This window comes from Xylanibacillus composti (genome assembly GCF_018403685.1).
GTDB classification, from domain to species: domain Bacteria; phylum Bacillota; class Bacilli; order Paenibacillales; family K13; genus Xylanibacillus; species Xylanibacillus composti.
Window position 1 is genome coordinate 1 of sequence record NZ_BOVK01000026.1, and the last position, 47,908, is coordinate 47,908.

General features: G+C 52.8%; 59 protein-coding genes and 1 tRNA gene. 14 read left to right on the forward strand and 46 right to left on the reverse strand.

All coding sequences use genetic code 11. From position 1 onward, the window contains the following. Positions 1-302 precede the first annotated feature (302 nt). The 18 genes from XYCOK13_RS10275 to XYCOK13_RS10360 all read right to left on the reverse strand — a co-directional run bounded on the left by XYCOK13_RS10275 (position 303) and on the right by XYCOK13_RS10360 (position 14,226). Positions 303-503 carry a hypothetical protein gene (locus XYCOK13_RS10275; protein ID WP_213412061.1) on the reverse strand — a complete coding sequence of 67 codons (201 nt, stop codon included), beginning with the start codon at positions 501-503 and terminating at the stop codon, positions 303-305. Continuing rightward, complete coding sequence (locus XYCOK13_RS10280; protein WP_213412062.1) at positions 484-894, reverse strand: hypothetical protein; 411 nt, start codon at positions 892-894, stop codon at positions 484-486. The genes XYCOK13_RS10275 and XYCOK13_RS10280 overlap by 20 nt, the downstream gene beginning before the upstream one ends. Before the next feature lie 19 nt (positions 895-913). Then, positions 914-2,008 (reverse strand): hypothetical protein, encoded by a 1,095-nt coding sequence (locus XYCOK13_RS10285; RefSeq protein WP_213412063.1) that lies wholly within the window; start codon positions 2,006-2,008, stop codon positions 914-916. A 20-nt stretch (positions 2,009-2,028) separates the two neighbouring features. Continuing rightward, a complete protein-coding gene (locus tag XYCOK13_RS10290) occupies positions 2,029-3,741 on the reverse strand; it encodes a polysaccharide deacetylase family protein (protein ID WP_213412064.1) in 1,713 nt (570 codons plus the stop codon). A gap of 2 nt (positions 3,742-3,743) precedes the next feature. Beyond that, complete coding sequence (locus XYCOK13_RS10295) at positions 3,744-4,307, reverse strand: phage tail protein I (protein WP_213412065.1); 564 nt, start codon at positions 4,305-4,307, stop codon at positions 3,744-3,746. After that, positions 4,300-5,418: a baseplate assembly protein gene (locus XYCOK13_RS10300; RefSeq protein ID WP_213412066.1), complete on the reverse strand. Its 1,119-nt coding sequence runs from the start codon at positions 5,416-5,418 to the stop codon at positions 4,300-4,302. The genes XYCOK13_RS10295 and XYCOK13_RS10300 overlap by 8 nt, the downstream gene beginning before the upstream one ends. After that, complete coding sequence (locus XYCOK13_RS10305) at positions 5,415-5,741, reverse strand: GPW/gp25 family protein (RefSeq protein WP_213412067.1); 327 nt, start codon at positions 5,739-5,741, stop codon at positions 5,415-5,417. The genes XYCOK13_RS10300 and XYCOK13_RS10305 overlap by 4 nt, the downstream gene beginning before the upstream one ends. A gap of 14 nt (positions 5,742-5,755) precedes the next feature. Continuing rightward, positions 5,756-6,145: a phage tail protein gene (locus XYCOK13_RS10310; RefSeq protein ID WP_213412068.1), complete on the reverse strand. Its 390-nt coding sequence runs from the start codon at positions 6,143-6,145 to the stop codon at positions 5,756-5,758. Continuing rightward, positions 6,142-6,375, reverse strand: a complete 234-nt coding sequence (locus XYCOK13_RS10315; RefSeq protein ID WP_213412069.1) for a phage baseplate assembly protein V — start codon at positions 6,373-6,375, stop codon at positions 6,142-6,144. Before XYCOK13_RS10315 ends, XYCOK13_RS10310 begins: the two co-directional genes overlap by 4 nt. An 8-nt stretch (positions 6,376-6,383) precedes the next feature. Further along, on the reverse strand, positions 6,384-7,397 hold the full coding sequence (locus XYCOK13_RS10320; protein WP_244865110.1) for a phage late control D family protein: 1,014 nt from the start codon (positions 7,395-7,397) through the stop codon (positions 6,384-6,386). Then, complete coding sequence (locus XYCOK13_RS10325; protein WP_213412070.1) at positions 7,394-7,606, reverse strand: tail protein X; 213 nt, start codon at positions 7,604-7,606, stop codon at positions 7,394-7,396. The genes XYCOK13_RS10320 and XYCOK13_RS10325 overlap by 4 nt, the downstream gene beginning before the upstream one ends. Further along, a complete protein-coding gene (locus tag XYCOK13_RS10330) occupies positions 7,599-10,211 on the reverse strand; it encodes a phage tail tape measure protein (RefSeq protein ID WP_213412071.1) in 2,613 nt (870 codons plus the stop codon). Before XYCOK13_RS10330 ends, XYCOK13_RS10325 begins: the two co-directional genes overlap by 8 nt. A gap of 144 nt (positions 10,212-10,355) precedes the next feature. Next, positions 10,356-10,664 (reverse strand): phage tail assembly protein, encoded by a 309-nt coding sequence (locus tag XYCOK13_RS10335; protein ID WP_213412072.1) that lies wholly within the window; start codon positions 10,662-10,664, stop codon positions 10,356-10,358. A gap of 14 nt (positions 10,665-10,678) precedes the next feature. Next, on the reverse strand, positions 10,679-11,200 hold the full coding sequence (locus XYCOK13_RS10340) for a phage major tail tube protein (protein ID WP_213412073.1): 522 nt from the start codon (positions 11,198-11,200) through the stop codon (positions 10,679-10,681). Between the two features lie 20 nt (positions 11,201-11,220). Continuing rightward, entirely contained in the window at positions 11,221-12,663 is a 1,443-nt protein-coding gene (locus XYCOK13_RS10345; RefSeq protein ID WP_213412074.1) for a phage tail sheath family protein, read from the reverse strand. A gap of 1 nt (position 12,664) precedes the next feature. Next, entirely contained in the window at positions 12,665-12,982 is a 318-nt protein-coding gene (locus XYCOK13_RS10350) for a hypothetical protein (protein WP_213412075.1), read from the reverse strand. Beyond that, the gene (locus XYCOK13_RS10355) at positions 12,975-13,496 is read right to left on the reverse strand and encodes a hypothetical protein (protein ID WP_213412076.1); all 522 of its coding nucleotides are present in this window, start codon (positions 13,494-13,496) and stop codon (positions 12,975-12,977) included. The genes XYCOK13_RS10350 and XYCOK13_RS10355 overlap by 8 nt, the downstream gene beginning before the upstream one ends. Before the next feature lie 301 nt (positions 13,497-13,797). After that, complete coding sequence (locus XYCOK13_RS10360; RefSeq protein ID WP_213412077.1) at positions 13,798-14,226, reverse strand: DUF722 domain-containing protein; 429 nt, start codon at positions 14,224-14,226, stop codon at positions 13,798-13,800. A gap of 349 nt (positions 14,227-14,575) precedes the next feature. On the opposite strand from XYCOK13_RS10360, the gene XYCOK13_RS10365 reads away from it, so the two are divergent. Next, a complete protein-coding gene (locus XYCOK13_RS10365) occupies positions 14,576-15,082 on the forward strand; it encodes a helix-turn-helix domain-containing protein (protein ID WP_213412078.1) in 507 nt (168 codons plus the stop codon). 126 nt (positions 15,083-15,208) lie between these two features. Continuing rightward, a complete protein-coding gene (locus XYCOK13_RS10370; RefSeq protein WP_213412079.1) occupies positions 15,209-15,451 on the forward strand; it encodes a hypothetical protein in 243 nt (80 codons plus the stop codon). A 459-nt stretch (positions 15,452-15,910) separates the two neighbouring features. Here XYCOK13_RS10370 and glnA read toward each other — a convergent pair whose 3' ends face one another. The 9 genes from glnA to XYCOK13_RS10415 all read right to left on the reverse strand — a co-directional run bounded on the left by glnA (position 15,911) and on the right by XYCOK13_RS10415 (position 25,048). Continuing rightward, entirely contained in the window at positions 15,911-17,239 is a 1,329-nt protein-coding gene (glnA, locus tag XYCOK13_RS10375; RefSeq protein WP_213412080.1) for a type I glutamate--ammonia ligase, read from the reverse strand. A gap of 134 nt (positions 17,240-17,373) precedes the next feature. Next, on the reverse strand, positions 17,374-17,778 hold the full coding sequence (locus XYCOK13_RS10380; RefSeq protein ID WP_213412081.1) for a MerR family transcriptional regulator: 405 nt from the start codon (positions 17,776-17,778) through the stop codon (positions 17,374-17,376). 78 nt (positions 17,779-17,856) lie between these two features. After that, entirely contained in the window at positions 17,857-19,149 is a 1,293-nt protein-coding gene (locus XYCOK13_RS10385; RefSeq protein WP_213412118.1) for a methionine gamma-lyase family protein, read from the reverse strand. A 55-nt stretch (positions 19,150-19,204) separates the two neighbouring features. Then, positions 19,205-20,485 (reverse strand): GTPase HflX, encoded by a 1,281-nt coding sequence (gene hflX / locus XYCOK13_RS10390; RefSeq protein ID WP_213412082.1) that lies wholly within the window; start codon positions 20,483-20,485, stop codon positions 19,205-19,207. Positions 20,486-20,497: 12 nt separating this feature from the next. Then, complete coding sequence (locus XYCOK13_RS10395; protein ID WP_213412083.1) at positions 20,498-21,460, reverse strand: AAA family ATPase; 963 nt, start codon at positions 21,458-21,460, stop codon at positions 20,498-20,500. A 175-nt stretch (positions 21,461-21,635) separates the two neighbouring features. Further along, the gene (gene fabV / locus XYCOK13_RS10400) at positions 21,636-22,841 is read right to left on the reverse strand and encodes an enoyl-ACP reductase FabV (RefSeq protein WP_213412084.1); all 1,206 of its coding nucleotides are present in this window, start codon (positions 22,839-22,841) and stop codon (positions 21,636-21,638) included. A gap of 93 nt (positions 22,842-22,934) precedes the next feature. Then, entirely contained in the window at positions 22,935-23,636 is a 702-nt protein-coding gene (locus tag XYCOK13_RS10405) for a 2-phosphosulfolactate phosphatase (RefSeq protein ID WP_213412085.1), read from the reverse strand. Positions 23,637-23,654: 18 nt separating this feature from the next. Then, complete coding sequence (locus XYCOK13_RS10410) at positions 23,655-24,296, reverse strand: YdcF family protein (protein WP_213412086.1); 642 nt, start codon at positions 24,294-24,296, stop codon at positions 23,655-23,657. 68 nt (positions 24,297-24,364) lie between these two features. Continuing rightward, positions 24,365-25,048, reverse strand: a complete 684-nt coding sequence (locus XYCOK13_RS10415; protein ID WP_213412087.1) for an alpha/beta hydrolase — start codon at positions 25,046-25,048, stop codon at positions 24,365-24,367. 257 nt (positions 25,049-25,305) lie between these two features. On the opposite strand from XYCOK13_RS10415, the gene XYCOK13_RS10420 reads away from it, so the two are divergent. Next, a complete protein-coding gene (locus tag XYCOK13_RS10420) occupies positions 25,306-26,076 on the forward strand; it encodes an MBL fold metallo-hydrolase (protein ID WP_213412088.1) in 771 nt (256 codons plus the stop codon). Here the strand turns inward: XYCOK13_RS10420 and XYCOK13_RS10425 are convergent. Next, positions 26,073-26,306 carry a DUF3892 domain-containing protein gene (locus tag XYCOK13_RS10425; protein WP_213412089.1) on the reverse strand — a complete coding sequence of 78 codons (234 nt, stop codon included), beginning with the start codon at positions 26,304-26,306 and terminating at the stop codon, positions 26,073-26,075. The two genes, XYCOK13_RS10420 and XYCOK13_RS10425, sit on opposite strands and share 4 nt — an antisense overlap. 140 nt (positions 26,307-26,446) lie before the next feature. Here XYCOK13_RS10425 and XYCOK13_RS10430 point away from each other — a divergent pair, with 140 nt between their 5' ends. Next, positions 26,447-28,081 (forward strand): ATP-binding protein, encoded by a 1,635-nt coding sequence (locus XYCOK13_RS10430; protein WP_213412090.1) that lies wholly within the window; start codon positions 26,447-26,449, stop codon positions 28,079-28,081. Positions 28,082-28,086: 5 nt separating this feature from the next. On the opposite strand, the gene XYCOK13_RS10435 is transcribed toward XYCOK13_RS10430, so the two are convergent. From XYCOK13_RS10435 to kapB, 3 genes are read right to left on the reverse strand one after another with little or no spacing between them, the layout of a single operon-like run. Then, positions 28,087-28,533 carry a GNAT family N-acetyltransferase gene (locus tag XYCOK13_RS10435; RefSeq protein ID WP_213412091.1) on the reverse strand — a complete coding sequence of 149 codons (447 nt, stop codon included), beginning with the start codon at positions 28,531-28,533 and terminating at the stop codon, positions 28,087-28,089. Between the two features lie 9 nt (positions 28,534-28,542). Continuing rightward, positions 28,543-29,676 (reverse strand): conserved virulence factor C family protein, encoded by a 1,134-nt coding sequence (locus XYCOK13_RS10440; protein WP_213412092.1) that lies wholly within the window; start codon positions 29,674-29,676, stop codon positions 28,543-28,545. 48 nt (positions 29,677-29,724) lie between these two features. Then, complete coding sequence (gene kapB, locus XYCOK13_RS10445; RefSeq protein WP_213412093.1) at positions 29,725-30,153, reverse strand: sporulation phosphorelay system protein KapB; 429 nt, start codon at positions 30,151-30,153, stop codon at positions 29,725-29,727. A gap of 110 nt (positions 30,154-30,263) precedes the next feature. Here kapB and ytxJ point away from each other — a divergent pair, with 110 nt between their 5' ends. Further along, positions 30,264-30,617, forward strand: a complete 354-nt coding sequence (ytxJ, locus tag XYCOK13_RS10450) for a bacillithiol system redox-active protein YtxJ (RefSeq protein WP_213412094.1) — start codon at positions 30,264-30,266, stop codon at positions 30,615-30,617. 250 nt (positions 30,618-30,867) lie between these two features. On the opposite strand, the gene XYCOK13_RS10455 is transcribed toward ytxJ, so the two are convergent. Together XYCOK13_RS10455 and XYCOK13_RS10460 are read right to left on the reverse strand one after the other, a co-directional pair. Continuing rightward, positions 30,868-31,179, reverse strand: coding sequence for a hypothetical protein (locus XYCOK13_RS10455; RefSeq protein ID WP_213412095.1), 312 nt, complete (start codon positions 31,177-31,179; stop codon positions 30,868-30,870). Between the two features lie 127 nt (positions 31,180-31,306). Then, positions 31,307-31,858, reverse strand: coding sequence for a DUF4760 domain-containing protein (locus XYCOK13_RS10460; protein ID WP_213412096.1), 552 nt, complete (start codon positions 31,856-31,858; stop codon positions 31,307-31,309). Between the two features lie 100 nt (positions 31,859-31,958). Here XYCOK13_RS10460 and XYCOK13_RS10465 point away from each other — a divergent pair, with 100 nt between their 5' ends. Beyond that, positions 31,959-32,240, forward strand: a complete 282-nt coding sequence (locus XYCOK13_RS10465; RefSeq protein WP_213412097.1) for a hypothetical protein — start codon at positions 31,959-31,961, stop codon at positions 32,238-32,240. A gap of 233 nt (positions 32,241-32,473) precedes the next feature. Here the strand turns inward: XYCOK13_RS10465 and XYCOK13_RS10470 are convergent, their stop codons facing one another. Continuing rightward, positions 32,474-32,701 (reverse strand): helix-turn-helix transcriptional regulator, encoded by a 228-nt coding sequence (locus XYCOK13_RS10470; RefSeq protein WP_244865111.1) that lies wholly within the window; start codon positions 32,699-32,701, stop codon positions 32,474-32,476. 143 nt (positions 32,702-32,844) lie between these two features. Here XYCOK13_RS10470 and XYCOK13_RS10475 point away from each other — a divergent pair, with 143 nt between their 5' ends. Continuing rightward, complete coding sequence (locus XYCOK13_RS10475) at positions 32,845-33,195, forward strand: helix-turn-helix domain-containing protein (protein WP_213412098.1); 351 nt, start codon at positions 32,845-32,847, stop codon at positions 33,193-33,195. Between the two features lie 183 nt (positions 33,196-33,378). Here the strand turns inward: XYCOK13_RS10475 and XYCOK13_RS10480 are convergent, their stop codons facing one another. Beyond that, entirely contained in the window at positions 33,379-35,814 is a 2,436-nt protein-coding gene (locus tag XYCOK13_RS10480) for a glycoside hydrolase family 2 protein (protein ID WP_213412099.1), read from the reverse strand. A gap of 154 nt (positions 35,815-35,968) precedes the next feature. Between XYCOK13_RS10480 and XYCOK13_RS10485 the strand changes: the two genes are divergently transcribed. Together XYCOK13_RS10485 and XYCOK13_RS10490 are read left to right on the forward strand one after the other, a co-directional pair. Then, a complete protein-coding gene (locus XYCOK13_RS10485; RefSeq protein WP_213412100.1) occupies positions 35,969-36,190 on the forward strand; it encodes a hypothetical protein in 222 nt (73 codons plus the stop codon). A gap of 97 nt (positions 36,191-36,287) precedes the next feature. Then, a complete protein-coding gene (locus XYCOK13_RS10490; protein WP_213412101.1) occupies positions 36,288-36,479 on the forward strand; it encodes a hypothetical protein in 192 nt (63 codons plus the stop codon). A 96-nt stretch (positions 36,480-36,575) separates the two neighbouring features. Here XYCOK13_RS10490 and XYCOK13_RS10495 read toward each other — a convergent pair whose 3' ends face one another. Continuing rightward, entirely contained in the window at positions 36,576-36,740 is a 165-nt protein-coding gene (locus XYCOK13_RS10495) for a hypothetical protein (RefSeq protein WP_213412102.1), read from the reverse strand. A gap of 151 nt (positions 36,741-36,891) precedes the next feature. Here XYCOK13_RS10495 and XYCOK13_RS10500 point away from each other — a divergent pair, with 151 nt between their 5' ends. Both XYCOK13_RS10500 and XYCOK13_RS10505 read left to right on the forward strand, forming a co-directional pair. After that, positions 36,892-37,233: a DUF2512 family protein gene (locus tag XYCOK13_RS10500; RefSeq protein WP_213412103.1), complete on the forward strand. Its 342-nt coding sequence runs from the start codon at positions 36,892-36,894 to the stop codon at positions 37,231-37,233. Positions 37,234-37,284: 51 nt separating this feature from the next. After that, positions 37,285-37,548, forward strand: a complete 264-nt coding sequence (locus XYCOK13_RS10505; RefSeq protein ID WP_213412104.1) for a YozQ family protein — start codon at positions 37,285-37,287, stop codon at positions 37,546-37,548. 75 nt (positions 37,549-37,623) lie between these two features. Here the strand turns inward: XYCOK13_RS10505 and XYCOK13_RS10510 are convergent, their stop codons facing one another. Then, complete coding sequence (locus XYCOK13_RS10510) at positions 37,624-38,391, reverse strand: EcsC family protein (protein WP_213412105.1); 768 nt, start codon at positions 38,389-38,391, stop codon at positions 37,624-37,626. A gap of 270 nt (positions 38,392-38,661) precedes the next feature. On the opposite strand from XYCOK13_RS10510, the gene thrC reads away from it, so the two are divergent. Continuing rightward, a complete protein-coding gene (gene thrC / locus XYCOK13_RS10515) occupies positions 38,662-40,053 on the forward strand; it encodes a threonine synthase (protein WP_213412106.1) in 1,392 nt (463 codons plus the stop codon). A 52-nt stretch (positions 40,054-40,105) separates the two neighbouring features. On the opposite strand, the gene XYCOK13_RS10520 is transcribed toward thrC, so the two are convergent. The 5 genes from XYCOK13_RS10520 to XYCOK13_RS10540 all read right to left on the reverse strand — a co-directional run bounded on the left by XYCOK13_RS10520 (position 40,106) and on the right by XYCOK13_RS10540 (position 43,480). Next, the gene (locus tag XYCOK13_RS10520) at positions 40,106-40,702 is read right to left on the reverse strand and encodes a hypothetical protein (RefSeq protein ID WP_213412107.1); all 597 of its coding nucleotides are present in this window, start codon (positions 40,700-40,702) and stop codon (positions 40,106-40,108) included. Positions 40,703-40,791: 89 nt separating this feature from the next. Then, on the reverse strand, positions 40,792-41,457 hold the full coding sequence (locus XYCOK13_RS10525) for a YkgJ family cysteine cluster protein (RefSeq protein WP_213412108.1): 666 nt from the start codon (positions 41,455-41,457) through the stop codon (positions 40,792-40,794). Positions 41,458-41,563: 106 nt separating this feature from the next. After that, a complete protein-coding gene (locus tag XYCOK13_RS10530; RefSeq protein ID WP_213412109.1) occupies positions 41,564-42,181 on the reverse strand; it encodes a DUF2812 domain-containing protein in 618 nt (205 codons plus the stop codon). Positions 42,182-42,197: 16 nt separating this feature from the next. Further along, positions 42,198-42,512, reverse strand: coding sequence for a PadR family transcriptional regulator (locus XYCOK13_RS10535; protein ID WP_213412110.1), 315 nt, complete (start codon positions 42,510-42,512; stop codon positions 42,198-42,200). Between the two features lie 224 nt (positions 42,513-42,736). Next, the gene (locus XYCOK13_RS10540; RefSeq protein WP_213412111.1) at positions 42,737-43,480 is read right to left on the reverse strand and encodes a class I SAM-dependent methyltransferase; all 744 of its coding nucleotides are present in this window, start codon (positions 43,478-43,480) and stop codon (positions 42,737-42,739) included. A gap of 183 nt (positions 43,481-43,663) precedes the next feature. Between XYCOK13_RS10540 and XYCOK13_RS10545 the strand changes: the two genes are divergently transcribed. After that, the gene (locus tag XYCOK13_RS10545) at positions 43,664-44,437 is read left to right on the forward strand and encodes a hypothetical protein (RefSeq protein WP_213412112.1); all 774 of its coding nucleotides are present in this window, start codon (positions 43,664-43,666) and stop codon (positions 44,435-44,437) included. A 9-nt stretch (positions 44,438-44,446) separates the two neighbouring features. On the opposite strand, the gene XYCOK13_RS10550 is transcribed toward XYCOK13_RS10545, so the two are convergent. The 3 genes from XYCOK13_RS10550 to XYCOK13_RS10560 form a co-directional block, all read right to left on the reverse strand. Next, the gene (locus XYCOK13_RS10550; protein WP_213412113.1) at positions 44,447-45,088 is read right to left on the reverse strand and encodes a M23 family metallopeptidase; all 642 of its coding nucleotides are present in this window, start codon (positions 45,086-45,088) and stop codon (positions 44,447-44,449) included. An 89-nt stretch (positions 45,089-45,177) separates the two neighbouring features. Beyond that, complete coding sequence (locus tag XYCOK13_RS10555) at positions 45,178-45,747, reverse strand: YdeI/OmpD-associated family protein (RefSeq protein WP_213412114.1); 570 nt, start codon at positions 45,745-45,747, stop codon at positions 45,178-45,180. Between the two features lie 267 nt (positions 45,748-46,014). Next, positions 46,015-46,467 carry a MerR family transcriptional regulator gene (locus tag XYCOK13_RS10560; protein ID WP_213412115.1) on the reverse strand — a complete coding sequence of 151 codons (453 nt, stop codon included), beginning with the start codon at positions 46,465-46,467 and terminating at the stop codon, positions 46,015-46,017. Positions 46,468-46,640: 173 nt separating this feature from the next. Between XYCOK13_RS10560 and XYCOK13_RS10565 the strand changes: the two genes are divergently transcribed. Next, a complete protein-coding gene (locus XYCOK13_RS10565; RefSeq protein WP_213412116.1) occupies positions 46,641-47,492 on the forward strand; it encodes an aldo/keto reductase in 852 nt (283 codons plus the stop codon). Positions 47,493-47,751: 259 nt separating this feature from the next. On the opposite strand, the gene XYCOK13_RS10570 is transcribed toward XYCOK13_RS10565, so the two are convergent. Continuing rightward, positions 47,752-47,824, reverse strand: a tRNA-Val gene (locus XYCOK13_RS10570). Between the last annotated feature and the right edge of the window lie 84 nt (positions 47,825-47,908).

Consider the following 47,908-nt stretch of genomic DNA (forward strand, 5'->3'; position numbering starts at 1 on the left):
AAAATCTTTGACAGACCCGAAAAGTGCGATTCCATGCATTTAGATTCCGGTGTTCACAGACATGATGCGCACCGGTTTTATTTGAACAGAAAGATGAGAATCACTAGTCATCATTTTGAGAAGTGAGTCGAGCAGTTATTTAGTCTTTATTCCCCACCTCATTAGAAAGTGGGGAATTGTTTTGCCAATAAGCTCAACTCTAGTGTAATAACGAAGACATGTTTGGTTAATATTAATCTGTTCAAACTTTTTCAACTCGTACTTCTAAGAACATTTTACAGACTTCTCGGAACTATTCACTTTTATCTTAGACGGCTTTTCAAAAGGTCATAAATCTCACTTTGTCTTGCTGCCATGTCTAAAAGCAAACGAAAAACCTCTCTCTCACTTGGGGACACCATAGTATTTTCCCGCATATATTTAATTCTACTTTCTCGCTGCATCTTTTCTAATTGCTCTTGTGTCGGTTTTAAGGAAATTTTCTTAAGCTTCCTCTGGCTCAACGAAAATCACCTCCATTCTCCCACTGCCAATTGATCCATCTGTACATGCTTCAACTATAAAAGATCCTTTAACTGCACTTGTTACATCAAATGATGCTCTTCCTCCAGACGCGGGGATTGTTTCCCTAATATATTCTTCTCCCTCTAAATCCAAAAACGAAAAAGTTATATTTCCATTAAAATCTTTCTTCAAACCATTTACGTAATGGTGCACTTCTGCACAGATAGTTGCTTTAGTTTTGTCGTCTGCAGGAATTTTTTCTAAGTTAGTGTATAGTTTTAAATACAGAATAGGCCCACGATTTATTCTCTGTTCAATTGTATTCCCTGTATTATTATTGGTGATAACACTAACTTCCCAGACCGTATTATCAATAATTTCTATCGACATTCTGATACCTCCTCATTTTTCATAATACATATACTAAAGATGCTGTTAGACTAAAGTTAAGATTAGGACCTGAATTCCTGGCTCTTAGTATGAACCGTGTGTTGAAATTGATAGGCGAAGAAATGTGTACTAGTCCTGTTCTAGAATAGCTACCCGAAGTCCCTTCCCCAGGCCATCCTCCTTGAAAAAAAGGTCTTCTTCTATTGGAACTGATTTGTTTTTCCACGCCATCAATAACGATGGTAAAGTAATATCTGCGGTCATCAAGGAGCAGTTGGATATCAGTCGCTATCCCTCTTCCATTTATAGTAATTAAATCTTCAAATCCTCCAGATATCACAGTGGGAGAACCGGTATAGTTCGCAGTATTTGTAACCATCTTACTCCAATCAGTGCCTCCACCCACTTCCTTCCACCCCGTTCCATCATAAAATTCTAATTGACCGTTTTGCACACGTAACGGTACTCCGCCAGTTAGTTGATCAATTGCCTGTTTCGTTCGAAGAGGCGTCATATAAACATTGTTCGCTGTCCCAGCATGGGCAGCAGCTTGTGTAGCTATACCATAGTTCTGGACATTTGCTAATCCCACATCTCCTTTAGCCAGTGACACTGCGCCCGTTTTTCCCGCCACACTAATAACTGGAAAGTTCACAGTGTGTGTATGACTTGTAGATGTCACGCTATTCGTACTTGTGGTTGATAGTGTTCCTGGTGTACCCAATGATATAGTACGGTCTGCAGTTAGATTGCCACCCCCTGATAGTCCATTCCCTGCTGTGATTGTTCGTGATGCTGGCGCTTGTTTTACGTCATCTACATTCCCCAAACCCACTTGAGATTTGGTTACATTGTGCGGATTATTTGTCATATTTGCATGCGCATTAACTTTTGCTTGCGCACCTGCAGGCGTTTCCGCCCCAATCTGGCTAGTAGTAACTCGATGAGGATTGTTCGTATCTGCCATGTGTTCATCTGCCTGGCTCTTCAGATCATGAAAAGCAGAACCAATTTGTGCTCCATCATCGGTAATAACGTTCCTAGCTTTGGTCACTGGATAAAGCTCTTCATAAGCACTGCCATTCCACTTTTTCATAACGATATTTTTTGCCATTAGTTTCTGCCCCTCCTAATCTATAGCCTGTAAGTACTGGCCCACTCGGAAATCGTAACTACCCGGACATCATCTTTGTTAAACACATAGTCAACCATCTGCTCAAATTTGTCCGTCGGATACACAATGCTGGCCGTTCCGTTCCCTTCGATTCGATGTAGCAAAATCATCAGAGTGCCGCCTGTAGCGACAATATGATCCACAGCTCTCTGGTATACTATATCTTCGGTGTTGTTATATATATTCAGAGATTTCAGAACATATGGTTGAATCGGTGGGGCAACTTCGATTTCTTCCATAACAGTTCGACCTAGACGAAAATTTTGCTCCTCCATAACACGCAGTACATTCGCATTCATCGAACCATAGGGGTATGCCGCAATGTCAGCGGCTCTGTCTAGTCCGTTCGACTCTAAAAATTTTTTGCATAGTAATAGTTCATCGCGGATTCCAGCTAAATCAAGAGTAGTCAAATCTTTATGCGTGTTAGTATGATTGAACAAGTCCCATCCATATTCATACAATCTCTTAAGCTGGTCCAGAGACATATAAGGTCCACTTCCGACGTAACCACTAATAACTCCAACATTCCCCACATAGCCATGCTGGGAAAGGATTGGAAATGCGTTCGTGTACTGTGATTCCCACCCATCATCAAAATGAAACATTACACTCGCTTCTTCTACATGATTCATGTATAAGGCATCAAAGACAATATAGGCTGTATCTCGTCCGGTAACACTGATCTGAATGGTCTGTACGTCCTCCAAAAATGTCGCATTTGCAGTGCCTACTGCTGTAAGCTGTGAGAGAGGTATCAACACTTCATTCCATCCAGGAACCATCTTCCATCTGCTCTGCTCCCAAAACAAATAATCAGACATGCCCGCAACATTGGATAATCGAATCTGAAATTTCGAAAGGTTATATAATTCCGGCACGTAAAACCGCACAAGCATATTTTTCGCTTTGGATAGGTTAAAATGGACAAATCTAAGCTGCGCGGCTGACGTCATATTCTCCTCTGAATCAACAGAAATCTTCAAGGAAGATGTACCCGTGATAACGTAGTTTGGATCCGTAACTTGTTCTACCAGACCATACCATGGTACGAAATCAGTAAAGTCACTGGATAGCCTGCCGAAGTTTGCATTCCTCCGGTGAAGGTATCTACCGCCACCCTCACCAAACTGGAGTTCATTACCTACCTCTTCATACCAGTATGTGTTGGTGTCGTTACGAAACGGTTCAGAGTCAGAAACAATGATCTTTGGCGCATCTTTCCGAGTCAAATACACAAGAGACTCATCAATCAAAGCAGAAACATTCTGTGCATTGCCCACTGAAGTGATGATATCAATTACCTTCTCCACAACGTATGACCCACCACTAGCCGGGACTTCTTCACCATTTGTCACGAATCCATAACAGTAAAGAACTTCTCCATTGTCCGGGTCCATAGCAAACACACCGATTTCATTTAGTGTAAATGGTTCTGAAATATCTTGATTTGTGAAACTGGTTGAAACTACGGCCTTCCCACTTGACGTTACACGAACATCAGATATCGGACACGACATCTGCTCCTTAACCAGATTCGTTAACTCGGATATGGGAATACTCGGTATTCCAGAACCAATTCCCACACGTGTATATTGCAATTTCCCACCTGCCTGAGCCTTCATCTGCAATACTTGTCCATCATTTGTAAAATAAAACTGAAAACCTGCCATATTCATCCCACCTGTTCATATGTCGTGTAATCGCCCTTATGCAAACTGCCCGCCAAATAAACGTTCATTTCCCCATTCTCCGATAGCTCTACTCCTTCCAGCCATGACCGACAATTTTTCACGCTATTGACAGCAGCCAGAAATTCCTGTGCTTTGGATCCGGTTGCAGATGGGTCAGATGTAACCACTTTAAAAAAATATGGTTGCCCGCCGTACTGAAACCATTCCAATACTTCGCCTGTTTGGAATACAGTCTCAACTAATTCACGTACGGCTGAAGGCGTTCCTTTCCGCTTATGCCACGCTAAAGAATTTTTAACTAACGCACGCCGTTGCCCTATTGGTAGAGTCTGATCGTAGAAATCAACATGAAATTGCCATGCCAATTGATCGATCCATTTCGAAGGTAACGAATCAATATGATGCAGCAGTTCTACTTTTTGAATGGCTAAAGTCACTAACTTAAGCTGTCGATCGATGGATATAGCTGCAGCAATCACTCGCGAGTCATTACGCATATTTGATGGTATTAGATCGATGAGTTTGACGTGTTCAAAATTAATCATCTTCCAATCCTCCATAAGTCACGTTCACCGTTTCGGCTATCGCAATATTGGTTTTCGCCACCTCCACATAATTTGGCGACATGATATCCACTCTACGGGCACCGGCATTCATAATACGTCTTATTAATTCTGACGGCATTATATCCCGCCCAATTTTGGATTTTTGCCACATGATGTATGCTTCCACTGCATCGGAAACCGCTTCTCGAATAGTAACCGCATCTGCTGAGCGTGAGCTGTCAATATAATAAATTATTTCAATGTCATAATTCGTTTGTTCTGGAGCTTTGACTGTTACTTTGTCATTTAATGGTCGAATGTGATCTGCATTGCAAATAGTCAATACCTTACCGAGAACCTCTTGTGTAGGTAATTGTCCTTCTGCTAGTAGAGGTCTAATCTCAACCTCTCCGGGACTCGGGGACCAGACAAATACATCGCTGATATCTTTTGAGGCTGTTCTAGCCCAGTATTCATATGCCCCGGTAGGCCCCGCCACTGAAAAACGTTCTGGAGAAATATAAATACGTTCACGATAGGCATCGTCGCTCTCGATGTCGTTCCCACCGACACTCTCTGTCAGATTCGCAACAGCAGCAACGTACGGAATCGGATCCACCAGAATATTGATCTGCCCCGGCGCATAGCCGTTACCGACAACCCCAGATTCCAGACATTCGCATAGAAAATCACCTTCTGTTTCCCCAGCGGGAATGTCCCCGCCACCCACGACGGTGAAGTATAACTCATTCCCGGGTGTCACCCGGGTGCCGGGCGGGATTAGTGTCGCCCCCGGCTGCGGCGCAGACAACGTAAAGCGAACGGTCGTAGTGGCGGACTCCGCTTGCAAGCGAGGCGTTTCTGTCAAGGCGCCAAGCTGATCCAGATAATCGCCTGTGGCATAGCGCAGCAGATTCATCTTGGCACTTTGATTGATCAGCACCCGCTGCTGGATAATCAAGTCGGCTATAGTCATTAAAAAAAGCCGCACCGGATCGCCCGGATACAGCTTTTTGCCTGCTACTGCCTCATAGACCGCGATGATACTGTTCTTGATCTCCTCCGGATTCGTATCGACAAATTCGATATCCGGCAAGTCGTATATACTCATTCGAGCCTCACCCCTTCCCTTAGCCGAAATGTAATGCTGGGCAACAGCCTCCCGGATGGCCCATCTTCCTTGTAATCTACACGGACGACCTCTACACGCGGTTCATTCTGCTGAATGGCTGCCACGATGCGCTCGGTCAGGCGGGCTTGGTTCAATGCGTTCATCGGGCTGTCCAGCGGCGATATATCTATGCCAAATGCGCGATTCAGCGCCACGCTTCCTTGGGCCGTCGTTACAATGGTACGTATATTCTGGCTCAACTCCCGTATGCCGGTAGCGCCGAAGTCAATGGCTTCGTCCGCAGCGAGCGTCGTAAATTCCATGCTCATCCTCTCCCTCACACGTATTCTTTCAGCGTCAGATTCGCAATGCCGACAAGCAGGCGTCCAGCCCCGTCAAAAAAAGTCCAGTCTTGCGCAACGGTATCGATATACCACTTGTGCACACCCATCGGAAGCCCCCCGACAATAAGCGTCTCCGCTCTTCCCTCGCGGCACATGACGAGCAGCTTCGTCATCTCGGAGCGAGGATTCATGCCGTACCGAACGTCGAAGCGCATAGAAAAAGAAATCGTATCCTGTCCAGGCCCGATATACTCGGGTTTAGGATGCCGCAGGTGAATGTCATGCAACGACCACCGTGCGGATGTTGAGCGAGAGAAATTTTCAAAAGTGCGAATCTGGTCCGCCGACGCCAAAAACACCACTTCCCCAAACGTACCGATCACTCGATCACCCCCAACCAATAGCCGGTTTCCAGACCGTTGCCGAGAAACACGCACAGTACCGTCTGTCCCACATTCGGCATGCGGATCGCCGCATGTTCATCCAACGAAATCGGCGGCATAATAAGCTGCAGCCAGCCGCTTACCAGATGGTCACGATCCGGAAAAGTGGCGCGGATGCGGAGTTGGGCAGCATCTACAGCGGAAACCCGACCCACTTTGATGATATTCATCCCTATGCTCATACGTATGCCAACACCCTTCTTATTTCCAATGTCGTTCTGTAGCCGGATCGTCCCACCTCGTGCCTGGCCGACTCGATCAGGTACTTCTCGTCAAACTTGCCGAAGCCGGCAAGCTGAACCGTAAGTCCTTGTGCCAGCGCATAATCACCCATGACAGTCAGACTTGCTCTCTGCGCTTCCTTGTTCTTCTGGTACAGAGCTTTCTTTGCTTTGCGAATTGCTTCCGCCTCCGAGGCCACTCGTTCGTTCAGCTTCAGGATCGGTCCAGACGAGCCCGGCAAGCGGTAAGCACCCTGAATTGTCCGGTTCGCGGTGCTATCGAAATAACTGACCTCGCACGCCGTATAAGCCGCTCCTACCACCGAACGGTTGAAGGAATAAGAGAGAATATCGCTCTCCCCGCGAGTCAGTGTCCGTACTGGCGGCTGTTCCTCGTAGGCACGATCATCCAGAAGGACGAGCGTGTGGTTCGTGATTTTCAAGGACACGCCCTCTTTCTCACAAATGGAAGCCAAAAAAGACAAATCGCTCTCCTGATTTTGCTCCAACCGATCATAGCGGATATCCTCTGTTTCAAACATCAAGGTCATTCCTGCCGAAGCCGCGATGCGTGCGGCGATCTGCCTTAAGGTAACCACTTCCCATGACCGGGTATGCGTTTCATTCTTAATGGCATCATTGCCGGGGTATGACAAGGCTTGAATGGAGATGCTGTCCGGCGGTCCGCCAAGGCTGAGGCTGTCCACGGCGAACGTGCCGCAAGCCAAGACTCGGTTCATCCCGGGGCCATACCAGTTCTCCAGCTGAATCTCCGCCTGGATCTCATCGCCATTTTCCGGCATCCACATATTGTGCCAGCGTCCGTCCCGGTCAGCCAGCGTCAGGCTCAGGTCATCCGCCCGGTTGGCGCCGTTGTCTGTGTAAGACATGGACATAAGAAAGGGCGCAATATCCTGTGTGATATCTGCGCCCAAATAAGTAATATGCGCCTGCGCTTTCCGCGTGTTCATCCGCTCCGCCCCCGCTTCCAAGGCGGCAGCTGTTCGGCTTGCGGGGCAGCAATCTCCGGTACTTGCAGGACGATGCCTGCTGAAAAGACAACTGTTCGGATATGATCAGGATTGGCCGTCATTAGTTCAGACATGTACGCCTCCGTCTGATACAGCTTGTACGAAATACCGTCCCAAGTGTCCCCCTGCATGGTCGTATACCTAAACATGAAAACTCAACCGCCTTTCCTGCCGGAGCATATCCCGAAATCTGCGCTCGAACTCCGCCTGCGATTCGCGTATGGCTGACTGCACCTGCCCCCGGACATCCTGCTCGCTTCCACCAACCGCCAGTCGAATGTTCGGCGCGAAGGTGATCTGCACATTGCTGCCCGCATCATGTCCCATTAATTGGTTGACCCGGTCGAGAATCGCATGGGAGCGCGGCTTATTATTAATCGGGATAGCCGCCTCGAGCCCTGCCTCCCCGAAAATCGCCGGGCGGTCGGAGAAGCCGCCGTCGGCGAAGCCATGCATCGAATACCTCGCCGATAATGGAATACTTGGATCATCTGGTATGACACCTGTTTGTCTCCAAATTGCTTTGATGTCGATTGTTTTTGAGGGGGGCAGCATATTAAATTGCGTGTTCCATTCAGAAAGTTGTGCAATGCGGTCGTTAAACAACTTTTTCTCTTCTTCAGAAAGGTTATGATAATTCTGTGTCAATTCATCAATCGACCCGCCAAGATCAGCCTCTATCTTTTGGACCAGAGAGTCGTAATATGTTTGAAAAGTCTCTTCAGCTAATGCAATTTCTTTCCGTGTTTCTTCCCACTTTCCGTATTGTTCATTAAATGAGTCGAGAAATCTATTGGTATGAACCTCTAGGTTCCCCCAAAGCCCTTCGTATTTATTTCCGGTTTCTTCATAAATTTCTGCAGCTAGGGCGGCAAGTTGTTCATTGCGCTCCGACTCTGTCAGATTTCTGTTGTGACTGATTGCTTGTTTACGGTTATGATAGTCCAGATACTGAAAATAAGACTCCCTCGCTTCAATATAGGACTTGTCATACTTTGCGGCTTCATCGTTTAATCTATCATACTCTGTTAATAGATCTGGCATTTTGTGAGTACTGTTGATAATTGTGTTTTCTAACTTGCGGCGCTCCATCTCTAGCACAATTTCATTTCTTTTCTGCGTATCACCAAGAACTTCCCGGAACTTTTCGCTTTTCGCATCTTCAGCTCGAAGAATATCCGGGTTCATATCAATCAGTTCTTGCTCGACGACTGCTAATTTGCGGCGCGCTTCTGTAAGTTCTTCAGCAGGAGTTGCGGTATTAGCAATTTTATCTTTCAATCGATCATACTCATTGATTAATTCGTTTGTTCTTTTGGAGTGTTCCTTTACTGAATCATAATTATTGAAAGCATCATTCAAGGATTCCCCCATATGAAGCAGCTCTTGCCGCGCATTCTCCTGATGTTTCTTATACGCAGACCAACCTGCCGATAAAAGACCAACGCCTGTCAGCGTCCAGCCAACAGGGCCCGAAAGCGCCCGAAGCGCCAGACTCAATACACGAACAGAGGTAGAAACCCCTCCAACCCCCGCGCCTGTCGTCGCCGCTGCCTTGCCTATCTTCGTCAGGTTGCCGATGAAGGCGGTGGCGTCCATGATGCCCTTGCCAACCTTGATCGTGCCTGCGGCAATCGCAATACCGGCCAGCGCCTTGGCAACGTCCTCGGCGATTGCGATCATTTGCGGCCCGTTCTCGTCGAAGTACTTCACCGCTTTTTCCGCTTGCTCGATCATCTTCTCCCCGTACGGCTCAAGCACCTGAAAAAGCTGGTTCTTCAGCCGCTGCATCTTCTCGTCGATCGTCATCGTTTCGTCCGCATAGCGAGCGATGCTCCCGCTCGCGCCTTCGAAGCTTCCGGCCAGACCATCCAGAGCCAACGAGCCGTTGCGAACGGTCGCCACCAGCTGCTCTGCGCTTTCTTTGCCGAACACTTCCGTTGCGACCGTCAGTGCGTCTGTCGAGGTTTCCGCGTCCCGCATAGCTTGAATGGTCTTGGCCAGCTCCTGGCGGGAATCCTTCTGCTCGCCTGCCCACTGCTGGAAGCTCTTGTTCAGTCCAGGCATCACCTTGGAGACAGTAATCCCCTGCGCGTGCAAGCGACCGAACAGATCCGCCGTCTCCTCAATGCTGAACCCGGCAAGCTGCATGCCGGCGCCGTAGCTGTTCAAGTCTGAGGCCAGCTTGCCGAAGCCGATGCCGGCATCCTGCGAAATCTTGAACATCCCGTCAAGAATGGCCCCTGCATCCTCGGCCGGGCGCTGCCACAGCGCAAGTACATTTCCGAATGCCTCGGCATTGCCGGCTGCATCCTCCTTCAGCATGCGGGAAAGGTCGAGAATTTGCCGGGTCAGCGCATGCATGACATCGCCGGAAGCGTTCGTCAGATTATCCAGATGTGCGATTACACCTGCCACTTCACCAGTTGAGTTCGGCACTTCATTCATAACGGACCGGAACTGCTTTTCCAACGCCTGCAGCTGCCTGCCGGTTGCTCCGGTGCTGATTTGGATGGACTTCACCGCCTGCTCGTAGTCGCTGGCGGTTTTCCATGCCGCCGCTCCTGCCTGCATGGCAATCGCTGTCAACCCACCGCCTAATTTCTTGGCATAAGCCTCCGCACTTTTGGCAGCCTTGTCCAATTCGGAATCGGCATGACCAAGGCCCGCCAACAGTGTCTTCAGCTCGTCCGAGAAACCTTTGACGGCATCTTGAAGCTTCAGAATGGTCTCAATTTCTTTGCTGTTGGGCATGTTCGTTCCCTCCTTTCCCGCGAATACGTGAGATGCTGTCTGCATATTCGCTCAGCTCGCTTAACGGCTGCGCCACAAAATACGAAATTGGCGTGTGCGTAATCATGGACAAGAACACCAGCACATCCCGAATTGGGGTGCGGCTCAGTCCACACCGAGCAAAAAATTTTGCACCCGCAGCGTGAGCCTGGAGAAATCCGAGGCGTTGATCTTCTTCACCAATTCAATCGGCACACCGGCTGCTCTTGCTGCGATATAGGCTTGAAACAGCTTGCTCGTTTCCTTGACGAAAGGATTCTCGCCTGTCTCTGCGACAAACTGCCGTTCGGAGGCAATGATGTCGTCTGCAGACAAAGCGGCAAAATTCAGTTGGAGCGCTTCTACTTGCTTGCCTTCAAATTCAACAGGGTAGCGAAGCGAAAACTCGCTACCCTGAACCTTTTGTTCTGCCATCTGGTTTCTCCTCCCTACATCCCGAGCTGTTGACGGACGTCGGCAAGCTGATCCTCGCCGTCGATCACGCATTTGAAGTTGAACTTGTCGATTTCCAGCACGTTCCGTCCATCGATATCAATCTTTAAATAGGTCAGCTCAAATTCGTTGGTAGAATTCGTCGCTGTTCCCGGCGCCAGGCTGCCGAGTGCTCCTGTCTTGGGAATCGCCTTCACGGCAACCGTAAAGCCGGCAGATTTGTACTCGCCAGTAGCGGTATCGTACATCTGCTGGGCCCCTCTGAAGGTCAGCGCATGCGACTTCGGCTGAAACAGGTTGACACCCGGTCTGGCCAGTGTCCGCCAGTTCAGCGTGCAAGTCATGCTGCCGTAATGTCCCAGGGTCGGGCTGTCTACCTCGCCCGCAATGCCTGCACCGCTGACCGTTTCGGTCATGGCGGCGATGGATGGCAAGTCTACACTGGCTGTTCCAAGCCATTCCTTGCCATCCCGGTAAACGGAGAAGTTGATTAATTTTTCAGGGATTTGTCTGCTCATGGTATTCGTCTCCTTCCTAATTAGGCGAACAGTCCGCTCAAATATTGGGGATCATACTCGACGACAAAATCAATTTCCTTGGCTGGAGAAGGCGGTGTCACGTACACATGGAATTTGACGATGCCATCGGCCAGAGCGGCATCCGGATTCTCCGACGCCAAAAACTCCACACGGCCTCCAAGGATGTTGCCAGCCGCAGCCAGACCATTCAGCCACAAATTCAGGCTGTCCGTGACGGCTTCAACCAATCGGCGGGTAATCGGCGCATCCACCTGCTGCCAGAAGGTCAGAATGATCGTATTTTGAATCCAGTCCATCATGCGGCGCACCGGAATGAAGGCATCCTTCGGGTCCGTGTTGGCCGGATAAACGCCCGTCCGGTTGCCCCATGCCCGCCAGCCGCCAATCCAGTTGAGCGCGGTGACAATGCCTTCTCCGTTCAGGTAGTTGGCTTGGTCTTGTCCAAGCAGCACCTCCGTGCCATCGGCAAGCTGCGCCCCATCCGCCTGAAGGGATTGGTTCGACGGCGAAACATACGGCACATTGCCATTGCCCGCATCCGTCACCGCCATGACCCCCGCCAGCTGTGTAGACATGTGGTAGGAACGGCCTCCGAGGCTCAGCTTCGGCCAGCTGTTGATTTGTCGCTCCGACGTGTAGCTATTCAAGTTTTTCCACTCAGGCACGTCACTGTAAGAGGTGACGATATCTGATGGAATGTCCGTCAGCGCCAAGCACTTGAAGCTGCCGTTGATGTTCCCGGCCTTGGCGGTCATAACCGCCGCTACATCAGCGTGATGCGAAAATCCCGGAGCCAGCACCATGCCAGGGACAATCCGGTATTTCGGGAACACTTGGTTGAGCAGCTCCAAGCCGGTCGGCTTGCCTTCGCCGTCAATCCCTCCGATCAGGTCATCAGCTGTAACCGCCGACGGATCGAGCTTGTCGAAGTCGAGAGAGAGAGCTTCGCCGGCTGTCATGGAACCGCCAACGATTCGCTGTACGATGAGGTGGCCTTCCTTATCAAAATCGACACTATAATCCGTTCCCTCCGCATAAGTGACGGCCCCGTCATCGGATTTCACAACGACCGACGCCAGCACAATGCCGGATTGCTTCACGACAGCAATGTCGTTTTGCAATGTTGCCGGCACATTCGCCTCGCTCGTCCTCATCGTATCCGGGTCCAGCACGTTGATCAGGATCGCCGGGGACGATTGATACGTACCGAAATACGAGTACATGAACTCGCAAAGAGTAAACCGCCAATCATCGGAATATCCGAATGCCTCCACGGCTTCTTGGTAGGTATGGCAAAGAATCGGCTCATGTACCGGGACCTTCTCCCTTCGCGACATATGAACCGGTGCGCTGCCGAATACGACGGGCACCGTGCCGGATTGCACCGCCGGCAAAATGGATGTAGGAATTTCAGAGGTATAAACACCATGTTGGTAGCTCATGCTACTTCACGTCCTTTCGAAGTTGGTGGTAAGCTTTGTTTTCTAACGTGCCGGTTCGTTCCATCCGTTCCGCTGCAGCGCCAATCTGGCTGATTGACACGATCAGCCGCCGAATCTCCGGCTGTTTGTCGATCATCTGCCGCACAGGCGGCGGCACTTCATCCCGGAACACCGTATACTGCGCCAAGCCGCGCAAATTGGGTCCGATATAAATCACGGATCTGGACGACCTTCGCTGCCTTGCGCGTTTCTGCGGTTGCTTTCGTCTTTTCGCTTTGTCCAGAACTTCACGGCTGGCAGCTTCCTGCGATTCAGTCAAAGAGATGCACCTCCTCCAATATGGGCATTATACTTTGCACAGCCCAGGTAGATTTCGCTTTGCCAATCCAATAATCGGGCGGTTGTTCCCAGGAGATTTCCCATTCATATGGCTTCTCGATGGCGAACTTCCCGTCCAGAATGTACTGCCGGAACAGCGACGTCCGCACATGCTCCATCAGGTTGAGCAGCTCGTACCCTTCCGTCAGGCTCTCGCAGCCTGCGTCCGTCCCCCTGCGACAGATGCCGAAGACAAACTCGATATCCACCGTGGACGAGAGCGCTGCCGGGGCATCCGCAGGAGCAGCATCCTCCCTGTCCGCTCCCCTTGCCGGACGTACGCAAATGTACGGATACGAGATCCCTTCCGGGTTGGCTGGATCGGGAAAGGGAAGATCCCAGTCGAATACCTTAGGCGCCTGGCTGTCATCTTCTGTCCCTGGATCAAATGCGAATCTTGAAGTCTGCTGCTCCAGAAATCGGCGAATGGCTCTCAATAGTAAAAATGCTGTCATCCTGCGATCACCTCCTGCATGCATGCTTCAATAACCCGGCAGCGCGCTTGCGCTGGAAAGCTAACATCGTCCGTCACCTCCTTTCAAGCGTTAGCAAGCGTCTAGCCATCTGCAAAATGCGATCATGCTCCATTCCTTGCAAAGCTATAAAGCAATAGCAGCTGCTTGACCTCGCCAATGCCCTCGGCAAACAAGAAAGCCACCCCATAAGGAGCGGCTCCACTTCGTTCGCTTCTCTCTATCTGGCACACTATCATCTTAAAACGGATTTCCTGTTCAAATCCGCCACCTTCCCGCCAAGTTAATTCCAACCGAGCATTTCTGCTACTTCCTGTACGAATTGGCGGCGCCACCTGCTATAGGTGCGCTCGCTGATATGAAGCTTCTGACAGACGCCGATTGCGGTGAGGCGTTGAGGGGAGGTCCAGTACTTGACGCGGACGAACTCCTGCTTCACTTCCGGCAGTTGATTGTACACCTGTTCTATCACACTGGACACGCGCTCCATATGCATCAGCTTGGCGTGACCGGCCAGCCTGACCGCCATTTGCCCGGTTGGATCTCCAGGCAGTCTGCCGGCTTTTGTACTGCTTAGGTCCCGCGACTCCTCATGGAATGGGGTCAAGATCTCCTCGCGCAAGCGAGTCATTTCCCGTTCCCGTAAGGGGTAGGCATACAGCTCTGCCTCAACGTGGCGGAATACGTCCTTATGCAGCTTGGTCTCGTTCATGTTCCTTCACCTCATCTTGATATTTGTTGATTCTTCGCCCCCGGATAAACCGCATGCAGCGCGCTGACAAAGCCTATGTCATGCCGAGCCAGTCTTTGTGTTCATTGGGAATGATTTTTTAGATAAATAATTTATCCAAAATGAGCAAAAAGAGAGGGTTGCTTGACTGTATCCAGCTCCCCAACCTATACTATTCGTACGATAATTTATTTATCTATCGGCAGATAATTGGCGAACACCCCCACCTAACGAATGAATAAAGCGAACAATTGTTCGTATTTCCATTATAGGAGATAAGTATATTATCCGTCAAGGCAAACTGGACTTTTTTTGAGAAGGTGGAAGGCGTATGGATTTTGCCTCGAAATTGACGAAGCTGCGCGAGCAATCGGGCCTGTCCCAATATGAAGTTTCGGAACGGCTCGGGATTAAGCGCCCCCGCTACAATGCATGGGAGCAAGGGATTTCCAAACCGCGAGCGGACATGATCCACCGGGTAGCCGCTTTGTTTCATGTATCTATCGATTATTTGCTCGGACAGCCGGAAGATGCCGCTGACATGCACGAGAAGCTGTCCACCGTAGGCGAGCTGTTTCAAGCTCACGGGTTCACCGTAAAGCTTGATTTGCACTCCGGCAATGAGCAAGAAGAGACAGAGATTGCGGGGGCAGACGGCAGGACCTTACTGAAAGTCAAGGTAAGCGAACTGCTGTTCCATGCCGAAACTGTATTGAGTCAGGTCAAAAACATAGCGGCAGCAGAGGAGGAAGACTGGACAGAAGAAGAACAGAACATGATCGAAGCCTATAAGAAGTTTTTACGCTCCCAACGCAAGCAACGACCGGAAAATTCTTGAGTCCCAAAAAAACTAACCGATTACATTCCTTTCATCGTGTCGCCGGAACTAAGTTATGATCAATCTCAGTCCTTTCATCGAATTGCTGGATGCAAATTAATATCAATCAAAAATGGAGGTGCTGGAGTGCTCAGGCTATCTGCCAGCCATGCGGAACCCGTTTGCCTGTCTGGATCCGGATGGCTCTATGAATCAGCTGGGCATTCGCAAACAAATATGAGCAAAAACGCCAGAGACTTCACCATGATCCTGCTCACGGCTGTATGCATCGGCATCAATCAGCTGTGGACAAACTGGTTCACCACCTTGCTGATGATCGCAGCCATCCTGACCACGATCACAGTTATTGTGCGGAAACGACAGCAGTGACGAACAGAAAGATGAAGATGGAAACGCCTGAACATGTCCGACCCGAACAAGTCCTAATCGTGTTGTCTTTTCCAAGCAGCTTGTTTGTTAATGCCCGATTTAGATTGTTTAGCGGGAAAAAAGGGCGTTATAACTAAAGGAGAAGGTCAAGTGGGGCAACATAACGGAATTTCTTGGACTTAAACGGGATCTCACGGCGAACACGAACTGCAATCAGCCGCAATAGGACCGTTGAGTTCCGTTATTCCCGCCCATCCGCCTGATTTTCAGGTAATAAGATCATTTCATTCCCTTAAATTTCAACAAGAGTTTGAGACGTGCTGTCATGGTCAGACAAGTGTTTGAGACGTGCTGCCATGCCAGACAATTGTTTGAAATGTGCTGCCATGGTCAGGACAAAATTGTACCAGAGTGTAATGAAAAAGCCCCGCCGGCAGTCACGCCAGCGGGGCTTCTCGATTAATACAGCGTCATATACTGATCGCGTTCCCATTGGTGCACTTGGGTGCGGTACATGTCCCATTCGATTTCCTTCAATTCCACGAAGTGGGTCAGCGCATGCTCGCCCAATGCGTCGCAGATGACGTCATCCAACAGCAGCTCGTCAATGCCTTCCTTCAAGTTGGCCGGCAGGCTTGGGATGCCTTGGTCGACACGCTCTTCGTCGGTCATGACATAGATGTTGCGGTCAGTCGGCTTCGGCAGGTCGAGCTTGTTCTCGATGCCGTCCAGTCCGGCAGCCAGCATGACAGCGAGTGCCAGATACGGGTTCGCAGCCGGGTCCGGGTTGCGCAGCTCGATCCGAGTGCTGAGGCCGCGGGAAGCCGGGATACGGATCATCGGGCTGCGGTTGGAAGCGGACCATGCCACATAGCAAGGCGCTTCATAGCCGGGAACCAGGCGCTTGTAAGAGTTGACGGTCGGATTCGTGATGGCGGCGAAGGCGCGGGCGTGGCGCAGGCAGCCAGCCATGTATTGGCGTGCCGTTTCACTCAGGCCAAGCTGATCCTTCTCATCATAGAAGGCGTTCTCCTTGCCTCTGAACAGCGACATGTGACAATGCATGCCAGAGCCGTTCACACCGAACAGCGGCTTCGGCATAAAGGTTGCGTGCAGATTGTGCTTGCGCGAGATCGTCTTGACGACCAGCTTGAATGTCTGGATCTGGTCGGCCGCTTTCACGGCATCCGCATATTTGAAGTCGATCTCGTGCTGGCCGGGCGCCACTTCATGATGGGACGCTTCGATCTCAAATCCCATTTCCTCCAAGGTCAGCACGATCTCGCGGCGGCAATTCTCGCCAAGATCAGTAGGTGCCAAGTCGAAATATCCGCCTTGGTCATTCAGTTCCAGTGTCGGATCGCCCTTCTCGTCGTTCTTGAACAGGAAAAACTCCGGCTCCGGCCCAACATTCATTGCTGTGAAGCCCATTTCTTCCATGCGCTTGAGATTGCGCTTCAGGATGCCGCGCGGATCACCGGCGAACGGCGTGCCGTCCGGCATATAGATGTCACAAATCAGACGAGCAATGCGATCTTCTGTCACCCAAGGGTAAATCAACCAAGTATCCAAATCCGGGTATAAGTACATGTCAGATTCTTCAATGCGTACATAACCTTCGATGGAAGAACCATCGAACATCATTTTGTTGTCCAGCGCCTTTTCCAGCTGGCTTACCGGAATTTCCACATTTTTGATCGTGCCGAGCATATCCGTAAATTGCAAGCGGATAAAACGAACGTTCTCTTCCTTAGCAATTCGCATAATGTCTTCTTTGGTCAAACTCAACGTACATCTCTCCTTTGGATACTTTAGTTCATCTATGCAGACAGCTTCTTGACAAATACCGCTTGCCGTTATGCGGAACGGCTTCATCTAGATAGCTTCCCCATCAAACTCGAATGCTCTGCTGATAGCCTGCGCTACTGGAAGAACCGGGACATGTCGCCTTGATTCAGCGGCACCTGGCCGGGCCGCTTCTCAAGCAGCTGGCGCTTCAGCATTAAACGCAATTGCTTATCGGACAATTCACGGCGAGCCACTTCTGTCTGCTCGTTAATATAGGTGGCTTCCTCGGAGCCTTTCGCTACTGTTGGCAGCACTTGCTTAATTCCTGCAATGTTCACGCCCTTTTCGATCAAGCTCTTGATCTCGAGAAGACGTTCCACATCGTTGAAGGAGAACAACCGTTGATTCCCGTTCGTTCTTGCCGGGACGATCAATTCATGCTGCTCGTAGTAACGAATTTGCCTGGCTGTCAAATCCGTCAGCTTCATCACAATGCCTATCGGAAAAAGCGCCATATTCCGTCGAATATCCCCGTTCATCCCTATCACCTTCCAGTCATAGCGTTTGCAATCATTGTAACCGAGCAAACAACCGATGTCAAGAAAGGTGACATTTCATCAAAGAAGCTTCTGCGAAATGAGGCGATGGACAGCGGTCAATACGCCCAGCTTCACATGTGAATAGGTCAATCCACCCTGCATGTAAGCAATATACGGCTCGCGAATCGGCGCATCCGCCGACAGTTCCAGGCTGCCCCCTTGTATGAAAGTGCCTGCTGCCATAATGACCGGATGCTCATAGCCCGGCATATCCCAAGGCTCAGGCACGACGTGGGCATCGACTGCTGCCGCGGCCTGTATCGCTTGCACGAAGGCAATGAGCGGTTCCCGGCCGGGAAAGCGGATAGCCTGAATCAAGTCTGTTCGCGAATCGCTCCAGGCCGGATGTGTCGTCAAGCCAAGCTCTTCGAATAGAGCAGCCGCGAAGATAGCCCCTTTCACAGCTTGTCCAACCGTATGAGGCGAGAGAAACAAGCCTTGGTACATCGAACGGGTTTGTCCAAGCATGGCCCCGACCTCTCCGCCAATGCCGGGCGCAGTCAAGCGATACGCTGCCTGCTCTACATAGCATCGCTTCCCTGCGATGTAGCCGCCAGACGCCGCCAGCCCGCCGCCGGGGTTCTTGATCAGCGAGCCGGCAATCACGTCTGCCCCCGCTTCGGTAGGCTCACGCGTTTCGGTAAATTCGCCGTAGCAATTGTCCACGAAGACGATCAGGTCGCTCCGAAGCTCCTTCACGCGTCGCACCATCTCCGCAATTTGCTCTACGGCAAACGACGGACGCCAGTCATACCCGCGCGAGCGCTGAATCGCGATCACCTTCGTGCTCGGTCCGATCGCGGCTCCTACTGCTTGCCAATCAACCGAACCGTCTGCTGCCAGCGGCGTTTCGCGATACCGAATGCCGAAGTCCTGCAGCGACCCGGTGCCGTCGCCCGGCTTGCCGATTACCTTGTGCAAAGTATCGTAAGGACGCCCGGTAATGGACAACAATTCATCGCCGGGCCTCAACAGACCGAACAGCGCCGTGGCAATCGTATGCGTGCCGGAAGCGAAATGCGGGCGCACCAGCGCTGCTTCTGCCCCGAATACTTGCGCATAAACGTCGTCCAGCACTTCGCGCCCTCTGTCGTTGTAGCCGTAGCCGGTAGAGGCGGCAAAGTGATAATCGCTGACACGGTGCTGCTGAAACGCATCAATGACCTTCCATTGATTGTAGTCCACAATGCGTTCCACTTCCTTAAATTTCGGCTCCGCTTTGGCTTCGGCTGCCTCAGCCAATCGCAGCACTTCTTCGGGGAAGCGTGATTGCAGGGCCGTCACTTCTTGTTGTGCTTGATTGTTACTCATCACGTTGTGTTCTGTATCGTGCATCATCTTGATCGATGGTCCTCTCCCTTTTCAGTTACGTACGCGGCTCTTCCTGCTGAATGTCCGAGCTGATCAGATAGGGCATGATGCGGTACGCTTGCTGCTCGTAATCCCGGGCATTAACCCGTACCTGAACATGTATATGCTCGCCGTCCTCGTGGCGGCTGATCACTTCCCCGATCCGATATGCATCAGCCAGCGCCCGTCCGTCTGCTGCCGGAATGGACAAGGCGATCGTCTCTCCCTGCAGCAGCTGCTCAATCCGCTCCTTCAGCTGCTGCATATCCCCGCTGTCCAATGCGCTGACCGACAGCGCATGCCCCGGCGGCGCAAGCAGCTCCGTCCGAACTTCCGCCAAATCCCGCTTGTTGTACACAAGCAGCTGTTCCTTGCTGCCTGCTCCGAGCTCCTCAAGTACGTTATCCACAACCTCAATCCGTCGTCCCCGTTCCGGATCGGAACCGTCCACAACATGCAAAATCAGGTCGGCCTCGCACACCTCCTCAAGCGTAGAGCGGAAGGCGGCGACCAAATCGTGCGGCAGGTTCCGAATGAAGCCTACCGTATCGGTCAAAAGCACTTCCTTGCCGCTCGGAAGCCGCATGGTGCGAGTTGTCGGATCGAGCGTTGCGAACAGCCGATTCTCTACATAGGCATCCGCTCCCGTAAGGGCGCGCAGCAGGGTAGATTTGCCGGCGTTTGTATAGCCGACGAGCGAAACTTGGAAGACGCCGTTCTTGCGCCGGCGGGCCCGATGCAGCGAGCGATGCCGCTCCAGCTCGCGCAGCTGCTGCTTCAAGTCCCGCACTCGCCGTTGAATGTGGCGTCGGTCCGTCTCCAGCTTCGTCTCGCCGGGTCCGCGCGTGCCGATGCCGCCGCCCAGCCTCGACAGATGCACGCCATGACCCGACAACCGGGGCAGCAAATAATTCAATTGCGCCAGCTCCACCTGCAGCTTGCCCTCCCGGGTTTTCGCCCGCTGTGCGAAAATGTCCAGAATAAGCTGAGTGCGGTCAATGATTTTGCAGCCAAGCGCCTCCTCCAAGTTGCGAACCTGGGCAGGAGAGAGCTCCGTGTCAAAAATCGCCACATTCGCTCCCTCCTGCTCCATGCGCATCCGAAGCTCCAGCACCTTTCCCTTGCCGATCAGCCATCTTGCATCTGCGGCCGGACGCTGCTGGATCATGCTGCCGGCTACTCGCACATCTGCCGATTCGGCGAGCTCAGCCAGTTCCAGCATGGAAGCCTCTGCCTCATCCCGATCTTCTTTGGGTCCGATTGCGGTTCCGATTAATAGGGCAATTTCTTGATCCATACAGTCCTCCTTCTAGTCAAATCTCAGATCCTCTGGCAGGATACTCATCAATTCCTGTTTGGTCGGCACAGCCGGATGGGCCTTCATCAGGCGCACCGCCTGAAAGCGCATGGCGCGCTCGATTTGGTTCCGTACGTATCTGGCGTTGCTGAACACTTGCCCGAACGCCTGCTTCTCCTGCATCAGATGCTCCTTCATCTTCATCAGCGCCTGAGGCAGCATATGATACTGCCGCTCCTTCAGCATTTGTTCGGCAATGCGAATCAGCTGATCCACAGTATAATCCGGGAAGTCAATCTGGATCGGAAAGCGCGACGGCAGTCCCGGATTCGTCATGAGAAACTGCTCCATTTCATCGGTGTAACCCGCCAAGATCAAAATAAAATCATTCTTGTGATCTTCCATCGCCTTGACGAGCGCATCGATGCATTCTTTGCCGAAGTCCTTTTCGCCGCCGCGCGCCAAGCTGTAGGCTTCGTCAATGAATAGGATACCACCCATCGCTTTTTTTACAAGCTCTCTTGTCTTCAAAGCCGTATGGCCGATATATTCGCCTACCAGATCAGCCCTTTCGGCCTCGATGAGATGCCCTTTGCTCAGCATGCCCATCGACTGAAACAGCTTGGCGACGATGCGCGCAACAGTCGTTTTGCCTGTGCCGGGGTTGCCTCGAAATACCATATGATAGACGTGCGAGCCGGTATGTAGCCCGGCCTGCTCCCGATACTTCTTGATCTGGAGCAGGGCGTAAATTTCGTATACCAGCTCCTTCACATGATCCAGTCCGATCATTTGGTCCAATTCGCGAAACAACTCCTTGAACGGTCCGTCAGCATCGATATGACGGCCTTGCAGCGGGGGCTCCGGAGCTTCGGCAGGCTTAACCACCGCTTCGGCATTGCGAAGCACGACATTGATCTGCCGTGTCTTGCGGGTAATGGTCCTGCGCTCGGTTTGCAGCAGTTGATCGCTCATGAACTCACCTCTTTTTTATGCAGGTGTTCTAGTATACGCGCATGCCCAGTTGGAAGTGAACCGGAAAGTTGGACCTCCTCGCAATTTTTCGACAACGGGCTGCTGCCGGAACAAGATGGAGATCCATGTGAAAAAAAGGCCTATTCTCATCGATTGGAGAATAAGCCCGCTTGTCTTATTTGCTCTCTTGCGATAGCGTTGGTACAGCCACATCCGCTTCTGTTTCTGCTTCATAATCGATGCCTGCAAGTCCAAAGCCGAACAGGCGCAAGAACTCGCTGCGGTAGCCGGCAATGTCGGAAATGCTCTCCAGGTTGTCTGTCGTGACCTGGCCCCAGAGATCGGCTACCGCTTGCTGGACATCCTCGCGCATCTCCAAATCGTCAACGCGAATGCGTCCCTTCTCGTCCACCGGCACTGCGCCGTTCGTATACAGCCGTTCTTCAAACAACCGAACCATCTGCTCGATGCAGCCCTCATGCAAGTTCTTTTCCTTCATCACTTTGTACAGCAGGGAAATGTACAAGGGCACAATCGGAATCGCCGCACTGGACTGGGTTACCAGTGCCTTGTTCACGGACACATAGGCCTTGCCGCTCAACTCGCTCAGCTTGCCATTCAGCTCGTGAGCCGACTTTTCCAGATCATCCTTGGCGCGTCCAATGGTACCCTCGCGGTAAATCGCATGCGTAACGGAAGGGCCGATATAGGAGTAGGCCACAGTCTGAACGCCCTCGGCCAGCACACCGGCCTCCTGCAGCGCGTCCATCCACATGATCCAGTCTTCGCCGCCCATGATCGCCACCGTGTGGCGAACTTCCTCTTCGGTAGCCGGTTCGACCGTAATTTCCGACACTTTGCCGCTGTGAACATCAACCGTCTTATTCGTATAAGCGGCGCCAATCGGCTTAATGACCGAGGTGAATGTCTCGCCGGTGCGCGGATGGGTGCGGCGAGGGGAAGCCAGGCTGTACACGACGAGATCTACCTGGCCCAAATCCTCGCGGATGCGGGCGATCGTCTGCTGCTTCAGCTCATCCGAGAAGGCATCGCCATTCAGGCTGGTTGCATAGTAGCCTTCCGCTTGTGCCGCCTGCTCGAACGCAGCCGTATTGTACCAGCCGGCAGAGGCTGTGCGCGATCCCGATGCAGGCTTCTCGAAGAATACGCCGATCGTGGCCGCGCCGGAGCCGAAGGTCGCCGCAATGCGGGAAGCGAGCCCATAACCGGTTGAAGCGCCGATGACAAGCACCTTCTTCGGACCTGCCGCTTGCTTCGGGCGGGATTTCACATATTCAATTTGCTCCTGCACATGTCGGGCGCAGCCCTCCGGGTGTGCAGTTGTGCATATAAAACCGCGAATTTTGGGTTGAATAATCATGACTATCGAGTCCTTTCCACTAGTAACTTTTCCTATCATAGCACAATCTGCCCAGCTTGCGAAGACGCATTCTCCGTTATGCCCGCAATCCGTTTACCCCGCTGAAACCGGGATTTGGCGCAGAACAAGCCGTCCGTCTTCCCATTCGGCGCGAAGCACGAATGCAAAGCGGTCCAGATCCAGGCAATAGTCGAAATCCTCCTTAGGCGCAGATGCCTCGCCGACCAAATCGAGGAATCGTCCAGTTGTGCTGTCCTCGGCAAGATAACGCCGAATTTCCGCGAAATCCACAGGACGGTTCAAGAGAAGATCGCGCAAGTATTCCGCGCACAGCGTATCCTCATCAGCCGGCTCTGTGCCGCCAAGTCCCATAGCAATCAGGGAAACTTCGCGCGCGGCAGACTGCCGGATATAGCGTGCGATCGCAGCAGCGTTCACGAACGCTCCCGTGATCACCTCTTCCGCTTGCGCGGCGCCAATCAATCCTTGTGTGCCTGCGCTCGTTGTGTGCACAATGCTGCGGCCGCGCACATCAGCTGCAGCAATCAGCGATGGCGAGTTGCCGAAGTCAAAGCCCTCCACCATTACGCCTCCTCGCTCGCCGACAAGCAGGGCGCCAGGCAGCTCCTCTTGGCGCCTGTACGCCTCCGCTATCGATCCGGTCGGGTAGATGGCCTTGCAGCCGCCCGCATAGGCGTAGCATGCCGTAGAAAAAGCGCGAAACACATCAATGACCACAGCAAGCCCCGCCGCTTCCGCCGCGCCTTGCTTGCCGTGCAAAATTCGTATATTCACCCAGGAACTCCTTTCTTGTTACTGCAGCACCCGATCCAGCTCCATTCCCAGCTTGTCGACCTGCCATTTCGTATATGCCAGCGTTTCCCTGGCCCGATGATACGTCATATTCATGACTCTGGACGGCGTTACCGCAAGCGCTGCCTGCTCGTAGCCGGCATATTGCGCCATATCCAGCGCACGCGGCCCGTGATAGGAATGGGTAACAATAAAGGCGGAGGTCCATCCCCGCTGTTCCATCAGCGCCAGGCTGAAGCTGACATTCTCATACGTATTGGTCGCTTCCTGCTCCAGCACAATCGCTTCCTCGGCGACCCCGCGCTCCAGCAAATAAAGGCGCATGCCCTCGGCTTCCGTATATGGGGCGCCCTCATAATCATAGCCTCCGCTTACAATGATATGCGCGGTTTGCCCGTTTCTATACAAGTCAATCGCTCGCTCCAGCCGCTCGACAAGCGCAGGGCTCGGCCTGCCCTCCCACAGTGCGGCGCCGAGCACCACTGCCACATCCGCCGTATCGTCGGCATCCGCGTTGTCCGGCGTTGCCAGCACAATCTGGACATACAGCACCCAAAGGATGCCAAGCACAGTAACCAGGCCGATCGATCTGATCCATGTGCCCCATACCGCCACGATACGGCGCCTCTTCCTTTTCCCCATAGTTCCTCCCATGATGCAAACCCTCTTAAGTACCGGTCGTTCAAGCAGCTGCCTTGCATGCTGCTTCTCTAGCAGCGGCAGCCGCCCTCTTCCAGAAATACGCCCACTTTCTCCATGACTTCCGACGCCTCGACATCCCAGCAAATCATATGTCTGGACCGCGGAAAGCGCTCCAGTCCTACTGCGCCGGGCAGTTTTCTTGCCAAATAGCGGGCGCTTAACGGATGTACAATCGGATCTTGCTCGCCCTGAATGATCAAAGCCGGGGCGCGCACTTCGCCAAGCATTGGCTTGCAGTAGCGCACAAGCCGCATAAATTCGCGGACAGCGGACAGCGGCACCTGGCCCATCTTCCCGAACGGCGCCATCTCCTCGCGCTTATGCAGCAGCTTTCCCGTCAAAGCGCGAATAAACCGCATCGGGCTAACATAGATGAGAGCGGCGTTCAGCAGCACCAGCTTGTCGACTGGCACTCTTGCCGCCGTGTAGGCCGCAAGCATGCCGCCCATAGAAAAACCTGCAACAACGAAGGTTTCACTGCTGCTGCGCATTCTGACTGCTGCTTCGTAGGCGGCCTGCAGCCACGCTTCATATCGAACGCCCTCCAACTTGCACAGCGGACCGTCATGTCCGGGAAGCACTGGCTGTTCGGTGTGCCAGCCCAGCGACCGGAGGTAGACGGCCAGCGGCTCGACCTCCTCGGGTCCGCCTGTAAAGCCGTGCAGCAACAGACAGCTCTTGCTTGTCGTCATCGATCGTTCCACCTCCTGCCCCTTTGACCTCTCACATTCCAGCTATTCACACGAATGCTTGCATGCAAACGTCATCGTTCATGCAAAAAAAAGGGACAGTCACGAGAACTCGGCCATCTGTCTACATTGAACCAGCACTCCAAACTTTCTTCGCGCTCCAACAATTTTCCTGCCCGTTTGGCCGATCCTCTTTTGTTTTTATGAAAAAAATGCTAAATTAGATTAGAGATGAACTCATAGGCTAACGGGAGGACAATATGGAATTTCGGTTGCAGATGATCGGGACAGGCAGTGCCTTTGCCAAAAAATACTATAACAACAATGCTTTGCTGATGTGCCAGGACCGCTCCCTGCTCATCGATTGCGGCATTACCGCTCCAATGGCCCTGCATGAAGCCGGCAGAGCCTTTCAGCAATTGGATGGCATTCTCGTCACGCATCTGCATGCGGATCACATCGGGGGCTTGGAAGAGGCAGCGTTCGTGACCAAATTTTCGGGCGGCCGCAAGTTAAGATTATTCGTACCGAAACCATTAATTGACCCGCTATGGGAGCATTCTCTAAAGGCCGGTCTGGAGGATTCGCAATTCGGGCAAGATTTATCCGGCTACTTCGATGTGGTGCCGCTTTATGAAGGCGAAGAGCAGGAGCTGCTGCCCGGCATTGCCGTAGAGATTCTAAAAACTGACCATATTCCGAATAAAGACAGCTATTCCTTGTTATTGAACGGGAATTTCTTTTACAGTGCGGATGTCAAATTCAATGCGGAGCTCATTATTTCCATGATCGAAGAGAAGGGGTGCGGAACTGTTCTGCACGATTGCCAGTTGGAAGGCAGGCCCACCGTTCATGCGACATTGGACGAGCTGTTGTCCCTGCCTGCCTATGTACAAGAAAAGATTATGCTGATGCATTACGGCGACAATATGGAAGATTACAGGGACCGCATCGGCAGTATGTCCTTTATCCGCCAACGCGCAATCTACCACATTGAAAAGACAGGACGCATTCGCGCCCTGTCCGATTAGAAGGTAGGCAGTTGATCCAGATTGTTGCTTGGATCTCCGTCCGCATCGCCGCGGATGTACATCTCTCCGTCTCTTCCCTTGAAGGAATTGACACCGATGATATTTCCATTCTGCACTTCTTGCAAGGCTTGCTCGTAATTCAGCACACGCCCGGCTGAAGTCTGGAATGCGGTGATATCTCCTTCCCCGTTCTTCTGCACAGCTACAAAGCTTTCTTTATTCGCATCCATGCGCTGTCTCCTCCTTTATCAACGAAAAGTTCCAAACCTGGTTCGTTCTTAGTATGTACAGAAGGAAAACATTATATCGATTGGAAATCCCGCCAACACGCGTTCCGATGTGCAGCGGATTTCATAGACGAGGATGGAGAGTGACGATAGTGTTAGTCCGTATTACCGCTCCATTACTAGTTCTGCTTATTACGTTATATGTCATAATCGAATATGACGTCAGCTCCTTGACTTGGATGCTGACTGCCTCGGGCATCCTGATGCTGACTTCCGCACTGCCCGGAAAGCCGATCGTCAGCGGCGCAAGATTCGCTTCACTTCTTGCTTTCGCCTATACGGCGAAGACAGATTGGCTGCTTATCTTGTTTTTGATGCTGGCCTTTCTCCACGCACATGAGCTGAAAAAACCGTTCAAGGCTAAGTGGGTGTTCGCAAGCTACGGCATGTCGTTTCTGCTCCTGCAATGGATTGCGCATTCATTCGCTAACGTCTCGCCTGTCAAGACGGCTATATGCGGACTTTGCTTCGTTGCTGCCTACTTCCTGACCTATCACTATCTCGATGTCCATTCCCGCAACAAGCAGCTGATCGATGCCAACTTGAGACTGGTAAGCCAGGACCCGCTTACCGGATTGTTGAACTTTCAGGAATTTCACAAGCGCTTGCATACGCTCATTCAGTTGGAAAACCATCTGGCACTTGTGCTGATCGACTGTGCAGACTTGAAATCGATGAACAGCGAGATGGGCTTTCTGGAGGGCAATCGATTATTGAAAAAAGTCGCCGAGCTGATGAAACGATCCTTCCCCGACGCTTACTTGCTCGCGCGATGCGGCGGAGACGAATTCGCTCTCGTGCTGCATCGCATCGACGAAGAGGAAATACTGCAGCGTCTGGAGCAATTTCTGGAGAAGCGGCTGCCGGAGATGACAGGCATCCAAATTACTTACGGCAAAGCGCTGTATCCGGAAAACGGGAGGTCGAAGGATGAGCTCATCCAAATTGCCGAAGAAGACATGTTCATGATGAAGCGCAAGCTGTGGCTCAAGCGGGAAGAGCATATGCTTCGTTCCGAACAGCTGCGCGTCGTGGGCGAATTGGCCTCCGGCATGGCGCACGAAATTCGGAATCCGCTTACAACGATCAAGGGCTTTCTGCAAATATCGAAAACAAACCATTACAACATCGAGCCGTGGTACGAGCTGATTCTGGATGAGATTACACGAATGAGCGACTTGACAGGCGAATTCCTGCAGCTGTCCCGCAATCAAACAACGATGTACGAAGTCGAGCCGCTGCAGCATTGCCTGCAGCGAGTAAAAGCCTTGGTGGAAGCAGAAGCGATCCGTCTCGGCTTTCAACTCGAGTATCTGCCTTATCCGAAGCCGCTTCCGGTCTGGATGGATCAGGACAAGCTCATCCAGGTGCTGATCAATATTGTCAAAAATGCATTTGAAGCAATGGAGCCCGGCGGCAAGGTGACCATCTGCAATATGGTGGAACATGGCCAAGCCATTATCGATATTACAGACGAAGGCAAGGGCATTCCCGAAGACAAGCTGGACGAGATTTTTCTCCCCTTCTATACGACGAAGGATCAAGGAACCGGCCTCGGCCTGTCGATTTGTCACCGGATTGTGCTGGATCATAAAGGCTCGATGGAGGTGTTCAGCGAGCTGGGAAAAGGAACCACGTTTCGTGTGAAATTGCCCATTCACGCCGAATCCGCCGAAGCCTTGCTGCTATCCGACACGGAAGAACAAGTAAACGCCTGATCGGATCAACCGATCAGGCGTTTTTCCATGCGGATGTGCGGAATGCCCGCGTCATCGAAGATGTCCTCGGATTCGGCCGCATATCCGGCTTGTTCGTAAAATCTTCTCGCGTGCACCTGGGCATCCAGTATGGCCCGGTCGCAGCCTTCCGCTAAAGCCGAGGCCTCCAGCGCATGCAGGATCGCAAGACCGAAGCCATGCCCGCGCCAGTCGGGAAGCACGGCAATGCGCTGCAATTTGGCGGCATCGGCTGCATAGCGCTTCCAGCGTCCTGTTCCGACCGGCTGGTCTCCATGGACAGCCAGCACATGCCTAGCCCCGCTTGACAGGTTGTCCAGCTCGTCGGTCTCCAGCTGTTCGGGCACCCCTTGCTCCTCCACGAACACCTTCCTGCGCACGCTGAGGCAATGAGCGAGCTGCTCTTCCGTGCGGACGACTTGTACATCCAGCATCGGCTTCACCTATCCGTTCCCATGCCGCTCGCGCGTCATCTGCTGCCAGACAGTACCGACCGCTTCCTCGCCGCCCTCGATGCGCTCAAGCGCCCAAGCCGCCTGAAGGCTGACCTCGAATTCCGGGTCATCCACCGCCTGCTTCAGCGCCGGAACCGCACGCTCATCGCCAGCTTCATACAAGAAGCGGGCCGCTCGCCAACGGACCAGCTTGTTGGCATCCTTCAGCGCTTCGATCATCGGCTCCATCGCTCGCTTGTCGCCCAAATCCGAAATCGTATCTCCTGCGGTACGGCGGACTGCCGGCGAATCGTCCTTCAGTGCGCGGAACAGCAAAGGCAGAGCTGCGTCCGCTTCCAGTTCGCCTATGTGCACGACAGCCAAGCGGCGCACAGACATATGCTTGTCGTCCAGCGCCTTTTCGATCACGGCCAAGCCTGCAGCGGACGGCTCCCAGCGTTCCAATGCGGCATAGCGCTTGCGCCAGTCATCCGCTTCCAGCAGCCTCAGCACTTCCTCGTCGTCCAAGCTTCCCTGCACATCCAGCTCGACGCCCGTCTCCTCCTGCGCCTGCTGCGCCCGGCGCACCATTGCGTTCAAGCGTTCGTCGTCATACGCCGCGTCCAGCTCCTGGAGCACCTGTTCAGCAATATCCCGCGGATCGCCATAGCGGATTCCCCAATCCTCCAGCTTGCGCTCCTTGATCAGATTGGGCGAGGCCAGCCCTGCTTCCATCGCCTTCTCGGTAAATCGAGCGGGCAGTCCTTCTCTCACCTCTTCCTGCTCCGTGCGAACGCGAATCTGCATCGGGATACGGCGGAACGTCTGTACGAATACCCGTACTTCACCGAAGCCGTCGGCCGTGTCCGGCGTAGGTTCTCGTTCGGCCGAACGCTGTCCGAACACTTCACGCACCTGAGTGAGAATCGGCTTCCAGTCCATGCCCGGGACGCGATCCAGCGCGATAAAGTCAGCGGTATGGAAGATGCTCTTGATACCCTCGATTTCCAGCATGCTCCGAATATAGGGAGGGGCCGAACGCGCATTCTCCGTTGTGTAAGTCTTGCCGACACTCACCCGTTCGTCCATGTTCAGCTTCATCGTATTCGGACTGGGGGTCGGCTCGATCGAAACGATGTTCATCTGTGTCCCATCCTCCTTATGAAGATTTCGTCTAGTCGTGCACCGCTTCTACCTCGCATATTGTCGATCATACTCGCCCTGCAGCTCGCGCAGCGATTCTACCGATTGGCGCGCCCATTTCGCCCGCTCCTCCAGCTCCTCGATTTCCCGCCGAATCGCCCCTTGCAGGGATGGATAGTAATCCGGGATCTCGCTGGTATAACGCCGGACAGACGCCAAAGGCATATTCGCCACCTCACGGAAAGCAAGCGCGCGCCGCTGATGAAACATCGAGACGTCGGTCCGGTGGCCGACATGCAGATTCCCCTGCTCCGGATGCTTGACCACGGCCAGCACCCGCACCTTGGCTTTGCCGGGAATGAGCTCCACCAGCTCTCCTATGTATACGCCTGTCTTGTATTCCGCTACTACGGGATCGCCCGGCTGCAGCGTCTCATTCGCCGCTTGTGACGACTTGTGTCCTTGCTCTCGCTCCATCCGTCTTCCTCCTTATAGGTACAGTCGAAAGCATGTCATACACTTGCTTATTCATTAAAGGTAATGCAAAATGAAGAAAAAGTAAAATGACAGGGAAAGGAGGCGGGACCATGGCGCAATACCGGGAATTGACAAGCATCGAAGACTGGCAACGGGAGCTCGCAGCCACGGATTCGAAGCCGCTGCTCGTTTTTAAACACAGCACAGTATGCCCGATCAGCGCAGCAGCGAAGGAGGAATTCGAAGCGTATGTGAACGATCTAAAGGGATCGGCTTCGGAGCCTGAGGCGGTTCTGGTCAAGGTGATCGAATCGCGGCCGGTTTCCAATCAAATTGCCGACGATCTCGGCGTTCGGCATGAATCGCCGCAATTGTTCTATGTGAGGAATGGAGCAGCAAGCTGGCATGCCTCGCATAATGCCATCACCTACGAAAGCATTGACTCGGCAGTGAAGAACGGGTAGGTACAAGGGAACGCGAGATTGGAATAGGAGCGATAAGGCCGGCAATCATGCCGACGCCGCATTGGACTTTCGCGGGGCTGCGCCGCCCGCTGCGAACCGGAGCCTGCCCTGCGCATGCCGTTCGGAGAGCCGCATATAGGGGATGCAGCTCTCCAATGCAGGGTGCCAGATCAAATTCCCGACAGCAGGTGCACGACCTTTTACCAGAAAAAAGGGAATCCTAGAAAAGGAATCGCGAACAGCAGTGCAATCAAAGCCAAATCCAGCGCAAATGCCCCATACCCAAAGCCCGGATAGCCATAACCGGGGAAGAAAGCGGACACCGAAGCTTTAGAACGGGAGCCGCTTTTTTTCTGCGCTTTGCAGCCAATTGGCGTTTGGCGGCTGAACGGCGCGTGGAGACCGTCCCATCCCCCGGGATGCCGGAACCAAAATACAATTTGCCATCCCGGATCGCGCTGACTGTGCCGTAGAAGTAACTGCCATCATGCAAGACTGCGCAAATCGGCTTGCCGATATAATCGCGCAGCGTATCCTCGCAAATCGGGTGAATCGGTTGCACGATTGCCCTACACTCCTTCCGTCGCATTTGCCACATACTATGTAGGGCAATGTCCATTCGCTTGGGTAACTAACCCGATAGCAGAGAAGGAATAAACGTGGCAGCCAGGGGACAAGTTTCCTGCCCCTTATCTTCCTTTATGCGACTTCCGACTGGAGCCGGTGCGCAACTTGTACTTTCTGCGCAGCCGACGAACAAGCCGTTCGAAATGAAGGGCATACTGCGGATTGCGTTCGTTCCTGACTTGCCGAATATAAGGCCTCAGGACGCGATACAGCCTGGCCATCGTCCAAGCCGTCGAACCGGAGAAGGCGCGCAGCGGCAATACGCCCTCCTGCCATTGCGCCGCCCACCCTTCGTAGAAGGAGCATACGAGGCTGGCTGCCTCCGCATCGAGAGCCGCCTCTCCTTCAGAGCGGAGAAGCCGCTGCTGCAGGCGAATGTGTTCAGGGTCGTGCTGCGCCTGCTGCCATGCGGTCAGCATTCTCACATACCGGCGTCGCTTCAGCTCGGCACATGTCCAGATGACCCCAAGCGCGAGCAGAGTCAGACTAATGCCATACATATATTGAAAGGCCGATTCGCGGCTGTCCGGCGGCCAACGCAGGCCAAACCAGACCCACCCTGCCGCAGATCCGGCTGTCAGCAAAGCTGCCGCCCAATTCCATCCGTACTTCAAAGTCCATCCCTCATTTTGCAAAGACTTGTCCGTCACTATTCTGATACTTACTATTCAGTATGTCTTGCAACCAGCAGAGTGTCAACAGATAGCCGTCTGAATGAAAGGAAGATTTCGGGAGGCAACGCTCGGGAAGGGCAACAGCTTCAGGCGGCGGGATAACCGGGGATCGGACACTTTCGGGAACGCACGGACGATAGAGAGTAATGCCAGCAAGGAATCGCTAAAGCGGGCCGCTCTCGAAGGAGATTGGAAGGTGCGAGTCGTCTATATTGGGGAATATCTGAAAAAAACGATGCGAGGTGAAAAACAGGAAGACGCACAGAAAAATTCGACAAGCGCGCAGGAAAGAAGCTGGCAGGATCAGCGGCTCGAAGAGTGAGGGGGGCCTGACATCGCACTCGCATTACATAAAGCGTACGGCGATTCGGATCGATAGGACAAGACCTTGTGCGCACATGAAAAAAGTCGAATCGCCGCCCGCAGGCAAGGCCGATCATTGGCAAATAAAGGCGAGTTGGCTCGAATGATGCGCTTGCCCGGGAAATACGGCCGAACATTTCCCGCTTGATTGGTCTGCGATGCTTAGCTATGATCGAATAAAGGAAGGCTGCGTCACTGCTGCTGCGATGAGTCGTAAAACAGGGATTGGACCGTGACGCCATAGAAATCAGCCAGCTTCACCTTAATGTCATCGCGCGGCACTCTCCTTCCATTCTCGTACATCTGCAGAGCGCTAACGCTGATCTTCAGCGCATATGCCACCTCCTCACGCGACAATCTCCCTCTGAGCTGTATCAGCTTGCGGCCAATATGCTGTTTATAAGGGGCTCCATTTTTCATATGCATCACTTCCATCACATTTCCGCACATTATGTGCTTTGGCTCCCATTATATGACATGTTGGCAATGAAGTCAAACACAAACTGTGCGGTACATATTGGATTCACACATAATGTGTGCTATGATAGGTTTGGTGATGACGATTGGTACAATTTGGCGATCGGTTACGGGAGCTGCGGCTCTCCCGGCAAATAACCCAGAAAGAGCTTGGCCGCATGTTCCAGCTCAGCGAAAGCGCTATCGGCATGTATGAGCGAAACCAGCGAGAGCCTTCTCTTGAGCTCGTCAAGCAGTTTGCGGACTTTTTCCAAGTCACAACCGGCTACTTGCTGGACCACGAGGAGCCTGCTCCCGGTGTGCGCGAGCTGCCTACATTGTATCCGCTACCTGAGAATTTCCACATGCTGCTGACAGAAGGGCGCCGCATCCCTCTAAGCGAGGACGAGGCCCTGTTCTTGCGTGAGCGCTTGAACGAATACCGGCTGCGCAAATAGCCAGCCCTGTGCCAGCATGCCCTTATACAGCAGCACGAGCATACGAGGATCCTGGCTATGCTTGGCATGCAACGCTTGTTACCAAGCTATCAAGACATCCGTATAGAAAAGCGCAAGAGGCTGTCCCGCTAATCGGGACAGCCTCTTCTTATTCGCTGCTCACCGTTCTCGGCGCGCGCGCACTTACAGATAATCTGTCGTTTCGACCTGGTTCAGGCAGCTTGCCTGAAGCTTCTCCGGCAGCTCCTCATACACGACCAGCTTCCTGGTCTCATTCGCACACAGGTCGAAATAATTGTCGGACAGCAGTCCCGGCACGTTCAACAAGCCGACATCTTTGGCGAATACATCGCTGCTCATGGTGACTAGGGACGTCCCGTCAGCCTGTCTCTCTGTGCGAACTTGCAAGGTCGCCCGCTGCAGCTGCAGCTTGTGCGGCTTGTCAAGCAGGTACGTGTGACGGATCAGCTCCGTCCCTTCCGAAGCGTGCAACGACAGCAGCAGCACAAACCGCGACGGGTCCCACTCATTCAGCTTCATCTCCCCGAGATGCGTGGCGCGATGGCCTGTCCCTCGCGCCTCCCAGGCTTCCGTATGCGCGACCGCGCCTTGGCGGATATCATACAGTTCAGCCTGTACGGTTCCGGCAAAATCACCCGAGTCATGTATCAAATAAAGGTCTGCCCGCTTCGTTTCCATATCCAGTTTGGCGTAGGCGTTAGGCGATTGGAAGCTCCGCTTCATATAGAAATACGACGGCTTCAGCACCTTGGCGTAATCCTCAATGGCCCAGCTGATCGAGGGCCACAGATCGCTCCACTGCCAGATCAACGCTCCCGACGTATCCGGCATGCGGGACAGCCAGTGCTCTACCCCATAGCGGAGGGCATTCGCCTGCATAAGCTGATTCGCATAGACGAACGAAGCTTTGTCGGTCGGCAGCCAGTAGTCTCCAACCGTATAGAATACAAGCTTCTGCAAGCCGTACGGCGCTTTTTGCATGGCGTCGAATTGCGGATCGCGCAAGCTGGCCTGCGCGTCCACCTGATCGAGCACACGCATGGACGGGTAGGACTGCATGCCGAATTCGGAGACGAACCTTCCGCGGGAGTTGCGGTAATTCTCATAAGGCTCTCCCCGGCCCCACACCGCCCAGAAGTGCTCATCGCCGTAATCGCCTTCCTGGCCGACCCGGTCGAACTGAAGCGCGTATGGGCTTGTCGGCCAATACGGGCGCAGCGTGTCGCCCTCGCACACCTTGGCCAATACATCGAAGTAGAGCTTCTCGCCATGTCCTTGGCGGCGGTGCTTCCTGCTGCGCTCAATGAAATACTGGTTTTCATTGTTGCCGCACCAAAGCACGATGCTCGGATGATAGCCGTACTCGTTCACCACATGCCGGGCCTCCCGGCGAACGAGCTCGCAGAACGCATCATCATCCGGATAATCGCCGCAGGCGAACATGAAGTCTTGCCAGACGAGCATGCCGAGACGGTCGCATTCCTCATAAAATGCATGATTTTCATAAGTGCCGCCGCCCCAGATCCGAATCATGTTCATATTGGCCGCCGCGATGCCCGCAATTTCCTTCCGGTACTCCTCGGCTGTATCCAAATTCGGGTACAGCTTCAGCGGAATCCAGTTGACGCCCTTGCACAAAACCGGAATCCCGTTCACCTCGATCACAAATTTGCGGCCCTGTTCATCGTACGGCATGGTCAGCCGGATTTCGCGCAGCCCGACCGTACAGGCTTCTTTCCGTTCGCTATCAGCTGCCCTCAGCTCCGCCTCCAGCCTGTACAACGGCTGCTCTCCATGGCCAGCCGGATACCACAGCTTGGGCTTCTCGACCGTAAGGGCGGCTTCTACAAGCTGTTCGCCCGGCGCCAATCTGCGGCGTTCCGTATGCTCCGCGCACACACGCTGACCGTCAAACAGGCGGAACACCACATCCGCTTCCAACTCCTTCTCCTGCACAACTGAAGCAGGCAGCTTGGCCATGACTACCGCCTGTTCGGCAGACAGGGACGCTATCGCATAGCGCAGCTGTTCCGTCCGAACGGCCTCATAGGCTTCAATGCGGACAGACTTATGTATGCCAACCGTGACCAGCCGCGCCCCCCAATCCCAGCCGTATCCATATTGGGCCTTTCTTCCAAATAGCCTGGCTGGAATGCCATTCCACAGATGCAGCTGCTCCCCGTAAGCCCGCTCCTTCTCCTGCAGAACACGAGTCGGCGAAGAAATGCGCACGAGCAGCTCATTGTCCCGGGCAGCCGCTTGCTTGATATCGAACCGATACGGCATAAACATATTTTCCGTCCGCCCGATAAGCTGCCCATTCAGGAAGATGTCGGCGTAGGTATCGATCCCCTCGAATACTAGCTCCAGCTTGCCCGCTTGCAGCCATTCCTCCTGCAAGTTGAACGTTCTGCTGTATGTCCAGTCGTCGTGCTCCACCCACTCGATCTTCGGTTCGAACAAGGTGTCATACGCATCCGGCAGCACCCCCTGTTCCGTCAAATCGCGCTGTACGAACCCGGGAACCTGGAGCGCGTACACCTCTTTCGTCCGCTCATTGACACCTTTCCACTTTCCATCTAGCTGGATCTGCCTCATGATAACCCTCTTTCCAGTTGGTTTACTTCTCCTCTTACGCATTTTTACCTTATCGATTGCCATTTGTCAAAAAGAAAAACAGACGATCTTGCCATCCCCCACTCTCCTAGTTATGATGAAGAAGGAAGCATGACTAGCCATAAAGGGAGCGATTATGAAAAAATATACATTTGAACTGCTGCAGCATTCCATACCCGGCTTTCGCGAACGGGACCATGTCATCCCGGCGCAATCGTTGACCGATGCTGTGCGGAAATTTACCAGAAAGCACGACCTCGAAGAACCGGCCTATTGGGACGAGCCCTTCTTCGAAACGTTTATAGAGCTGACGTTTACGAGCGGGAATGGATCAGTTCGCTATCGCATTCAATGGTGACCGTTGCCCTGACAAGCAGCCAACGAACATCGGATGGAGGTTTTTCATCCGGTCCGTTATAATACAAGGAAGAGAAGCTAACCAGGAGGGGATGAAAATGAGACGTTACAACTTGGCTCGTCCTATATTGCTGCTTGCCGTGGCATTCTTTGTCAACAGCCTGTCCATGTTTTTGATCGTCCTGCTGTTCGACACATCACAGGAAACCGCCAGCAATATCGCCTTTTTTATTATGCTCATCGCCGTTATTCTCGTATACCGCAAAATGATGCGCAGAAAACCAAAATAGCCGAACTGAAACGGCATGCTCCAAACAGCCCTGTCTGACCTGAAGCATGGCTTCCGGATAACAGGGCTGCGCGCCGTGCGCTACCAAACCTCGACCTTATTGTTGCGCCATCGCTCCTTCTTCCGACTCGTACGAATCGGTTTCCTCCCATCCGTCCGGCTCTCCAGGCAGCTCTTCATCCTGATCCGGCCACAGCATATTCAGCAGAAGCACCAGCACGATGAGGCCGATGCGAATCCACAAGTCCAGCTTGTCTCTCACCCTGTATCCGCTCCCATTCGCGTATTTGCTTACAGTCTACGGTGGATGGTCGGCCAACGTTCATCTTTCCTGCCCTTCCCAGCATAAAGGATGGCCGAATTCGGCATTTTAAGCGAAGAACGCTATCCCTGACGAAAGGAGATGTTGGACGATGGGCAAGTTTATGATCAAAGCCGTATTGAACGGCATCGTGGCGATATTCATGTTGATGTGGCTGTCTAATGCCAGCTTTATCGGCGCGCTGGTGACTGCCATCATCTTGTGTGTCTTGGCTTACCTGGTTGGGGACCAAATCGTATTGCGATTGACGAACAATACAGTAGCCACCATCGCAGATTTCGGCCTGGCCTTTATTGTATTATGGATTGCGGCTGATCTGAACGATTGGACACTGACCTTCGGGGAAATTGCCCTGATCTCGCTCGTACTCGCTCTAGTGGAGATCGGCTTCCACCGGTATTTGGGCAATACCGACGGACGATCAGCCAGTTAATGAACGCCATTCGAATACGGTTGGAAACGAAGGAAAGGGAGGGGTCCCTCAATGAATCGAGCTGATCGCAGCCAGCAAAATCCGGCGACCGCAAGCCTTGAAGCCAGCCACAGTCAAGTGGCTGCAGAGCAATACGACCCGGAGGACTATGATGCCACGACCGAGGCCGCGCAAGGAACAGCCACCACACATGAGCAAGTATCGGATGTGTATGCGGCCGGCAACAATGAAGTGACGTTCTGGCGGGATCAGCGCGACCTGGTCGATTCTGATCTGCATGCAAAGAACGACCGCAGCTCCCGCAAGGGCCCATAACCATTGTTCCCGCGCAAACAAGCCAAACAGCTCCCTCGCCTGTCTTAGACCGCAAGGGAGCTGTTTGTTCGCGTTTCACTTCACTTGGGATTCCGCTGGATGCAGCCGCCGCAGACGATAGCTGTTCGTCCCCGTCTTGCCCAGCTCCTCCAGCAAGCCGTAGTTGGCCCATGCGCCGACAATTGCGCCGACACCGGGGAGAAGCTGCAGCAGCTTGCGGAAATCCAGCGTATCCCGATACTCCTGCTGGAGCTGCTGCCAATCCACATGTTCCTCATAAGCGTTCTGCGCAGGCAGAGCTGCGACATGCGTTGGCCATTCCTTAATCGTATCCAGCAGCGCCGGTTTTTTCTCAGGACTTGAGTAAGCCAGCTGAAACACGTTCAAGATGAACAGCCGCTCATGCAGCAAATTCGTCGAATATCCATAAGCATGGGCCAGCTCGAATAAAAATTTCATCTTGATGCCCAACAGCAGCGGGAAGTCTGCCATGCCGAGCAAAATGCCTCCAGCTCCGGTCCCAGCCCCTTCTGCCGCCGCCCATTTCTTATAACGGTCCAGCAGCTCGGTCGCCCGCTTGTCGCTCTCAGCCAGCGACGCGCCCTTAAGCGGCTCTCCCTTCGGCAAGTATTCTGCACTGAACAGCGTCGTGCGGACAATGCCCTTCACCGCAGCGGTCAAGGATATGTGCACACGATCGGGAATGCGGCGATTGATGCTGGCCTGCACTGATTTCGACGCGCGCTCCAGCATGCCCGGCGGCTTGTACAGCTGCCATTCCCAACGTTGCAGCTCACGCCGAACGAGCGCCTCGTAGCTTTCTGATCCTTGCGAGTTGTCCATCCTTTTTCCTCCTACCCAGGCGACATTCCTCTCCCCATTATAATATGGCCACTGTCAAAAATAGAAGTCTTCGCCTCGCAACCCCCAATCTGACGGTTACTTCACTTTTACGCTGACCCTTGCACCAGACTAATTCATCGGCTGTCAACATGAGTATTTTTGTAACATCCGCATGCCTTTTGGCCATCCTGCAAGTTTCATGTCGACCGCAGCCGTCGAAATAGGGTACAATAGGAATAATTCATAAACTAGTACAAGGGGTTCAATCGAATGAAGTATATGAGCACACGGGGACAGGTTCCCCCCATTGGATTTACCGAGGCGGTCCTGATGGGACTGGCGGACGACGGCGGCTTGCTTGTGCCCGAGCACATTCCGCAGCTGGACGGCGCTATATTGAAGCAGTGGCAGAACCTTTCGTATCCGGAGCTGGCTGCGGAAGTATTCTCGCTGTTTACCGGTGACGATATTCCGCGCGAAGACCTGAAGCAGCTCGCAGAGAACAGTTATGCAACGTTCAGGCACGAAGACGTGACGCCGGTTCGCAAACTGGATGATCGTCGCTACGTGCTTGAGCTGTTCCACGGGCCGACCTTTGCTTTCAAGGATGTGGCCTTGCAGTTTCTCGGCAATTTGTATTCTTACATTTCGCAAAAAACCAATTCGATCATTCATATACTCGGTGCGACCTCCGGCGATACGGGGGCTTCTGCGATCGAGGGCGTGCGCGGCAAAGCCGGCATTCGCATCTGCATCCTCCATCCGCACCAGCGCGTGAGCAAGGTACAGGAACTGCAAATGACCACTGTAGATGACGAGAACGTGCTGAATCTGGCCGTCAAGGGAACGTTCGACGACTGCCAGCGCATCATCAAGGAACTGTTCGCGGATGTGCCCTTCAAGCAGCAATATCATCTCCGCGCCATCAACTCGATCAATATCGCCCGGGTGCTGGCACAGACGGTTTACTATTTCTACGCTTATTTCCAGCTGCGGAAGCAAGGAGAGGAAGCGCCCGTCTCCTTCAGTGTGCCGACCGGCAATTTCGGCGATATATTCGCAGGGTATCTGGCCAAGCGAATGGGCCTGCCTGTCCAGCGGCTCATTCTGGCAACGAATGAAAACAACATCCTGGCGCGATTTGTGAATGAAGGCGTGTACGAGCCGGGAAGCTTCCGGGAAACGTACAGTCCATCGATGGACATTCAGGTAGCCAGCAATTTCGAGCGCTACTTGTTCTACCTGTACGGGGAAGACAGCCGTCAGACGGCAGAATGGATGGAGCAATTCAAGCGTGAAGGACGGATTGCGGTTGCCGGAGAGAAGCTTGATCAAGTGCAGCGGGATTTCGCTGCCTACAGTGTCGGCAATGAGGAGTGTCTGGATGCCATTAGCGCGTACCATGCGCAATATGCCTATCTGCTTGATCCGCATACAGCATGCGGAGCGGCGGCAGCCGACAAGCTGGCGCAGGACGGCGAAGCGGCCGTCGTACTCTCGACAGCTCATCCGGCCAAATTCAACGAAGCCATTGAGCGGCGTGGCCTTCCGCAGACGTTCCCGGATCCTATCCAGGCGCTGTTTGACAAGCCGCAGCGGCAGACAGTCGTGGACAGTACGAACGAAGAAGTCAAGAAGCAGCTAGTCTCCTTTTTCCAATAAACTGGATAAGCCGAAAGGGCCTCTCATCGGAATCACTTCCGAAGGGAGGCCCTTATTGAACTTTCATGGGAGATCCGTCATTGGCGCCTTTCCCTTGCAGCCACACGAACAGCTTCGTCACCCACTTGCTGAACAGCATAATGGCCATATAACCAAGAAACAGATGGGAATACCGCATGCCGTTCGTTGGTTCAAACAAATGGATCGACGAGATCAGCGGCTTGAACACAAATGCAAGCAGCAGGGAAAGCAGCGTGCCATACACATAGTAATTCCGTCTGCCCGCAAGTGTCCATTGGTACAGCAGCATGTAAACGACCGGAACAAACGAAGAGTCTAAACCAAGATTTCCAGACGTGAAAGGAACCATCTGGTAAGGATATTGGCCGTATCCGAACCGATGACTGATCGAGTCGATATAGGTGAAGAGGACATGAACACTGTATCCAAAAAAACCAATCTGAAGCGCTCTCCGTTTATCCAGAATCATAAACAGGACGACTAGCGGCACAACGAACATGAGCACATTCACCCAAAACTGCCACGTTGAGAAGCTCGAATACTCCCGCCAATAATCGATCCAAGTTGATGTCAATTGACGCTGCATCTCGTTAATTCGTTCCAGCATCTCCCGCTGTTGTTCCGACACGGTCAACCACCCTTATCCATTCAGATGATTGTATTGTGCCCGCCAGAAGTGGGAGATATTACGATGTCATGCTCAATTGCTCTAGGACTCTATCCCCTGGCTGAAAGCAGCCACTTCTCCAGCAGGAGCGGCAGAGGTTCCATCTCGAGGCTGTCGTCCGGGTAGACGATGCCAAGTGTCTCATCATCCTCACCGTCCATCAGGAGCGCCTGAATGTATTCATGCAGCGCCTGCATGTAATACTCGCCCAGAAATGCATAGCTGAACGATTCCTTGGGCAGCAGCTCATCCCCGCAAACGCGGGGATCGCTGTAATTCAGGTAGGTTCTGCACGGAATCGGGCGCACGGCGTAGGCCAGGCAGGAACCGCTCTGCGTATCCAGCATCGGGCATGGCAGGTGGAGAGATTTGTACAAGCGCTTGTCATCGGCTTCCTCGTAGGATTGCTCACGCAGCTCACGCAGTTGGCTTCGGTATTGCCTGAAGTACTGCTGCAGATGCCCGGCGACCCGTTCCTTATCCCGCTCGGGCAGAACGTCCACGTAAGCAATGATCAGCTTTGCCTCAAGCGGCGTGATGACAATCGGATAGTAACAGCAGTGCGCACAGCCTTTCCGGCAGCTCGGGGCAAGCTGCGTCTGCTGTTCGATGGTCGCAATTTCCTCATCGACCACCTCCAGCAGCCGCTGGTAGGCATGCAGCAATTGTTCGGCCGCTGTCGGCTCCTCATGCTCATACAGCCTGTCAACCGCCACATCAAAGCGGCTCCCGTCAGGAATAAGCGATTCGTTAATTCGCTCGCAGATTGCCGCCATCTCTTCGTAGGTTTTGTAGGAATGTTTCAGTCTGGCCCTCTCCTCTTTATGAAGCGTTCATCTGCTTATCATACAGTTTTTTCGCCTTATACGCACAGTAAAGATACACCAGTATCGTTACGGGAAGAAACAGCAAGACTATGCCTCTCATAAGTGCAAATGGCGTCTCGAACAAAAATGCCCACAAAAACGTTGTACCGCTCTTTTCCCATAGGTTCTCAGTCAAGTACAGCTGCCGCGGATCCAGCAGCACGCTGCTGTCGATCGCTCCGGTCGTTGAAAGCGCGACGAATATCGGGAAATAGCAAATGGCGAGTTGACTAAACATCCTGGATACGCGCTTATACTTGCCGGCGCGAGACAGCTGATCCGAAAAAATATCCTCGTTCGGATCGGCGCCAACTTTCTTGAAGTACTGCGCGCCCGAGCTCTTGCTGCCGGCGATATGCTGCCAGCCGCTGTCTTCGAACAGGGTGCAGTAATCGATGAAATCCTCTTGCCGCTTGAACGTGCGATAATCGATCCTGATTGTGGCCCGCTCCGGCTCTGCTGCCCGAAAGCGATAGCCGAATGACTTGCTAACCAACTGGCAGCCCTGTTGAGCCATCTCCTCCAGCCACTTCTCCTCTTTGTCGAAATCCAAGAAAAATTTGAACGTTCTCATGTCCACTCCCCCTGCCTCAAAGCTGTAAAATGCGGTCCGTAATCGCCAGCATATGCTGCATGCGCTCGTAATCCAAACGAAGAATCGCGATGCCTTTTTCCGTTATGACGTAAGTCTTGCGCCTCTTCTCATCACTCTTGACAGCGGCGATCCATTGATGCTTCAACAAATTCTCGATAGCGCCGTACAACGTCCCGGCGGCAAGCTTTACTTGGCCATGGCTAAGTTCTTCCACCTTCTGCATGATCAAATAGCCATGCGCCGGCTCCACCAATGCCAGCAAAATATAATAGGTCGTCTCCGTCAACGGCAATTGCTTGTCACGGTTCAATAAGCTCCCTCCCGATTTGCGTTACAGATGCCCGACTATATCGCCCGACTATTCAGTTAAACTATATAGTCAAACTGTATAGTTGGATTATATACAGTTGAACTGTATATGTCAAGCTTGTCATTTTGCCCAACTAAAAAAACATGCCGCCTCATTGCCCTCCAAGGCTGCAGCATGTTTGGCACTCCCATGTTCATTTTTGCAAGCTTATCCCCAGATACCTGTCAGCCGATGCCCTGCCTGTTCTTCAATGCCCTTACGATCAGAAAGTGGGGCCGCGTCGACAGTCTCTCTTCATATTGTGCATACCAATCCCGTGCCCCGGGCATTTCCTTGTACAGCGGACTGGGCTTTGGCTCCATCATCCGCTCAATCACAAAGTGCTCCGCTGTCGCATTCACAATCTCCTGCATCGGTCTGCGATAAAAGGTCACTTCAACCGGCCCTGCTTCCTTCTTCTGCCATGTGTCGGTCAGCAGCGTTCGCGCGAAGTAGTCGGGCTTATCCATCAGCTCCATGTCCATCATCGGATGATGGAGCGAGAACAGCAGCTTTCCTCCCGGCTTCAGGATGCGCTTGAACTCGCGGAACGTCGCAGACCAGTCCTCCACATAATGCAGCGTCAGCGAGCTGACAATCCAGTCGAAGGCTTCCGCATCGAACGGCAGCGGCTCCGACAGATCACAAATCCGCACGTCAGCCCGATTCTCCACTCTGCGCCGGCAGGCCGCAACCATGGCAGGGCTTATATCCACAGCAGTCACCCGTGCACCTCGCATGAAGCATTGCTCCGTATACCAGCCCGCAGCGCAACCGGCATCCAGCACCGCCAGACCTGCCAGATCATCCGCCAGCTCACCCAGCATCGCTGGACGCTCATAATACGCGTTGAAGCCGCTCTCCTTGTCCACATGCAGCTCGTAGTCCTTCGCCAATTTGTCGTACGCTTCCCGAATTTTCTCTTTCACAGGGATTCCTCCACATCGATTCCATGATAGACATGATCGTTATAGACTTCGGCGTACAACATCAAATTCCCTCCGACGGCAGGAATTTCCAATGCGCAGCTGAAATGTGCAAACGAATCTCCTTCTTTCATCGTCTACTATAACAGCAAACAATCATTTCTATTCTAAGGGGGCAGCGTACATATGAAATCAATCGGCCTCGTCATCTTCTTGGCCATCGTGCTAATCGCAGCAGGCTGCGGGAACCACAAGCAGCCCGAGAGAGATGTTTCCGCAGGGTATGCAGCTGAGACTGTGGATTCTGTAGAAAACTCGCATCAAGCGAATACGCCCGCCCCCGAGGATGAATTTCTGAGCACTTACGTATTGAGCTTTGAAAATGTCCGTACCGGAACCCTCCTTCCCAGCATCCCCTACGATCAAGTGGGTGCCATTCTTGTGGAGAAAGAGATCCATGCACATCGCATGCTCATTTATACAAGGCCAGACAACACAGAGCTGTACTATGCCGGACTCCAAACCGATTCGGACATGTATGAAATAGGAGCAATCGGCTATCCTCCTGCGGAAGGAGAACGGTTCGGTATCCAAGAAGTCTCCGTGCTGGGACGAGAATTGGTCAAGGTGACGGGTTTTTGCGGCGCCAACTGTCCCAAAACCTATTACGTGGAATTGAATCAACCTGCACTTTTTTTGACCGTCGATGCGCATGCTGTCGAAACTGATCTGGATAACGATGGCGTCAACGAGCTGATTGCCACTCACGGTACAGCCGCGCAAACCGTTGTCTATCAATGGCAAGGTGAACAGGTGATGTTTGCTGACTTCAATGTCGCATTGCAGGCCGAGGTTGTCTTCTACGACCGCAGCCAGAACCTGTTTCAGGCATCCACTCGAAACGGAAACGAGTTATATGCTTTCAAGTGGGAGGAAGGACGATTGGTCCGTGCGAACTAGCAAAGTCCGTCACCTCTTATCCAGCAAGCCAAGCCGATCCAGGATGACTGCAAGCTGCTCCCGTGTTACGGGCTGTCCCAGCCCATATACTTCTGGAGCTACACCTTTGATGACATCAGCTGCTGCCGCCTTGGCAATGGAAGCCGCGGCCCAATGATCGTCGGGCACGTCGCGAAATCCGGTTTTTCCCGGCTGCCGTGGCGCTTCCCTGGCAAAGTACTCATCCAAATACTGTTCGGGCTCGTAGCAATTGTTGGCGCGGTCCGCCATCCAGCCAAAATTCGGGTGAGCGGTCTTGCGAATCTCATAATGCAGATGACTGCCGCTGGCTTGACCGGTGCTCCCTTGCTTGCCGACCTCTTGTCCTTTTTGAACGGACTGGCCTGCCGCTACAGATACACTGTCCAAATGGCAGTAACAATGCAGCGCCCCATACTTGTCCTGCACGGCCGCTGTAATGCCGAATCCGCCAAAACCGCTGCCCGGCGTGCCTTCGCCGGCAAAGAGCACTTTGCCCGGCACAGTTGCCGGAATAGGCGCGCGATGCGCTTTGGCCAAATCTACGCCAGTATGAAAATCCGCAGCGCCCGTCGCAGAATTCCTTCGCGGCCCGTACGGACTGGTTACGCGAAACCCTTCAAAGTATTTCATGCAACCTCCCCCCTTTGCATATAGGAAATGCAGACTTCCATTGGTCTGACCCGACGTTTGTGCAGGTGCGGCAATCTTTTGCAGGAACTTTAATAATCCAGCAGGCGTCCATGATCATGCCATTGCCCATACATTTTATTTGCTTTCGTGTTTGTTATAAATTTGTCTAATCTCCTCGCGAATAACTCGGGCTGGTTTTTGACGCTGTGAATCGTATCCATGCGAACTCTCTGATAGAGGGCTGGAAATGCCAAAAAATTCTCATACACTTGCCTTTCCTCTTTTAACCTTTGCTCGACAACCGGGTCTATTACAAAAGAGTCTGGGTTCATATCAGGAAGCGCATCTCTTCCTTCGTCTCTCATTAATCCCAGCTTTTCGAGGCGGCGGACACGTTCTTTATTCAATTCCGTCCATGAACTTCTCTTGCTTCGGGGAGACAGTCTTTGCGCCGTCTCCGTTGCCGATATTTTCTTTTTGGTTCCATCGATCCAGCCGAAACATAAAGCTTCTTCCACCGCGTCTAAATAGAGCAACTTGCCCCTGCTTGGCGTCATACTGACCACGACCCAGCAGCATTTTTCTGTCCTGCTATTTGCCTGCAGCCAAGCTCTCAGCTCCCCTCTCGATGTTGCGGGGATCAGATTGCTGATTTCCATATACATACACTCTCCTTCCGATTTCTTAGTTCTTATCCCGCTGCTTCCTTGTACCAAAAAAGTAAATAGTCGTTTGATGATGGCAGGAACTGTTTTCATTATAAAAAAAGAAGTATGACAACAGCCTGTCATCCTTCATCATTTTTATGCTGCCGCTAGGACATGGCCAAGGAGAGTCGCAACGGGGGATGTTGAGCTGGGCCTTCTTCTTCGCAATATTCCGGCTAGGGGAACGTATGCGGATGCAAATAAACGGGGATTGCGAATTTATGTTGCTGGTGAATCGGAGGGCGAATAAAACACGTCACAATGGATGTGCCGGTATTTTTCCCATTTGCCGGGATTGGTTGTGTCTGGAACGCCATGCTCCATCATGGCCTGATAGAGGGCCGTCTTTTCTTCCAAATGGGCGACGCGCTGCTTGGCTTCTTCGAGCTGGACGAGCGCCGCTTCTTTATGCTTCATCATGATTTCGTTGCGTTGCGGAATGGTCGAATCCCCTTTGAGACAGAGATCGACGTACATTTTGATCGCTTCAATCGGCATCCCGGATTGCTTCAGGCATTTGACACCGTACAGCCAGTTGATGGATTCTGCGTCGAACAGCCGGATATTGTTCTCATTGCGCTGCACGCTTGGCACCAATCCTTTGTCGGTGTAAAAGCGTACCGCGTGCTCGGTGAGTCCTGTTATTTGGGCGGCTTCCTTGACCGTATGCATGTGTACTCCTCCTTGAAAAAAATTTTCAGTAGACCTGTTGACTTCGTGTAACACGAAGGCACTAAGCTTAGTGTAATGCAAATCGGCCGCAAGCGGAATCCCGCTGCGGTGCCCGATTCCCTGCATTCGCGGCCGTTTGCCCAACTTACATTTGAACAATGGGAGGAATAACCATGCAAACTGTAACCTTGAACAACGGTGTGAACATGCCCATCATCGGCTTCGGTGTCTACCAAATTCCCGATGCTGAGGAATGCGAGAACGCCGTATATGAAGCGCTGATGGCCGGCTACCGCCTGATCGACACCGCCGCCGGTTACCTGAACGAGGAGGCAGTCGGACGCGCGATCAAGCGCAGCGGCGTGCCGCGTGAGGAGCTGTTCATCACGACCAAGCTCTGGATTCAGGATGCCAGCTACGAGCGAGCCAAGCTGGCGTTCGCCAAATCCTTGAAGAAGCTACAGCTTGACTATCTCGATTTATACCTGATTCACCAGCCGTTCGGCGATTACTACGGCGCCTGGCGTGCAATGGAAGACCTGTACCGCGAAGGCAAGATCAAGGCGATCGGCGTCAGCAACTTCCTGCCCGACCGACTGATGGACCTCATCGTGCATAACGAAATCGTGCCCGCCGTCAACCAGATCGAAACGCACCCGTTCTACCAGCAGAACGAAAGCGCCGCTTTTATGAAAGAACAGGGCGTGCAGCACCAATCGTGGGCGCCGTTCGCTGAAGGACGCAACAACATGTTCGGCAACGAAGTGCTGACCGCGATCGCGGAAAAACACAACAAGTCCGTCGCCCAAGTCGTGTTGCGCTGGCTAGTACAGCATAACATCGTTGCGATTCCAAAATCGGTGCGCAAAGAGCGGATCGTCGAAAACCTCGACATCTTCGATTTTGAATTGGACGCGGACGATATCCAACAAATATCCGCCCTCGATACGCGGGAAAGCCTGTTCTTGTCGTACCATGATCCGGCATTCGTCAAGATGCTGGGCACCTTGAGAGTCGATCTGTAATGTTCGGTCGAACCGAAACTTCACCATGTTTATATCTATTAAGAAAGGACAGGGCGGGCACGCCTGTCCTTTCTTTGTGTCTGTTCGGAAGAGTGGCTCAGCATGAAGATGCAGGATCGTTCATTTCACTCTTCATATGCAGTAGGAAACTGAGATGCGTTCGGAGATAAGTACTTTTCGGCGGCAAAATAGGATTCGGGGTTTGAATTCATGCTGCACAAAAACAAGAAAACCCTTGCTACACAAGGGTTCTCGCGTATGACCTGTAGTGGGCTCGAACCACTGACCCCCACCCTGTCAAGATGGTGCTCTCCCAGCTGAGCTAACAGGTCTTATTGAAGTGACAAGTGTTATAATAGCAAGGAACGAGGGAAAAGTCAAGATCGATTTTTTCCATGTGTTACTATTCCGTGATA

What these genes read in the sequence shown, in the direction of transcription:
- XYCOK13_RS10345 (WP_213412074.1), bottom strand. Translation starts at nt 12,663, where the DNA reads ATGAGCTACCAACATGGTGTTTATACCTCTGAAATTCCTACATCCATT.
- XYCOK13_RS10490 (WP_213412101.1), top strand. Translation starts at nt 36,288, where the DNA reads ATGAGACGTTACAACTTGGCTCGTCCTATATTGCTGCTTGCCGTGGCA.
- XYCOK13_RS10295 (WP_213412065.1), bottom strand. Translation starts at nt 4,307, where the DNA reads ATGATTAATTTTGAACACGTCAAACTCATCGATCTAATACCATCAAAT.
- XYCOK13_RS10420 (WP_213412088.1), top strand. Translation starts at nt 25,306, where the DNA reads ATGGAATTTCGGTTGCAGATGATCGGGACAGGCAGTGCCTTTGCCAAA.
- XYCOK13_RS10560 (WP_213412115.1), bottom strand. Translation starts at nt 46,467, where the DNA reads ATGCATACGGTCAAGGAAGCCGCCCAAATAACAGGACTCACCGAGCAC.
- XYCOK13_RS10425 (WP_213412089.1), bottom strand. Translation starts at nt 26,306, where the DNA reads ATGGATGCGAATAAAGAAAGCTTTGTAGCTGTGCAGAAGAACGGGGAA.
- XYCOK13_RS10380 (WP_213412081.1), bottom strand. Translation starts at nt 17,778, where the DNA reads ATGAACGGGGATATTCGACGGAATATGGCGCTTTTTCCGATAGGCATT.
- XYCOK13_RS10365 (WP_213412078.1), top strand. Translation starts at nt 14,576, where the DNA reads ATGGATTTTGCCTCGAAATTGACGAAGCTGCGCGAGCAATCGGGCCTG.
- XYCOK13_RS10340 (WP_213412073.1), bottom strand. Translation starts at nt 11,200, where the DNA reads ATGAGCAGACAAATCCCTGAAAAATTAATCAACTTCTCCGTTTACCGG.
- XYCOK13_RS10530 (WP_213412109.1), bottom strand. Translation starts at nt 42,181, where the DNA reads ATGAGAACGTTCAAATTTTTCTTGGATTTCGACAAAGAGGAGAAGTGG.
- XYCOK13_RS10555 (WP_213412114.1), bottom strand. Translation starts at nt 45,747, where the DNA reads ATGGAAATCAGCAATCTGATCCCCGCAACATCGAGAGGGGAGCTGAGA.
- XYCOK13_RS10280 (WP_213412062.1), bottom strand. Translation starts at nt 894, where the DNA reads ATGTCGATAGAAATTATTGATAATACGGTCTGGGAAGTTAGTGTTATC.
- XYCOK13_RS10290 (WP_213412064.1), bottom strand. Translation starts at nt 3,741, where the DNA reads ATGGCAGGTTTTCAGTTTTATTTTACAAATGATGGACAAGTATTGCAG.
- XYCOK13_RS10300 (WP_213412066.1), bottom strand. Translation starts at nt 5,418, where the DNA reads ATGAGTATATACGACTTGCCGGATATCGAATTTGTCGATACGAATCCG.
- XYCOK13_RS10510 (WP_213412105.1), bottom strand. Translation starts at nt 38,391, where the DNA reads ATGGACAACTCGCAAGGATCAGAAAGCTACGAGGCGCTCGTTCGGCGT.
- XYCOK13_RS10440 (WP_213412092.1), bottom strand. Translation starts at nt 29,676, where the DNA reads ATGAACATCGTTTCGATCGAGCCGACCCCCAGTCCGAATACGATGAAG.
- hflX (WP_213412082.1), bottom strand. Translation starts at nt 20,485, where the DNA reads ATGGATCAAGAAATTGCCCTATTAATCGGAACCGCAATCGGACCCAAA.
- XYCOK13_RS10305 (WP_213412067.1), bottom strand. Translation starts at nt 5,741, where the DNA reads ATGGAATTTACGACGCTCGCTGCGGACGAAGCCATTGACTTCGGCGCT.
- XYCOK13_RS10505 (WP_213412104.1), top strand. Translation starts at nt 37,285, where the DNA reads ATGAATCGAGCTGATCGCAGCCAGCAAAATCCGGCGACCGCAAGCCTT.
- fabV (WP_213412084.1), bottom strand. Translation starts at nt 22,841, where the DNA reads ATGATTATTCAACCCAAAATTCGCGGTTTTATATGCACAACTGCACAC.
- XYCOK13_RS10395 (WP_213412083.1), bottom strand. Translation starts at nt 21,460, where the DNA reads ATGAGCGATCAACTGCTGCAAACCGAGCGCAGGACCATTACCCGCAAG.
- XYCOK13_RS10470 (WP_244865111.1), bottom strand. Translation starts at nt 32,701, where the DNA reads ATGAAAAATGGAGCCCCTTATAAACAGCATATTGGCCGCAAGCTGATA.
- XYCOK13_RS10325 (WP_213412070.1), bottom strand. Translation starts at nt 7,606, where the DNA reads ATGTTTAGGTATACGACCATGCAGGGGGACACTTGGGACGGTATTTCG.
- kapB (WP_213412093.1), bottom strand. Translation starts at nt 30,153, where the DNA reads ATGGAGCGAGAGCAAGGACACAAGTCGTCACAAGCGGCGAATGAGACG.
- XYCOK13_RS10545 (WP_213412112.1), top strand. Translation starts at nt 43,664, where the DNA reads ATGAAATCAATCGGCCTCGTCATCTTCTTGGCCATCGTGCTAATCGCA.
- XYCOK13_RS10360 (WP_213412077.1), bottom strand. Translation starts at nt 14,226, where the DNA reads ATGAACGAGACCAAGCTGCATAAGGACGTATTCCGCCACGTTGAGGCA.
- XYCOK13_RS10565 (WP_213412116.1), top strand. Translation starts at nt 46,641, where the DNA reads ATGCAAACTGTAACCTTGAACAACGGTGTGAACATGCCCATCATCGGC.
- XYCOK13_RS10285 (WP_213412063.1), bottom strand. Translation starts at nt 2,008, where the DNA reads ATGGCAAAAAATATCGTTATGAAAAAGTGGAATGGCAGTGCTTATGAA.
- XYCOK13_RS10435 (WP_213412091.1), bottom strand. Translation starts at nt 28,533, where the DNA reads ATGCTGGATGTACAAGTCGTCCGCACGGAAGAGCAGCTCGCTCATTGC.
- XYCOK13_RS10335 (WP_213412072.1), bottom strand. Translation starts at nt 10,664, where the DNA reads ATGGCAGAACAAAAGGTTCAGGGTAGCGAGTTTTCGCTTCGCTACCCT.
- XYCOK13_RS10385 (WP_213412118.1), bottom strand. Translation starts at nt 19,149, where the DNA reads ATGAGTAACAATCAAGCACAACAAGAAGTGACGGCCCTGCAATCACGC.
- XYCOK13_RS10355 (WP_213412076.1), bottom strand. Translation starts at nt 13,496, where the DNA reads ATGACAGCATTTTTACTATTGAGAGCCATTCGCCGATTTCTGGAGCAG.
- XYCOK13_RS10315 (WP_213412069.1), bottom strand. Translation starts at nt 6,375, where the DNA reads ATGAATATCATCAAAGTGGGTCGGGTTTCCGCTGTAGATGCTGCCCAA.
- thrC (WP_213412106.1), top strand. Translation starts at nt 38,662, where the DNA reads ATGAAGTATATGAGCACACGGGGACAGGTTCCCCCCATTGGATTTACC.
- XYCOK13_RS10415 (WP_213412087.1), bottom strand. Translation starts at nt 25,048, where the DNA reads ATGACGACAAGCAAGAGCTGTCTGTTGCTGCACGGCTTTACAGGCGGA.
- XYCOK13_RS10410 (WP_213412086.1), bottom strand. Translation starts at nt 24,296, where the DNA reads ATGGGGAAAAGGAAGAGGCGCCGTATCGTGGCGGTATGGGGCACATGG.
- ytxJ (WP_213412094.1), top strand. Translation starts at nt 30,264, where the DNA reads ATGGCGCAATACCGGGAATTGACAAGCATCGAAGACTGGCAACGGGAG.
- XYCOK13_RS10485 (WP_213412100.1), top strand. Translation starts at nt 35,969, where the DNA reads ATGAAAAAATATACATTTGAACTGCTGCAGCATTCCATACCCGGCTTT.
- XYCOK13_RS10550 (WP_213412113.1), bottom strand. Translation starts at nt 45,088, where the DNA reads ATGAAATACTTTGAAGGGTTTCGCGTAACCAGTCCGTACGGGCCGCGA.
- XYCOK13_RS10500 (WP_213412103.1), top strand. Translation starts at nt 36,892, where the DNA reads ATGGGCAAGTTTATGATCAAAGCCGTATTGAACGGCATCGTGGCGATA.
- XYCOK13_RS10320 (WP_244865110.1), bottom strand. Translation starts at nt 7,397, where the DNA reads ATGAACACGCGGAAAGCGCAGGCGCATATTACTTATTTGGGCGCAGAT.
- XYCOK13_RS10480 (WP_213412099.1), bottom strand. Translation starts at nt 35,814, where the DNA reads ATGAGGCAGATCCAGCTAGATGGAAAGTGGAAAGGTGTCAATGAGCGG.
- XYCOK13_RS10330 (WP_213412071.1), bottom strand. Translation starts at nt 10,211, where the DNA reads ATGCCCAACAGCAAAGAAATTGAGACCATTCTGAAGCTTCAAGATGCC.
- XYCOK13_RS10465 (WP_213412097.1), top strand. Translation starts at nt 31,959, where the DNA reads ATGAAAGGAAGATTTCGGGAGGCAACGCTCGGGAAGGGCAACAGCTTC.